Annotated in this window: 49 protein-coding genes (1 of these 49 cut by a window edge); 14 read left to right on the forward strand and 35 right to left on the reverse strand. The window is 70.6% G+C overall.

Annotated features, from left to right (window positions below):
• Positions 1-67 precede the first annotated feature (67 nt).
• Positions 68-982 carry a pyridoxal 5'-phosphate synthase lyase subunit PdxS gene (gene pdxS, locus NCCP_RS03530; RefSeq protein WP_149955843.1) on the reverse strand — a complete coding sequence of 305 codons (915 nt, stop codon included), beginning with the start codon at positions 980-982 and terminating at the stop codon, positions 68-70.
• Positions 983-1263: 281 nt separating this feature from the next.
• Between pdxS and NCCP_RS03535 the strand changes: the two genes are divergently transcribed.
• Positions 1264-2967: a SulP family inorganic anion transporter gene (locus tag NCCP_RS03535; protein ID WP_149955844.1), complete on the forward strand. Its 1704-nt coding sequence runs from the start codon at positions 1264-1266 to the stop codon at positions 2965-2967.
• A 13-nt stretch (positions 2968-2980) separates the two neighbouring features.
• Here NCCP_RS03535 and pgsA read toward each other — a convergent pair whose 3' ends face one another.
• The 4 genes from pgsA to NCCP_RS03555 all read right to left on the reverse strand — a co-directional run bounded on the left by pgsA (position 2981) and on the right by NCCP_RS03555 (position 7842).
• Positions 2981-3610 carry a phosphatidylinositol phosphate synthase gene (gene pgsA / locus NCCP_RS03540; RefSeq protein WP_149955845.1) on the reverse strand — a complete coding sequence of 210 codons (630 nt, stop codon included), beginning with the start codon at positions 3608-3610 and terminating at the stop codon, positions 2981-2983.
• Between the two features lie 3 nt (positions 3611-3613).
• Positions 3614-4132 carry an HIT family protein gene (locus NCCP_RS03545; RefSeq protein ID WP_414727699.1) on the reverse strand — a complete coding sequence of 173 codons (519 nt, stop codon included), beginning with the start codon at positions 4130-4132 and terminating at the stop codon, positions 3614-3616.
• 61 nt (positions 4133-4193) lie between these two features.
• Positions 4194-6200: a threonine--tRNA ligase gene (gene thrS / locus NCCP_RS03550; RefSeq protein ID WP_149955847.1), complete on the reverse strand. Its 2007-nt coding sequence runs from the start codon at positions 6198-6200 to the stop codon at positions 4194-4196.
• Positions 6201-6345: 145 nt separating this feature from the next.
• Positions 6346-7842: a malate:quinone oxidoreductase gene (locus NCCP_RS03555; RefSeq protein WP_149955848.1), complete on the reverse strand. Its 1497-nt coding sequence runs from the start codon at positions 7840-7842 to the stop codon at positions 6346-6348.
• A gap of 93 nt (positions 7843-7935) precedes the next feature.
• Here NCCP_RS03555 and NCCP_RS03560 point away from each other — a divergent pair, with 93 nt between their 5' ends.
• Complete coding sequence (locus NCCP_RS03560) at positions 7936-8826, forward strand: LysR family transcriptional regulator (RefSeq protein WP_149955849.1); 891 nt, start codon at positions 7936-7938, stop codon at positions 8824-8826.
• A gap of 156 nt (positions 8827-8982) precedes the next feature.
• Here NCCP_RS03560 and NCCP_RS03565 read toward each other — a convergent pair whose 3' ends face one another.
• The 3 genes from NCCP_RS03565 to NCCP_RS03575 all read right to left on the reverse strand — a co-directional run bounded on the left by NCCP_RS03565 (position 8983) and on the right by NCCP_RS03575 (position 14084).
• On the reverse strand, positions 8983-12708 hold the full coding sequence (locus tag NCCP_RS03565) for a DNA polymerase III subunit alpha (RefSeq protein WP_149955850.1): 3726 nt from the start codon (positions 12706-12708) through the stop codon (positions 8983-8985).
• Positions 12705-13016 (reverse strand): DUF6504 family protein, encoded by a 312-nt coding sequence (locus NCCP_RS03570; protein ID WP_149955851.1) that lies wholly within the window; start codon positions 13014-13016, stop codon positions 12705-12707. The genes NCCP_RS03565 and NCCP_RS03570 overlap by 4 nt, the downstream gene beginning before the upstream one ends.
• Positions 13017-13337: 321 nt before the next feature.
• A complete protein-coding gene (locus NCCP_RS03575) occupies positions 13338-14084 on the reverse strand; it encodes an SOS response-associated peptidase (protein ID WP_149955852.1) in 747 nt (248 codons plus the stop codon).
• A 36-nt stretch (positions 14085-14120) separates the two neighbouring features.
• Between NCCP_RS03575 and NCCP_RS03580 the strand changes: the two genes are divergently transcribed.
• The 5 genes from NCCP_RS03580 (at position 14121) to NCCP_RS03600 (ending at position 18684) form a co-directional block, all read left to right on the forward strand.
• Positions 14121-14393 carry a glutaredoxin domain-containing protein gene (locus NCCP_RS03580; RefSeq protein ID WP_149955853.1) on the forward strand — a complete coding sequence of 91 codons (273 nt, stop codon included), beginning with the start codon at positions 14121-14123 and terminating at the stop codon, positions 14391-14393.
• A 106-nt stretch (positions 14394-14499) separates the two neighbouring features.
• Positions 14500-15609: an S-(hydroxymethyl)mycothiol dehydrogenase gene (locus tag NCCP_RS03585; protein ID WP_149955854.1), complete on the forward strand. Its 1110-nt coding sequence runs from the start codon at positions 14500-14502 to the stop codon at positions 15607-15609.
• Positions 15606-16235 (forward strand): MBL fold metallo-hydrolase, encoded by a 630-nt coding sequence (locus NCCP_RS03590; protein WP_149955855.1) that lies wholly within the window; start codon positions 15606-15608, stop codon positions 16233-16235. The genes NCCP_RS03585 and NCCP_RS03590 overlap by 4 nt, the downstream gene beginning before the upstream one ends.
• A 356-nt stretch (positions 16236-16591) precedes the next feature.
• Positions 16592-17503, forward strand: coding sequence for a hypothetical protein (locus tag NCCP_RS03595; RefSeq protein ID WP_149955856.1), 912 nt, complete (start codon positions 16592-16594; stop codon positions 17501-17503).
• Positions 17504-17946: 443 nt separating this feature from the next.
• Complete coding sequence (locus NCCP_RS03600; protein ID WP_149955857.1) at positions 17947-18684, forward strand: hypothetical protein; 738 nt, start codon at positions 17947-17949, stop codon at positions 18682-18684.
• 120 nt (positions 18685-18804) lie between these two features.
• Here NCCP_RS03600 and NCCP_RS03605 read toward each other — a convergent pair whose 3' ends face one another.
• From NCCP_RS03605 to NCCP_RS03630, 6 genes are all read right to left on the reverse strand, one after another.
• On the reverse strand, positions 18805-19584 hold the full coding sequence (locus tag NCCP_RS03605; RefSeq protein ID WP_149955858.1) for a lipoate--protein ligase family protein: 780 nt from the start codon (positions 19582-19584) through the stop codon (positions 18805-18807).
• Positions 19585-19718: 134 nt separating this feature from the next.
• Entirely contained in the window at positions 19719-22610 is a 2892-nt protein-coding gene (locus tag NCCP_RS03610; protein ID WP_149955859.1) for an N-acetylmuramoyl-L-alanine amidase, read from the reverse strand.
• 79 nt (positions 22611-22689) lie between these two features.
• The gene (locus NCCP_RS03615) at positions 22690-23523 is read right to left on the reverse strand and encodes a thioesterase family protein (RefSeq protein ID WP_225873655.1); all 834 of its coding nucleotides are present in this window, start codon (positions 23521-23523) and stop codon (positions 22690-22692) included.
• Positions 23524-23727: 204 nt separating this feature from the next.
• Entirely contained in the window at positions 23728-25374 is a 1647-nt protein-coding gene (locus tag NCCP_RS03620; protein WP_172627278.1) for a DUF5671 domain-containing protein, read from the reverse strand.
• The gene (locus NCCP_RS03625; protein WP_149955860.1) at positions 25371-25835 is read right to left on the reverse strand and encodes an LpqB family beta-propeller domain-containing protein; all 465 of its coding nucleotides are present in this window, start codon (positions 25833-25835) and stop codon (positions 25371-25373) included. Before NCCP_RS03625 ends, NCCP_RS03620 begins: the two co-directional genes overlap by 4 nt.
• Positions 25836-26069: 234 nt before the next feature.
• Positions 26070-27977, reverse strand: a complete 1908-nt coding sequence (locus tag NCCP_RS03630) for a thiamine pyrophosphate-binding protein (RefSeq protein ID WP_149955861.1) — start codon at positions 27975-27977, stop codon at positions 26070-26072.
• 159 nt (positions 27978-28136) lie between these two features.
• On the opposite strand from NCCP_RS03630, the gene NCCP_RS03635 reads away from it, so the two are divergent.
• Entirely contained in the window at positions 28137-29030 is an 894-nt protein-coding gene (locus tag NCCP_RS03635) for a ribonuclease Z (RefSeq protein ID WP_149955862.1), read from the forward strand.
• 262 nt (positions 29031-29292) lie between these two features.
• On the opposite strand, the gene NCCP_RS03640 is transcribed toward NCCP_RS03635, so the two are convergent.
• The 8 genes from NCCP_RS03640 to rhaI form a co-directional block, all read right to left on the reverse strand.
• On the reverse strand, positions 29293-29613 hold the full coding sequence (locus NCCP_RS03640; RefSeq protein ID WP_149955863.1) for a histone-like nucleoid-structuring protein Lsr2: 321 nt from the start codon (positions 29611-29613) through the stop codon (positions 29293-29295).
• Between the two features lie 168 nt (positions 29614-29781).
• Positions 29782-30168, reverse strand: a complete 387-nt coding sequence (locus NCCP_RS03645) for a DUF1622 domain-containing protein (protein ID WP_149955921.1) — start codon at positions 30166-30168, stop codon at positions 29782-29784.
• A 150-nt stretch (positions 30169-30318) separates the two neighbouring features.
• On the reverse strand, positions 30319-30963 hold the full coding sequence (locus tag NCCP_RS03650) for a LutC/YkgG family protein (protein WP_149955864.1): 645 nt from the start codon (positions 30961-30963) through the stop codon (positions 30319-30321).
• A complete protein-coding gene (locus NCCP_RS03655; RefSeq protein WP_149955865.1) occupies positions 30960-32501 on the reverse strand; it encodes a LutB/LldF family L-lactate oxidation iron-sulfur protein in 1542 nt (513 codons plus the stop codon). Before NCCP_RS03655 ends, NCCP_RS03650 begins: the two co-directional genes overlap by 4 nt.
• Positions 32498-33301 (reverse strand): (Fe-S)-binding protein, encoded by an 804-nt coding sequence (locus NCCP_RS03660; RefSeq protein WP_149955866.1) that lies wholly within the window; start codon positions 33299-33301, stop codon positions 32498-32500. The genes NCCP_RS03655 and NCCP_RS03660 overlap by 4 nt, the downstream gene beginning before the upstream one ends.
• Positions 33298-34800 (reverse strand): rhamnulokinase, encoded by a 1503-nt coding sequence (locus tag NCCP_RS03665; protein WP_149955867.1) that lies wholly within the window; start codon positions 34798-34800, stop codon positions 33298-33300. The genes NCCP_RS03660 and NCCP_RS03665 overlap by 4 nt, the downstream gene beginning before the upstream one ends.
• Positions 34797-36833, reverse strand: a complete 2037-nt coding sequence (locus tag NCCP_RS03670) for a bifunctional aldolase/short-chain dehydrogenase (RefSeq protein WP_149955868.1) — start codon at positions 36831-36833, stop codon at positions 34797-34799. The genes NCCP_RS03665 and NCCP_RS03670 overlap by 4 nt, the downstream gene beginning before the upstream one ends.
• Positions 36834-36838: 5 nt before the next feature.
• A complete protein-coding gene (gene rhaI, locus NCCP_RS03675) occupies positions 36839-38005 on the reverse strand; it encodes an L-rhamnose isomerase (protein ID WP_149955869.1) in 1167 nt (388 codons plus the stop codon).
• Positions 38006-38166: 161 nt separating this feature from the next.
• Between rhaI and NCCP_RS03680 the strand changes: the two genes are divergently transcribed.
• The gene (locus NCCP_RS03680; RefSeq protein WP_149955870.1) at positions 38167-39189 is read left to right on the forward strand and encodes a LacI family DNA-binding transcriptional regulator; all 1023 of its coding nucleotides are present in this window, start codon (positions 38167-38169) and stop codon (positions 39187-39189) included.
• A 27-nt stretch (positions 39190-39216) separates the two neighbouring features.
• Here NCCP_RS03680 and NCCP_RS03685 read toward each other — a convergent pair whose 3' ends face one another.
• From NCCP_RS03685 to NCCP_RS03705, 5 genes are all read right to left on the reverse strand, one after another.
• Positions 39217-39561 (reverse strand): L-rhamnose mutarotase, encoded by a 345-nt coding sequence (locus tag NCCP_RS03685; RefSeq protein WP_149955871.1) that lies wholly within the window; start codon positions 39559-39561, stop codon positions 39217-39219.
• Between the two features lie 84 nt (positions 39562-39645).
• The gene (gene rhaS / locus NCCP_RS03690) at positions 39646-40707 is read right to left on the reverse strand and encodes a rhamnose ABC transporter substrate-binding protein (RefSeq protein ID WP_149955872.1); all 1062 of its coding nucleotides are present in this window, start codon (positions 40705-40707) and stop codon (positions 39646-39648) included.
• Positions 40708-40753: 46 nt separating this feature from the next.
• Positions 40754-41821 carry an ABC transporter permease gene (locus tag NCCP_RS03695; protein ID WP_149955873.1) on the reverse strand — a complete coding sequence of 356 codons (1068 nt, stop codon included), beginning with the start codon at positions 41819-41821 and terminating at the stop codon, positions 40754-40756.
• Positions 41814-42896, reverse strand: coding sequence for an ABC transporter permease (locus NCCP_RS03700; RefSeq protein WP_149955874.1), 1083 nt, complete (start codon positions 42894-42896; stop codon positions 41814-41816). The genes NCCP_RS03695 and NCCP_RS03700 overlap by 8 nt, the downstream gene beginning before the upstream one ends.
• A 7-nt stretch (positions 42897-42903) precedes the next feature.
• The gene (locus NCCP_RS03705; protein ID WP_225873656.1) at positions 42904-44457 is read right to left on the reverse strand and encodes a sugar ABC transporter ATP-binding protein; all 1554 of its coding nucleotides are present in this window, start codon (positions 44455-44457) and stop codon (positions 42904-42906) included.
• Between the two features lie 280 nt (positions 44458-44737).
• Between NCCP_RS03705 and NCCP_RS14895 the strand changes: the two genes are divergently transcribed.
• Positions 44738-44875 (forward strand): hypothetical protein, encoded by a 138-nt coding sequence (locus NCCP_RS14895; RefSeq protein ID WP_172627279.1) that lies wholly within the window; start codon positions 44738-44740, stop codon positions 44873-44875.
• 50 nt (positions 44876-44925) lie between these two features.
• On the opposite strand, the gene NCCP_RS03710 is transcribed toward NCCP_RS14895, so the two are convergent.
• Positions 44926-45471 carry a flavin reductase family protein gene (locus NCCP_RS03710; RefSeq protein ID WP_149955875.1) on the reverse strand — a complete coding sequence of 182 codons (546 nt, stop codon included), beginning with the start codon at positions 45469-45471 and terminating at the stop codon, positions 44926-44928.
• Between the two features lie 201 nt (positions 45472-45672).
• On the opposite strand from NCCP_RS03710, the gene NCCP_RS03715 reads away from it, so the two are divergent.
• The gene (locus NCCP_RS03715) at positions 45673-46743 is read left to right on the forward strand and encodes an alkene reductase (protein ID WP_216364647.1); all 1071 of its coding nucleotides are present in this window, start codon (positions 45673-45675) and stop codon (positions 46741-46743) included.
• A gap of 128 nt (positions 46744-46871) precedes the next feature.
• Here the strand turns inward: NCCP_RS03715 and NCCP_RS03720 are convergent, their stop codons facing one another.
• From NCCP_RS03720 to NCCP_RS03740, 6 genes are all read right to left on the reverse strand, one after another.
• Positions 46872-48386: a CYTH and CHAD domain-containing protein gene (locus NCCP_RS03720; protein WP_149955877.1), complete on the reverse strand. Its 1515-nt coding sequence runs from the start codon at positions 48384-48386 to the stop codon at positions 46872-46874.
• Positions 48387-48512: 126 nt separating this feature from the next.
• The gene (locus NCCP_RS15405; RefSeq protein ID WP_263970120.1) at positions 48513-48638 is read right to left on the reverse strand and encodes a hypothetical protein; all 126 of its coding nucleotides are present in this window, start codon (positions 48636-48638) and stop codon (positions 48513-48515) included.
• A 958-nt stretch (positions 48639-49596) separates the two neighbouring features.
• Positions 49597-50973: an FAD-dependent oxidoreductase gene (locus NCCP_RS03725; RefSeq protein WP_149955878.1), complete on the reverse strand. Its 1377-nt coding sequence runs from the start codon at positions 50971-50973 to the stop codon at positions 49597-49599.
• Positions 50974-51032: 59 nt separating this feature from the next.
• Positions 51033-52010: a thioredoxin-disulfide reductase gene (gene trxB, locus NCCP_RS03730; protein WP_149955879.1), complete on the reverse strand. Its 978-nt coding sequence runs from the start codon at positions 52008-52010 to the stop codon at positions 51033-51035.
• Positions 52011-52080: 70 nt separating this feature from the next.
• Positions 52081-52503 carry an arsenate reductase ArsC gene (locus NCCP_RS03735; RefSeq protein ID WP_149955880.1) on the reverse strand — a complete coding sequence of 141 codons (423 nt, stop codon included), beginning with the start codon at positions 52501-52503 and terminating at the stop codon, positions 52081-52083.
• 319 nt (positions 52504-52822) lie between these two features.
• The gene (locus NCCP_RS03740; protein WP_149955881.1) at positions 52823-53497 is read right to left on the reverse strand and encodes an arsenate reductase/protein-tyrosine-phosphatase family protein; all 675 of its coding nucleotides are present in this window, start codon (positions 53495-53497) and stop codon (positions 52823-52825) included.
• A 45-nt stretch (positions 53498-53542) separates the two neighbouring features.
• On the opposite strand from NCCP_RS03740, the gene NCCP_RS03745 reads away from it, so the two are divergent.
• The 3 genes from NCCP_RS03745 to NCCP_RS03755 all read left to right on the forward strand — a co-directional run bounded on the left by NCCP_RS03745 (position 53543) and on the right by NCCP_RS03755 (position 56379).
• Complete coding sequence (locus tag NCCP_RS03745; protein ID WP_149955882.1) at positions 53543-54283, forward strand: aquaporin; 741 nt, start codon at positions 53543-53545, stop codon at positions 54281-54283.
• Positions 54284-54376: 93 nt separating this feature from the next.
• Positions 54377-54727: an ArsR/SmtB family transcription factor gene (locus NCCP_RS03750; protein WP_149955883.1), complete on the forward strand. Its 351-nt coding sequence runs from the start codon at positions 54377-54379 to the stop codon at positions 54725-54727.
• A 134-nt stretch (positions 54728-54861) separates the two neighbouring features.
• A complete protein-coding gene (locus NCCP_RS03755; protein WP_149955884.1) occupies positions 54862-56379 on the forward strand; it encodes a SulP family inorganic anion transporter in 1518 nt (505 codons plus the stop codon).
• A gap of 19 nt (positions 56380-56398) precedes the next feature.
• Here NCCP_RS03755 and NCCP_RS03760 read toward each other — a convergent pair whose 3' ends face one another.
• A protein-coding gene (locus tag NCCP_RS03760; protein ID WP_149955885.1) for a UDP-glucose dehydrogenase family protein crosses the window boundary here: on the reverse strand, positions 56399-56632 show its 3' portion. It continues 1230 nt past the right edge of the window; 234 of the gene's 1464 nt are visible here — the last part of the coding sequence; the start codon falls outside the window, past its right edge — the gene reads right to left on this strand; it ends in the stop codon at positions 56399-56401.

The following is a 56632-nucleotide window of genomic DNA, read 5'->3' on the forward strand; positions in this document are numbered from 1 at the left end:
GGGGCGCCCCCGCCGGCGGCCCCCCCCCCCCCCGCCGTTGCTGCCGCGCCAGGGAAGGAGCGAAGGGCTACCAGCCGCGCTCGGAGAGGCGGTGGGGCTGGGCGATCTCGTCGACGTTGATCCCGACCATGGCCTCGCCCAGGCCGCGGGAGACCTTGGCGATGACGTCCGGGTCGTCGTGGAAGGTGGTGGCCTTCACGATCGCGGCCGCACGCTCGGCGGGGTTGCCGGACTTGAAGATGCCCGAGCCCACGAACACTCCGTCCGCGCCCAGCTGCATCATCATGGCCGCGTCCGCGGGGGTGGCGATGCCGCCGGCGGTGAACAGCACCACCGGGAGCTTGCCGGTCGCGGCGATTTCCTTGACGAGTTCGTAGGGGGCCTGCAGCTCCTTGGCGGCCACGTAGAGCTCGTCCTCGGGCAGGGCCGCGAGCTTGGCGATCTCGGAACGGATCTTGCGCATGTGCCCGGTCGCGTTGGACACGTCCCCGGTGCCGGCCTCGCCCTTGGAGCGGATCATCGCCGCGCCCTCGTTGATCCGGCGCAGCGCCTCCCCGAGGTTGGTGGCCCCGCAGACGAAGGGCACCGTGAACTGCCACTTGTCGATGTGGTTCACGTAATCGGCCGGGGTCAGGACCTCGGACTCGTCGATGTAGTCCACGCCCAGGGACTGCAGCACCTGGGCCTCGACGAAGTGCCCGATGCGGGCCTTGGCCATGACCGGGATGGACACGGCCTCGATGATGCCATCGATCATGTCGGGATCGGACATGCGCGAGACCCCGCCCTGGGCGCGGATGTCGGCGGGAACGCGCTCAAGGGCCATGACGGCCACCGCACCGGCGTCTTCGGCGATGCGTGCCTGCTCCGGCGTGACAACGTCCATGATGACGCCGCCCTTGAGCATTTCGGCCATGCCGCGCTTCACGCGTGAGCTGCCGGTGGTTGTCGCCGTTGCCGGAGTTTGCTCATTGATGGACACTACTGGTTTCCCCTTGCATAAGTGGGAGGTGAACGGACTACACCATCTTATGCGCACACAAACCTACCGGAGGGTAACCAAGCGTTGGCGGCCACCCTCCGGCGTGCCACGCCGGGGGAATCCGCGCCCCCGCCAGCGGCTCCGGCCTGCCCGTTCTCGCCTACGCTGGGTGGACCGGAGGGGAAGGGACCCTGCTGGAACGGACCCTGCTGGAACGGACCGCGCTGGAACGGACCGCGCTGGAACGGTTCCTGCCGGGGTGGAGGGAAGGGAGCAAGCCCATGGCCGGCCGGTGGCTCCACCGCACGATGCCGGGGGTCGCGTCCGCGTTGTCCTACCGCCGCTCCTGGCTGGGCCCGGACCTGGCCGCCGGGGTTGCGCTCTCGACAGTGCTGGTTCCGGCCGGAATGGCCTATGCGGCGGCGGCGGGCCTGCCCCCGGAGACGGGGCTGTACGCCACGATCGTGCCGCTGCTGGCGTACGCGGTCTTCGGCCCTTCCCGCGTCCTGGTGCTGGGCCCGGACTCGTCACTGGCCCCGATGATCGCCGCGGCCGTGCTGCCGCTGGCACTGGGCTCTGACGAACGGGCTGTCGCGCTGGCCGGGCTGCTGGCGCTGCTGACCGGCTGTTTCCTGCTGTTGGGCCGGATGGCCGGGATGGGTTTCATCACCAGCCTGCTGTCCAAGCCCATCCGCGTGGGATACCTGAACGGGGTGGCCCTGGTGGTCCTGGTGGGTCAGGCGCCGAAGCTGCTGGGGATCGAGGGGACCGGGGGGAACATCATCGAACGCCTCGCCGGCACGGTGCGGGCGGTGGCCGAAGGGCAAACCAACCTGGCGGCGCTGGCGTTGGGAGGCGGGGCACTGCTGGTCATCGTGGCCTCCACCCTCCTGGGTTCCCGAATTCCCGGGCTGCTGCCGGCCGTCGCCGCCTCGATGGCCGCGACGGCGCTGCTGGGCTGGGAGGAAACCGTCCCCGTTGCCGGACCGCTGCCCTCGACGCTGCCCGCCCCGGCCCTGGGAGGGATCGGCCCCGCGGACGTGTGGCCCCTGCTGGGCCCGGCCGCCGGCATCGCGCTGATCACTTTTGCCGACACCACCGCGCTCTCCCGCGCACTGGCCGGGCGGAGCGGGGAGCGGGTGGATGGGGGCCAGGAAATGGCCGCACTGGGGGCCGCCGAGGTAGCCTCGGGGCTGTTGGGCGGCTTCCCCGTCTCGGGCAGCACCTCCCGCACCCCCGTGGCCGTGCAGTCCGGGGCCCGCACGCAGTTGGCGATGGTCGTGGCCGCCGTCCTGGTGGCGGCCTTCATGCTGCTCCTGCCCGGACTCACCCGCTACCTGCCGCAGAGCGTGCTCGCCGCCGTCGTGATGGCCGCCGCCCTCTGGATCCTGGATCTGGGCACGCTGCGCCGGCTGGCGCGCAGGAGCCCGGTGGAGGCGGCGCTGCTGCTGGCGGCGCTGTTGGGAGTGGCGTTCGTGGGCGTGCTGGAAGGCATCGCAGTTGCCGTCGCATTGTCCCTGGCGGTGTTCGTGTGGCAGGCGTGGAACCCGCACCGGACCGAACTGGTGCGGGTGGAGGGGATCCCGGGGTTCCACGACGCCTTCCGCCACCCCGAGGGGCGCCGGATCCCGGGCCTGGTGATTGCCCGTTTTGACGCACCCCTGTTCTTCGCCAATGGCAGCGTGTTCACCGACCACGTGCGGGCCCTGGTGGACCGGGCGCCGGGACCGGTGCGCTGGGCGGTGGTGGCCGCGGAACCGCTCACCGGCATCGACAGCACGGCCGCGGACGAGCTTGCCGCCCTGGACGAGGACCTCGCCCGGGACGGGGTGCGGCTGGCGTTCGCCGAGATGAAGGGGCCGGTGAAGGACCGGCTGGCACGGCTCGAGCCCGGCGGGAGGTTCGCCCCGGAACGCTTCTATCCCACCCTGCACAGCGCGGTCCGCGACTACCTGGACCGCCATCCGGAGGCGAACGGGTACTGAGGCGGGCCGGGGACTAGCCCTCCAGCGGCTGCAGGGCCTGCCGGCGCACGCGCATGATCCGCTGCACGGCCGTCACCGCGCTGGCCAGGGCCAGCAGCCCCAGGGCGGTGAACAGCACCCATTCATTCAGGCCCAATCCGGCCAGGCCCGTGAAGGTCAGGGCCACCACCAGCCGCTCGCCGCGCTCGGCCAGGCCGGTGTTGGCGTCGTAGCCCAGCGATTCGGCCTTGGCCCGGGCGTAGGAGACCAGGTTGCCCAGCACCAGGCACAGCCCGGCGGCGACGCCGATGGCGGGGTTGTCTCCGCCGGTGAAGAACCAGAACATCACCCCGGCAAAGATGGCGCTGTCGGCCACCCGGTCAAGGGTGGAGTCCAGGAAGCTGCCCCACCGCGCGTCGCCGCGCGGGCCGGCTTCGGGCAGCCGTGCCATCAGGCCGTCGACGACGTCGGAGAAGATGAACAGGACGATGAACACGGTGCCCCAGAACAGTTCCCCGACAGGGTAGAACACCAGCGCACCGGCTACGGCCCCCAGGGTCCCCACGACCGTGACGGCGTCCGGGGACACCCCGCGGGCCACGAGCCAGCGGGCCAGTGGGGTGAAGACCCTGGAGCAGATGCCGCGCGCGTACCTGTTAAGCATGGGTCAGCACGCCGCCCAAGCATCCGCGATGTCCTGGCGCACGTCGGCCAGGGTCGCGGAAATCGCCTTGGTGCGGGCAATGATCGGGAAGAAGTTCCCGTCCCCGTTCCACCGCGGCACGACGTGCTGGTGCAGGTGGGCCGCGATGCCGGCACCGCCGGCGGTGCCCTGGTTCATGCCCAGGTTGAACCCCGCCGCGCGGGACTGCGCGCGCAGCACGCGCATGGCCTTTTGGGTGAGGGCGGCGATCTCGGCCGTCTCCTCCGTGGTGATGTCCGTGTAGTCGGGCACATGCCGGTACGGGCACACCAGCAGGTGCCCGGGGTTGTAGGGGAAGAGGTTGAGCACCACGAAGGCCGTCTCGCCGCGGTGCACGATCAGCGACTCCTCGTCGCTGCGCGTGGGGCCGATGCAGAAGGGGCAGTCGTCGGTGCCGGTGACCTGGCCCTGCCCGCCCTTGACGTAGGCCATGCGGTAGGGGGTCCACAGGCGCTGGTAGGCGTCCGGGACACCGGCGAGCATGAAGTCGTCGGTCGCCTCGGCGTCACCGGGGTACGCCCCCGGGCCCGTGGACCCGCCCACCCTAGGCTTCCCTGTTCCGCACGGCGGAGACGATGCGCGCAACCGCCTCGTCCACGGGGATCCCGTTGTCCTGGCTGCCGTCGCGGTAGCGGAAGGAGACGGCGCCGGCCTCGGCGTCGTCCCCGCCGGCAATGAGCACGAACGGCACCTTTTCCTTGGACGCGTTGCGGATCTTCTTCGGGAACCGGTCCGAGCCCAGGTCGGCCTCGGCGCGGATGCCCTCGGCACGCAGGCGGTCCACGATCTGCCGCATGTAGTCGTTGAAGGCCTCGGCGACCGGGACCGCCAGCACCTGCACCGGGGCCAGCCAGGCCGGGAACGCGCCGGCGTAGTGCTCGATCAGCACGCCCATGAAGCGTTCCACGGACCCGAAGAGGGCGCGGTGGATCATGACCGGGCGCTGGCGGGTGCCGTCGGAGGCCTGGTACTCGAGTTCGAAGCGCTCGGGCAGGTTGAAGTCCAGCTGGATGGTGGACATCTGCCAGGTGCGGCCGATCGCGTCGCGGGCCTGCACGGAGATCTTCGGGCCATAGAACGCGGCTCCGCCCGGATCCGGCACCAGCTCCAGGCCCGAGGCCTCCGCGACCTCGGCGAGGGTGCGGGTGGCCTCCTCCCAGACCTCGTCGGAACCGACGAACTTCTCCGGGTCCTTGGTGGAGAGCTCCAGGTAGAAGTCGTCCAGCCCGTAGTCCTTGAGCAGGTCAAGCACGAAGGTCAGCGTGGTGGTCAGCTCGTCCTTCATCTGCTCGCGGGTGCAGTAGATGTGGGCGTCGTCCTGGGTCATGCCGCGCACGCGGGTCAGGCCGTGCACCACGCCGGACTTTTCGTAGCGGTACACCTGCCCGAACTCGAACAGGCGCAGCGGCAGCTCGCGGTAGGAGCGCCCGCGCCCGCGGAAGATCAGGTTGTGCATCGGGCAGTTCATCGGCTTCAGGTAGTAGTCCTGGCCGGGCTTGGTGACCTCGCCGGTTGCCGGGTCGCGGGTCTCGTCCACGTGCATGGCCGGGAACATGCCGTCCCGGTACCAGTCCAGGTGGCCCGAGACCTCGTACAGGTGGCCCTTGGTGATGTGCGGGGTGTAGACGAACTCGTAGCCGGCCTCTTCGTGGCGCTTGCGCGAGTAGTCCTCCATCGCCTTGCGGATGATGCCGCCCTTGGGGTGGAACACCGGCAGGCCCGAGCCCAGCTCGTCCGGGAAGGAGAACAGGTCCATCTCGGCGCCCAGCTTGCGGTGGTCCCGGCGCTCGGCCTCGGCGATGCGCTCCTGGTAGGCCTTCAGGTCCTCTTTCGTGGGCCAGGCGGTGCCGTAGATGCGCTGCAGCTGCTTGTTTTTCTCGCTGCCGAGCCAGTAGGCGGCCGCGGAGCGGGTGAGCGCGAACGCGTTGGAGATCAGCTTGGTGTTCGGCAGGTGCGGGCCGCGGCACAGGTCGCACCAGACCGCCTCGCCGCTCTTGCGGTCGATGTTGTCGTAGATGGTGATCTCGCCGGCGCCAACCTCCACCGAGACGCCTTCGCCGGCGGTGTCGGCCTCGCTGGACTTGCCGAGCAGCTCGAGCTTGTAGGGCTCGTTGGCCATGGCTTCGCGGGCCTGGTCCTCGGTGACGACGCGGCGGGCAAACTTCTGGTTCTGGTTGACGATCTTGAGCATCATCTTCTCGAGGGTCTTGAGGTCCTCGGGGGTGAAGGGCTCGGCGACGTCGAAGTCGAAGTAGAAACCGTCCGTGATGTAGGGACCGATGCCCAGCTTCGCGTCCGGACGCAGCTGCTGGACCGCCTGGGCCATGACGTGCGCGGTGGAGTGGCGCAGGACGTTCAGTCCGTCCGGAGAGCCGATCGTGACGGCCTCGACGGCGGTGCCCGCCTCGAGCGCACGGTCAAGGTCGCGCAGCACTCCGTCCACGCGCATCACCACAACGTCGCGGTTGTCGAAGAACAGCTCGGCACCGGTAGTGCCGGCAGCCACCTCCCGCTGTTCCCCGTCGACGGTAAGGGTGATCTGATCTGACACTTCGGTCTCCTTGTTATCGCTCGGCGGCCCATGACTTGTGGCGTACGGTGACCACAGCCAGCCATCGATCAGCTTAACGGACCCGCGGGCCGGCCAACCAATCGGCGCGCGGGGCCGGACCACCCCTCCCCCGGGGACGGTCCGGCTACGGCCGCAGCTTCAGCGCGGCGGAGGTGCGGCCCAGCACCTCGGCGACCGCCCCGGCGTCCCAGTGGTCCCTGGCCAGCCCCGGGACGGCAGCGTGCATCCGTTCGCGCCAGCCCTGCTCCCATTGGGTGGGAAAGGCCCGCTGGAGCAGGTCCACCATGATGGGCACCGCCGTCGAGGCGCCCGGAGAGGCCCCCAACAGCCCGGCCATGCTCCCGTCTTCCGTCACGGTGAGCTTGGTGCCCCACAGCTGCAGCGCCCCCACCCTGCGCCGGTCGGGAACCACCAGCTGGGCCCGCTGCCCGGCGTGGATGACCTCCCAGTCCTTCCAGGAGGCGCCGGGGTACAGGCGCCGCAGCTGCGCGAGCTTGTCCTGGTCGCCGGCCAGGAGCTGCCTGATCAGGAAGCGGACCAGGCCGGGGTTTTGCGCCAGGGCCGCGGCGAGCACGTGCACGTTGTTCCACCTCAGGGTCCCGAAGAGGTCGCGCCGGCGCCCGTGCTTGAGCAGCCTGGTGCTGAACGTCGCGTACGGGCCGAACATCAGGTGCTCCTGCCCGCCCACGGAGCGCCGGTCAAGGTGGGGAACGGAGAGGGCCGGCGCCCCGTCCCGGGCCTGCCCGTACATCTTGGCGTCGTGGAGCTGGACCACTTCCGGCCTCGAGCAGCGCAGGAAGGCCGCACCGACCGGCAGCACGCCGTACCCGCGCACCTCCGGGACCCGGGCCTTTTGGAGCAGGCCCAGGGAGGAGCCTCCGGCGCCGACGAAGACGAAGCGGGCCCGGAGCGAAAAGCGGCGGGCGGCCGCGGCGTCGGTGCCGCTCACGTTCCATCTTCCGTCCCCGTCCCGCCTCAGGCCCCGGACCTCGTGCCGCAGGCGGACCATGCCGCCGGTTCCGGCCATGACCCGCAGCAGGGCCCGGCTCAACGCCCCGAAATCCACGTCCGTCCCGTCCGCGTGCCGGGAGGCCGCCACCGCTTCCGTGCCGGAGCGGCCCGCCATCGCCAGGGGGGCCCACCGCGCCACCGTCGCAGGGTGGTCGCTGAATTCGATGCCGGCAAACAGGGGGTTGTGGCGCAGCACCTCGCAGCGCCGCCGCAGGTACCCGACGTCGCGCGTGCCGAAAACGATGCTCAGGTGCGCGGTGGCGCGGATGAACTCCGCCGGGTCGATGTGCCCGGCCTCCGCCAGGTGGGACCACCACTGCCGGCTCAGCAGGAACTGGCGCGAGACCTCGGCGGCCTTGGTGGGATCCTCCGGGTCGGGCATGTAGTTCAGTTCGCAGTACCCGGCGTGCCCGGTGCCCGCATTGTTCCACGGGCTGGTGCTTTCGGCCGCGACCTGCCCGCCGCGCTCAAGCAGGACGATGCGCCAGTCCGGCTCCAGCAGGGCGAGCATCGCCCCCAGGGTCGCGGACATGATCCCCCCGCCGACCAGGACGACGTCCGCGTCCTCCCGCGCCGGCGTGCCCCGTGTCGGTGTGGTGGCCTGCTCCATGGCGGACCCCTTTCTCCTCGCTGGTGTCCCTTGGAGTCTCCCCTTCAGGAAACCAATCCGTCCAATGAGCTTTCATGTGTTTATCATCCACATATGGATGATTTTTTGGCCCGGCTGGCGCCCCAGCTGCGCGCGTTGGAGGCCCTGGCGGCCCAGGGAGGACACATGACGCGCGCCGCGGAGGCCCTGGGCATCCCCCAGTCCTCGATGAGCCGGCGGATCCAGGCCCTGGAGGACCACCTCGGTGTTCCCCTGCTGGTCCACGTGGGCCGGACGGTGGAGCTCACTCCCCTGGCCCTGTCCCTCTCCCGGCAGCTGCGCGGCCCCCTCCACGAGCTGCGCCACGCCCTGGATGCGGCAGCATCCACCGCCGATCCGGAGGGCGGCACGGTCCGTTTCGGGATCCCGCTCACAATGGGAACCGGAGTGCTGCCGGACATCATCGCCGGGTTCCACCGGCAGAACCCGCTGGTGTCGCTGCACCTCAAGCAGGCGCACGGGCAGCAGCTGGCACGCGACGTCGCGGCCGGCTCCCTGGACCTGGCAGTGCTCATCCCCCCGCCGGCCGGGGTGGAGCATACCGTCATCGGCCGCCAGGAGATCCGGGCCGTCCTGCCGCCGTCGCACCGGCTCGCGTCCCGGAAGGCGCTGCGCGTCTCCGAACTGCGGGGCGAGGCGTTCATCGCCAATCCCCCCGAATACACGCTGCGCGCCCTCGTGGACAGCATGTGCCTCAAGGCAGGCTTCGAGCCCTCCGTCGCGATCGAGGTGACGGAGTTTTCCCTGATCCGGCGGCTCGTCCAGATCGGGCTGGGGATTGCGCTCCTGCCCGCCGGAGAGGTCCCCCAGCCCGGCCTTGCCGAGATCCCCCTCCTCCCCCCGGCCTTCCGCGAGGTCGCCCTGGCTTGGGGCCCCACGGCGCGGACACCCCCGGCCCAGCGCCTCCTGGCCTTCGTACGCGCGGCGTTCCGCGACGCGGCGTAGGCGCGGCGCAACGCTCCGGCCTTTCCGTTCCCGTGCACGGGTGGAAGGCGGCCCGCGGTTCCGGGAATGTCCCCTTCCTGGCATGTCCCCTTCCTGGCATGTCCCGCTCCTGGGGTGTCCCTAGGTGCGGAGATGTCCCCAGGTGCGGAGATGTCCCTAGGTGCGGGGCCCCTCCGGGGACGGCGAGCGCGGCGGGTGGGTGGCGGGTGGGTGGGGCAGGGGCAGGGATGCGGTGTCCTGCAGGTCCCAGGCGTGGAGGGCCTGGAGGCTGATGCCGCGGGGGCCGGTGCGTCGTGTGGTGCCGCGGATGAGGAGCATGCGGGTTCCGAAGAGCAGGGGGCCGGCGGTTTCCTGTGCCTCGTGGAAGAAGGCACAGTCGATGCATCCCGTGCCGTCGTCGAGGCTGATGAACACCACGCGGCGTCCGCCGCGCATGGGTGGTGTTTGGGTGGCGATGCGGATTCCGGCGACCAGGACCTCGGTGCCGTTGCGCAGGTCGAGCAGGCGTGCGGCGGGGGTCGTGCCGAGTTGGCGCAGCAGTGGGGCGTGGCTGTCCATGAGGTGGGCGGTGGTGTCCATGGCGGTCAGGTCCAGTTCGGTGCGCACGATCTCCCCCGGGGTGGGGGCGGGTTCGGTGGAGTGGATGGTGGAGAGTTCCAGGTCGCCGATTCCGGCGTCGTGGAACGGGAGGGGCAGTTGTCCGGGCAGGGGCCGGTATTTGGCCGGGAGGTTCCGCGGCGGTATGGCGGCGAGGTGCTTGAGCAGGTCTGCCCGGTTGGGCCGGGGCGGGAGGGTGGTGGGGCCTTGGTGGCTTCCCGTCCCGGGAGTTCCTGTGGCGGCGTGTTGGAGTTCGTCGAAGGCGCCGAGGGCGGCGAGGTGCCGCAGGGAGGTGCGGGTGAGGCCGGAGCGGTCGCGGACGTCGGGGAGGGAGCCGTAGGGCTGGCCGGCGATGGTGCGGCGGATCTCGGTGGAGGAGAGTCCGGAGACCGCGGCCAGGCCGAGGCGGATGCCGAGTCGGGGGGTGGGGGGCCGTTGGGGGAGGTGGGGTCCTGTTCCCCCTGTGGCGGTTCTTCCTTCCGCTCTTCCCTCCGCTCTTCCCTCCCCTCTTCCCTCCGCGGTCCCCGTAGTGGTTCCGGTCCCGGGGCCTTCGGCGGGGGCGTGTTCGAGGCGGTGGGCCGCGTGGGAGCGGTTGATGTCCAGCGGGAGGATGGGGATGCCCAGGCGGCGGGCCTCGGCGACCAGGAGGCGTTTGGGGTACATGCCGGGGTCGTGTTCCCACAGTCCGGCGAGGAAGGCTTCCGGGTGGTGGGCCTTGAGCCAGGCGCTCTGGTAGGTGGGGACGGCGAAGGCGGCGGCGTGGGCCTTGCAGAAGCCGAAGCTGCCGAAGGCCTGCAGTGTCTCCCACACCTGGTCGATGACGCGGGGCGGGTAGCCGCGTTCGCGTGCCCGGGTGCGGAACAGTTCCTCCACGCGGGATTCGGCGGAGGGGTTGCCGAGCAGGCGCCGGTAGACGTCGGCCTTGGCCAGGCCGCAGCCGGTCATGGTGTGGAGGGTGCGCAGGACCTGTTCGTGGAAGACGGTCACTCCGTGGGTTTCGGCGAGCGCGGGGCGCAGGTCCGGGTGGGGGTAGGTTTCGGGCGCGAATCCGTGGCGGTGTTCGAGGTAGGGCTTGACCATGTTGGATTTCATGGGGCCGGGGCGGAAGAGGGAGATGTCGATGATGAGGTCGTTGAAGGTGCGGGGGGCGAGTTTGCCGATGAGTTCGCGCTGTCCGGGGGATTCGATCTGGAAGCAGCCCAGGGTGTGGGTGCTGCGAATGAGTTCGAAGGTGGGTTCGTCGTCGAGGGGGATCTTGTCGAGGTTGATGGTTCCGTTGGGGGCCAGGTAGGGCGGCAGGGTGCCGTCGGCGGGCAGGGGGTGGTGCCCGGCGGAGGCGACGGTGTGCCCGTCCCCGTGGATGCGGGCAACTTCGGCGAGGGCGTGGGAGATGGCCGATTGCATGCGGACGCCGAGGATGTCGAGTTTGATCAGACCCATGGGGTCCATGTCGTGTTTGTCGTACTGGCTCATGGGCAGGCCCAGGCCGCTGGGTTGGACGGGGGTGCGGTCCAAAAGGGTTTTGTCGGCGAGGATGACGCCGCAGGGGTGCATGGAGATGTGGCGCGGGAGCCGGTCGAGGCGTTCGGTGAGGTCCACGAGCAGGTCGAGTTGGCGCGGGGTTCCTGGGCGGGTGTGCGGGTCCGTGGTTGCGGCCAGGCGTTGGGCCAGGGGGCGGAGTTCGGGTTTTTCGGCGAGCGCGGCGCGGAAGCTGCTGGCGGGGAAGCGCCAGAGCTGTTTGGCGATGGCGTCAATGTCCCCCGTGTCCATGCCCAGGGCCGCTCCGGCGTCGCGGACGGCTCCGCGGGCGCGGTATCCGTTTTGCATGCTCATGAGGGTGGTGCGGTCGGGGCCGAAGCGTTCGAAGATCTTCCGGTATACACGGTGGCGCTGGGCGCTTTCGACGTCGATGTCGATGTCCGGCAGGGTGGTCCGTTCCCGGGAGAGGAAGCGTTCGAAGACCAGGCCGTGGGCCAGGGGATTGACGTGGCTGATGCCGAGCAGGTGGTTGACCAGGGAGGAGGCGCCGGAGCCGCGGGCGGCGTTGCGGACCCCCAGGGCGGTGATCATGGTGCTGACTTCGGCGACGGTGAGGAAGTAGGGGGCGAATCCGAGGTCGGCGATGGTGTCCAGTTCCAGGGCGAGCCGGTCGCGCAGGGTGCGGTCGCGGGCCTGGTGCGGGAGCAGGCGGGTAATGCCGGCTTCGCAGCGGGCGGCGAGTTCGGTGTTGGGGTCCCCGGTGATGCCGATGACGTGGGCCTCGGGGGTTTTGGGGCTGCCCCATCCGGTGTCGGCGGCCGGGTCCAGGCGCGCCCAGTCGGCGAGCCCGGCGGTGTTGCGCAGCAGGGTGGCGGCCAGTCGGGGGTTGGCGGCGTCGCGGGCGATTTCGCGGGCGAGCGCTTCCATCTGGGCGGTGCTTTTGAGCCAGCCCTGCCCGTTGGGTTGCAGGTCGGCGAGGGCTTCGAGGGAGGTCAGGGAGCGGGCGGCGTCGAGCACGTCGGCGGTGGCGGCGCCGTCGGGGTCGGCGTAGCGGACCGCGTTGGTGAGGATGGCGGGTACGTGCAGGGATTCGGCGGTGCGCAGCATCCTCAGGGCGTGGGCGGTGCTCAGGCGCTCCCCGGGGCGGCTGAGGTGGGTGGTGAGTTCCACGCGCAGTGCGGCAGGGCCCAGGAGTTCCAGCCAGCGGGACAGGGCGGCGCGGGCGCGGGCATAGTCGCGGCGGGCGGCGGCGAGGCCGACGTCGGAGGCCGGACCGAGCAGCACGGTCAGCACGGGCGCGGTGGCGTGTCCCGGCAGGCCGGGCAGGGCGTGGGCGGCCAGGTCCGCGCCGGTGACGCCGGGATGCCTGGACGGCCGGGGGCCCTGGACGGCCAGGGTGCCCGGGGCGCTGGCTCCTCCGGCGCGGGCGGCAGGGGCATGGACGGTATGGGCGTGGGCGGCGGAGACCAGCCGGCACAGGGCCCGGTAGCCGGCGCCGGCGCAGTGCCCCCTGGCCACGACCAGCACCCGGCCTTCGGTCCGCAGCCGGCCGGCCTCCGCACCCGCGCGGGGGGACGGGCCGGGGCGGGCCGGGCCCAGGACAGCCAGGTCGACGCCGAGGATGGGGTCGATCCCGTGGTCGCGGCAGGCCTTGAGGTGCTTGACGGCCCCGTAGAGCCCGTCGCGGTCGGTGAGGGCCAGGGCGTCGGCGCCGTCGGCGGCCGCCCGGCGAACCAGTTCCTTGGGCCAGGAGACCCCGTAGTGGGCACTGAAGGCGGAGGCGACGTTCAGGTGGATGAAGCTCACGCGCCCTCCCGCAGGGCCTCGTGGAGGCGGATTACCCTCCAGCGTCCCGAGCCGGCGTGGCGGGACAGGTCGAAGGTGCGCAGCGGCCCCTTCCCGGCGAGGCGGACCTGGACGCGCCAGATCTCTTGGTCAACCAGCCCCGGGCCGTGCCCGCGCTGTGCCCGGGGTTCCTCGGCCCACCATCTGCGGCGTTCGTACCAGCGGACCGGTTCTGCGGCGAGCATGTATTCGCGGCCCTGCCAGCGCAGCCGCAGCGGTTGCCCCGCCGGAGTGCAGTCAACCTCGACGGACTGGGTGAAAAGCCCCATCCGGGCACCTCCCTCTGGGCCCGCGCAGGCCGTGAGACGCCGGCGCTGGCCCCGATGGATTGGAGCGGTGCTCCCCGGGAAGCGGGAGGGGCACCACCCCATTTTATTCGAAGATTTGTTCTATAGGAATCAAAATTAGAACACGTGTACGACACTTTGGCGCATCCCCTGCCTTTTGGAGGGCCGGGGCCCCGCCTGGAGGTGGGGTGGCAGGGAATGATTCGAACACTTCTCCGAACCTTACGGTCCTCACCCGGGGCGTGGCGGACTTTGAGGGGCGTCAGGCGGGGAAAGCCCCGGGACGCCGGCTGCCCCCGGGCCTCAGAAGAGCCCGGGCAGCGGGTCGGTGAGTTCGGGCCCGTTGTTGCGCACGTTGCCGACGGCGGGGGCCACCTCGCGCAGCCTCCAGCCCGACGCCGGCCCGTAGGCCCCGGCGCGGACCCGTTCCACGAGCGTGGCGGCGTCCTTGTCCCGGGGGTCAAGCCAGGCGCCCATGGTGGCCCTGTCCATGGGGACCGGCATGCGGTCGTGCAACTGCCCCAGTTCGGCAAGGGCGGGGTCCGGGGAATCGGGCGCCGGGGCGGGGGCGGTCAGCACGGAGGTGGAGAGCAGCCACTGGCCCGGCTCCCCGTCCGCCCTGGACGGGTCCTTCCACCATTCGTAGAGTCCGGCAAAGAAGATCAGCGACCCGTCGCCGGGGTGGACGTAGAAGGGGCGCTTGGAGGAGCCCTCCTTCTTCCACTCGTAGTACCCCTCGGCGGGGACGGCGCAGCGGCGGGCCTTCACCGCGGCACGGAAGGTCGGCTTCTCCAGCACGGTTTCACTGCGGGCATTGAAGGCGCGCACGCCCACGGAGGTGTCCTTGGCCCACGGGGGCACCAGCCCCCAGCGGGCCACGTGGATCTGGCGCACCTGCCGGTCCTCGACCAGCCGCTCCAGCACGATCGGCACGTCGGCGGTGGGCGCAATGTTCCACGACCGGCGCAGTTCCAGGGCCTCGTCGGCCTCCGCCCCGGCCTCGGCAACCAGGTCGCCGACGGCGCGGGCCATGACGTATCGTCCGCACATGGAATAAGAGTCCCATATCCGGCGTTGCCACCAACCATGACCACTCTTGCGAATCTTCAGGACTTCATTCCTTCGGACGGAAACGTCACCATGTTCACCACCAACTGGTGCGGCTACTGCCGCAACCTCAAGAAGCGCCTGGAAGCCGAGGGCATCGGCTACCAGGAGGTGAACATTGAGGAGGTGCCCGGCACCGCGGCGATCGTCGAGGCCTTCAACGGCGGCAACCAGACCGTTCCGACGCTGATTTTCCCGGATGGTTCGGCCGCCACGAATCCGCGCATCGACGAGGTGCGTTCCCGCCTCTAGCACCCTGTGGTTGGATGGGATGGTGTGGCGGCCGCGGCCGCCGCACCATCCCTATTTTTCTGCACGGACAGTGGCCGTCTTCGCGGCCGGGAGGAACAGCGCATCCATGGCACATAAGGTGAAGGCCGTCGTCGTCAAGGCCAAGAACGCCCCCGTCGAGATCGAAACCATCATCATCCCCGATCCCGGACCCGGAGAGGCCGTGGTCGACATCCTCACCTGCGGAGTCTGCCACACCGACCTGCACTACAAACTCGGCGGCATCGGGGACGACTTCCCCTACCTGCTCGGCCACGAAGCCACCGGCATCGTGACCGAAATCGGCGAAAACGTCACCGGCATCACCATCGGAGACCGCGTCATCCTCAACTGGCGCGCCGTGTGCGGATCCTGCCGCTCCTGCGCCAAGGGCAAACCCCAGTACTGCTTCAACACCGCCAACGCCACCCAAAAAATGACCCTCGAAGACGGCACGCCCCTCTCCCCGGCCCTGGGCATCGGAGCATTCGCCGAAAAAACCCTCGTCGCCGCCGGCCAGTGCACCAAAGTCGACGAAGACGTCGACCCCGCCGCCGTAGGCCTGCTCGGCTGCGGAGTCATGGCCGGCATCGGCGCGGCCATCAACACCGGCGAAGTCGCCCGCGGCGAATCGGTCGCCGTCATCGGCTGCGGCGGCGTCGGCATCGCCGCCATCGCCGGAGCCCAACTGGCCGGAGCCACCACCATCATCGCCGTGGACATCGACCCCGCCAAGGTCGCCCTCGCCCAAAAACTCGGCGCCACCCACGGCATCAACTCCTCCGAGACCGACCCCATAGAGGCCATCCGCAACCTCACCGGAGGATTCGGCGCCGACGTCGTCATCGACGCCGTCGGACGGCCCGAAACCTACACCCAGGCCTTCCACGCCCGCGACCTCGCCGGACGCGTCGTCCTCGTCGGAGTGCCCACCCCCGAGATGAAACTCGAACTGCCCCTGCTGGAGATCTTCGGCCGCGGCGGATCCCTCAAATCCTCCTGGTACGGCGACTGCCTGCCCTCCCGCGACTTCCCCATGCTCGTGGACCAATACAAACTCGGACGCCTGGACCTGGACGCCTTCGTCACCGAACGCATCACCCTGAACGACATCGAAGACGCCTTCCACAAAATGCACCAAGGCAAAGTCCTCCGCTCCGTCGTCGAACTGGGCTCCGGCGTGGAGGCCACGGCATGAGCGCGCGCATCGAGAACCTGGTCACCTCGGGCACCTTCAGCCTGGACGGGGGCACCTGGGACGTGGACAACAACGTCTGGATCATCGGTGACGACACCGAAGTGTTCGTCATCGACCCCGCCCACGACCCGGACGCAATCGCAGCCGCGGTGAACGGACGCACCGTCAAGGCCGTCCTGCTCACCCACGGGCACGACGACCACATCCGTCACGCCCGCGACTTCGCCCAAAAGGTGAACGCCCCCGTCCACCTGAACCCGGAGGACCAGATGCTCTGGGACGCCATCTTCCCGGGCACCACGCCGGATGCACCCATCCAGGACGGCGACACCTTCACTGTCGCAGGAACTGAACTCACCGCCCTGCACACCCCCGGCCACTCCCCCGGATCCACCTGCTTCCACGTCCCCGGCCTGAACACCGTCTTCACCGGAGACACCCTCTTCAACGGCGGCCCCGGTGCCACGGGACGCTCCTACAGCGACTTCGGCACCATCGTCGAATCCATCCGCCAACGCCTCCTGACACTCCCGGAAGACACCGTGGTCCTCACCGGCCACGGAGAAGCAACAACCATCGGAGCCGAGAAGCCCCACCTGGCCGACTGGATCGCCCGGGGCCACTAACCCGGCCCCCGGCCCACCGCACGACGGCGGCGGCACCTCCCACGGTGCCGCCGCCGTCGTGCGTGCGGTGGATCCCCCGCGGCAGATCCCGTGCGGGGACAGGAACGGGGCTGGGCAGGAACGGGGCTGGGCAGGAACGGGGCTGGGCAGGAACGGGGCTGGGCAGGAACGGGGCCCGGCCGGTGGCGAGGCCGATATTCCCACGGAGCGTGACGGATGCTAGGATAATTTCACAAATTTTGTGAATCACATTATGTGGAATCGTTACCCCTTGATAACAAAAACATAACGTGGCACGATGGATAGACGGCCCCGCCCCGGGCCGGCTCCAAGGGTCTGTTACCGGAAGGACCATCATGCCCCGCTTCATCCCCATCGCAGCCTTAGCTCTTGCCCTCGCGGGCGCCTCCGTTGCCGCCCCCGCCGCCCTCCCGGCAGGCTCCACCGCGGCCGTCGCCGGCGAGGTTTCCCCCGCTGCCCTCCCGCAGGCCGCGTCCGGGGCCCTGGCCATCGAGCGGACGGGCCTGGCGGCTGAGGCATCCACCGCTGTGACGGGGTCGATCGCGGCCAAGTACCAGACCAAGGTCGGCACGCGGCTCTACTCCAGCGCCAGCGGAACCCAAAAGCTCGCCTCCGTCCCGGCCGACTACACGGTGTCCACCCGGACGGACAAGAAGAGCAGCAACGGCACGCGCGTCCAGGTCCAGTACCAGTCCAAGACCGGCTGGATCACGCTCTCGAAGGTCTCCAAGGTGCCCCTGTCCACCCCGCTCGGCAAGCTCTCCTGGAAGGCCTCCGCCTCCAAGAACATTGCCCGGTGGTGCGCCGGGGTGCCGATCGACACCAGCGTTGACTACATGAACCAGGCCACGGCGAGCGTGAGCACGTCCAACGGCAGGCGCACGGTCGCCGAGAAGATCCACCTGTCCACGAAGACCCCGTGGGGAACCGCCCTGGATCCGAACCATCCGCTGGCTGTCTCCATCCAGTACCACGAGTGCGGGCACATCATGCAGTACCGGGCGTACAACTACGACTTCGCAGCCCTCAAGCGCGCCATGGACAAGGTGTACGGCGCCTCCGGCAACACCGCCGGCGGCGTCGAGCACATGGCCGACTGCATCGCTGAGGCCCTGGGCGCCAAGCGCAGGGGCACCGAAACCCTCAGCAACGGCTCCACCCGGACCTGGGTCTCCGGCTACGGCGGCACGTGCACCTCCACGCACCTGGCCGCGGCCAAGAAGATCATCGCCGGCGACAGGGTCTAGCGGACCCGGTTCCCCTCCGGGCCGGCGCGCCGGCCCGGAGGGGAACCGCCGGAATGCCCCACGACGCCGGGGGCGGGTTGCGCACGCACCCCGCCCCCGGCGTCGTTCCGCGTGGGGCGCTTCCCGGGCCCGCATCCGACTGGTGGGCCTGTCCGGCCTCCCCGGCCCTGTGGTAGAAGAAACAGGTGGGGGAATTATCCGGGCCGCGGTTGCGGCCTACGGGCAGCCCAACCGGCAGCGTCCCGGAGACGCGCCGGCCATCGCCGGCAGGGAGTGGGCTGTCCGCAAAGAACCCGCGGTGGCCCTGGCCGCTGGCGGGGGCCGTTGCCGTGGCGGCAGCCCTCGCACTGTCTGCGGGACCACTGCTTCCCGCCCCGGCCGTCCATAAGGCGCCCCTACGGCCCCCGCTGCCCGCCGCAGCCGGGGCCGGGGAAACCGGTGCCGTGGATCCGGCACCGGCCCTTCCGTGGAAGGATCCGGTCCGGGCCAGGAAGTACCAGACCACGGAGGCGGCCACGCTGTACTCGTCCGCGACCGGCCAGAGGAAGCGCGCCTCGATACCAGCCGACTACACCCTCGCCTCGCCCGGTGGCAAGCTCAGCTCCGACGGCACCCGGGTGCAGGTCCGGTACCGTTCCGAGACCGGCTGGGTGCCGCTGTCCAAAACCATCCGGGTGGCCCTGTCCACGCCGGCGGGAAAGCTCTCCTGGAAGGACTCGGCGGCCAGGAACGTGGCCCCGTGGTGCGCGGGGGTGAGCATCAGGACCAGCAGCGCCGGCGGCAACTCCGCCCACGTGGACTGGGCCCGGAACGGGCCAGGGCGGAAGGAGGCCCGCGAGTGGATCAGCCTGGCCACCGTGGCGGGCCGGAACAGGCCGCTGGACCCGAACCATCCGCTGGCCGTGGCCATCCAGTACCACGAATGCGCCCATATCCTGCAGTACCGGGCGTACGGATACGACGGGGCAGCGCTCAAAGCGGCCATGAACCGGGCCTACGGCAGGGACAACGGGATCGAACACATGGCCGACTGCATGGCCGACGTCCTGGGCGCCCGACGCACCGGCACCGATTACCTTCCCGACGGCTCCACCCGGATGTGGGTCGCCGGCTATGGCGGGTCCTGCACCGGCGGGCAGTTGGGAGCGGCCCGGAAGCTGATCGCCGGAGAGAGGCCCTAGCGGGAGGGCCTTGCGGGGTGCAGCCCAGCGGGGAACCCAGTGGGGCGGGCTCCTGGCCGGAGCATCCGGAAAGCACCCGGGTCCTGCGCCGCGGCAGGGTTCTTGGGTGGAACGGCGCCGCTAGCCGCCGACGATCTCCAACTGGAGTGCGTAGGCCGCCACCAGGGCCCGCTCCAACTCTTCCACTGTGGTTCCGGGGACCAGGTCCTCCGCCGCGCCGGCCGTGCGCGGGTCAAACGGCAGCCCCAGGGAGTCGTACACGTCGGTCAGGACGGAGCGGATGGGGGCGGAGTCCTCCACCACAAACACTGAGGAAAACAGCCACGCTCCGGCAACCACGCGCTGGGCCGTGCCCACCAGCTTCACCGCGCCTGCCGGCACCACCCGCGGCCCCGGGCGGGGCCCGCCCGCCTCCCGAGAGGACTCGGCGGCGGCGGGCAGTCCGTGGACGCTGTACTCGCCGGGGCAGTACTCCCCCGGAATTTCGCCGACGCCCGCGTCAAGGCCCAGCGAGCGCAGCGTCGAGGCGTACAGTTCCCCCAGGATCCGGAAGCGCTCCTGGTGCCCCATCATCGCTTCGGCGGCCGGTTCCACATGGTCCACGATCAGCGTCCCGCGGTGGTAGGCGGCAGCACGCCCGCCGGCTTTGCGCACCACCGGGGCGAACCCTGCCGCCGCGGCGGCCTCGGCCGCGGCGGAGTAGCCGGGCAGGCGCACGTCGCGCTGGCCGAAGGCAAGGGTCGGTTCGGGACGGTACATCCGCAGCGTCGGCGGCCGTTCGCCGGAGCGCACCTGCCCCAGCAGTTCAATGCCTGCGTGCAGGTCCTCCGCAGGGTCCCCGGAGGCCCCGGTCCGCCAGAGGGTCAGCGGGGCTTCGGAGCCCGGATTCCACAAACTCATGGAACCCAGTTTATGGGCCGAGGGCCCCGGGCCGAGCGCCAGCGAGGCGCGGGAGGCCCATGAACGTTATGGGCCGAGGGCCCCGGGCCGAGCGCCAGCGAGGCGCGGGAGGCCCATGAACGTTATGGGCCCGGTCAGCGCGCGGCGATGATCCGGCTGACCTTGGCAGTCTTGTTGTCCAGCGTCCTGACCGTGATGGTTCCGGAGAACGTGGACGGCAGCTCCACCGTGTAGCGGACCCTGTCCCTGGCCCTGTCCCTGGTGGAGGACAGGTCGATCGTCCCGACCCGCCGCGTGCCGGCGTAGACGGCAATCCGGCCGTAGCCGCTTCCGCGCGCGGCGACGACCTGCACGCCCCTGGCGTCCCGCACTCCGCCCAGCCTGAGCCAGGCGCCCTTGGTCCGGGAACGGTAGGCCTTGTCAGCATAGAAATCGGGGCCGGTGGCCACCCTCCAGCTGCTGGAGCGCTTCAGGGACTCCATCAGCGGCGTGCGGGTGAGGGCGGCGAAACTGGCCCGCGGGGAGGATCCGCCAAAGCGGCTGACCGCCCGGACGCCTACCTGTACCGTCTCGCCGTTCCGGACGGGGACGTCCAGGCTGGTTGCGGTGGTGGTGGCGATCCTGGTCCAGGAGGACGGCATTGCCTCGCCGTGGGCGGCCCGCCTGGCCCACACCGTGTACCTGGCCGCGTCCTTCTGCGGCTTCCAGGAAAACGCCGCCGCACGGGACAGCAGGAACCGGGAGGGTCCGGAAGACAGGGCCGGTTTGGCCGCCGGAGCAATCCGTGTTCCCGGCGGCGCGGCGGCCGCGGCGCGCGGCAGCGCGATCCCGGCGACCTTCACCCCCGGTCCGCCGGCCACCAGCGTGAGCGTTCCCGCGCTGCCGGAGGGCAGCGCCAGGGTCTTGGTCACGTAATCCCCGGAGGGCGGGAAGGACAGGGTGCCGACCTGGGTGCCCCCCACCTTCACGGAGAGGCTGGCCGGGGCCGTGCCGGACAGTGCCGTGACGCTGACGCGGGCGGTTCCGCGGGTACCGGCCACACCCAGCGTTGCGTTGGATCCATTGGCGGTGAAGGCGATTCCCCCGGGGGCGCCGGGGTCCGTGCTCCGCCTCCAATGGGAGGCCTTGACCTGCGATTCCAGGGAGACGCCCCGGGTGGCCTGTCCCAGCTTGGTGATGGCGCCGGTGCGGCCGGAGGAATCGAGGGCGCGCACCCCATAGACAATGGTCTCCCCCGCTTCCAGGGGGAGTTTCGCCGTCGTGCCCGTGGTGGTGCGCCCGGCCCGCCAGATGCGCCCGTCGGTGAAGGATTCCCCGTGCAGCGCCCCGCGGTACATCACCTGGTAGGCCACGGCCCGGTCCACCGGCTTCCATTCCAGCCGCACGGTGCCGGCCGCGGTGACGGCGGCCGGGGTGACGGCGGCCGGGGCGGGAGCCGCGAGCGCGTCCCCGGCCTTGCCGTACCTGGCGGTCGCCGCCTTGATCCTCCGGGCCACGTCCTGGCGGATGGAGCCAAGCTTCGGGTAGAGGTACCGGCCCGGGCAGGCGGTCTGGTTGGTGTCGCGGTGGCCCAGCACCACGGGAACCCGCACCCGGGTGCCGTCCTGGGCGCGCGCGGTGGAGGGACCGGCGACGGTGGTGGTCAGCGTGGTCCTGCCCGTCACGTCCAGGTTGTACTGGTAGCCCTTCCAGGCCAGCACCTTGGCCAGCGCGCCCACCGCGGCCGGGGGCGGGGCGGCGATGTCGAAGTTGCCCAGCATCGAGACGCCGATGGTTTCGGCGTTGTACCCGCCGGCCTGCGCGCCGACCGTCAGTTGGGTGAGCGCGCCGCGGCGACCCTCGTAGATGGTGCCGAAGCGGTCGACCAGGAACTGGTATCCGATGTCGTCCCACCCCAGCGACCTGGTGTGGTAGTCGTAGATCGCGCGGATCTGCTGGTAGGCCTGGGCCCTGGTGTAGTTGTTGGAACTGGCCGTGTGGTGCACATACATGGCCTTCAGCCGGAGGGAGCGGCGGTCCGTGGTGTCGGACTGGGATTCGTTGGCTCCCCACTGGGCCCTGGTGACGAGGGCCGGCCTCAGCGCGGCGCCGTCCACGGAGGCGGGCAGCTTCGCGTCAAGGGCGGTGGAGGCCGCAGAGGCGGAAACCGCGTACGACGCCGGCAGTGCGGTGACCGTCCCGGTCCCGGCATTCCCGGTGCCGGCCGGGACGGCCACGGCGGTGCCGGCCGGGGCCGGTTCAAGCCGGCCGTCGGTGGCGGCGGTGCCGGCCGAGACGAGGCTGATGGACAGGTCCGCCGGGGCCTGGCCGGTGGCCGTGAGCACCCGGGCCTGGACGCCGTCGGCCCCAAGGGTCAGGACGGGGTCGGTTCCGGCCTTCGCCGTGCGGGATCCGGGGCCCTCGCCGGTACTGCCGGGCAGCACCTCAAGGCTCATCCACCCGGACCATTCGCCGTCCTCGCGCACCCGCAACGCCGCTTCGAGGACCCGGTTGCCGGCTTCCGCGCTCCAGGTCAGGCCGGCTGCGGTGAAGCCGGGCGTGGCGCGCGGCGCGGTCAGAGCCGCGAGCTGGCCGTCGTCGGACGGGTCCGCCTCGGCCGCCGGCCCCGCCGGAGGAGGATCCTGGAGGGGGCGCTCCGGCAGCGGGAGCGCGGCAGCGGCGTCCTGCGGGATGGCGCCGGTAAGGGGCTCGGCCTCGGCACGGGCCGCCCGGGAGCGGGCCGCCTGCCCGTCCACCCCGTCGACCGGGAGTTCGCGCACGCCCTGGCCGTCCACGGGCGCGGCCTCCTCCACCGGAACCCCCTCGGCCGGGACTTCCTCAGCCGGGACTTCCTCAGCCGGGACTTCCTCAGCCGGGGCCCCCTCAGCCGGGGCCCCCTCGATAGCGGAAGCTGCGGGGGCGGCCCGTGCCGGTGCCGCCGGCCCCGGCACGGCGAGCAGGGCCGCGGCCAGAACCGTGGCCAGGGCGGTGGGCAGCAGGGCCGGGCGGCGGAACCTGCCGGACGCCGGCTCGGAAAGGCGAGTCATGCCCCGAAGCTTACAGATTCCCCCAAATCGGCCACAGGGGGCGGACGCATTTATTCGGACCTGTCAAAAGCCCCCGGGACTAGGCGCCCCGCTCGGGCATGGGCCGCACCGTCAGGATCTGTTCGCTGCGCCCGAAAGGACCCTCGACGTCGTGCAGGACCGCCGAAGTCAGGCCAATGCCGTCGGTCCCATAGGTCTGCCGGGCGGCCAGGCCCAGCCATTCGCCCACCGGGGCACGGTGCATGTGGATCTGCAGGTCCACGTTCGGGAACATCCAGGACACCGGTCCCGGCCCCATTCGCGGCGCGACGCCGTTGGCGGTGTCGACCAAGCCCATCAGGCGCACCAGGTCGGAGGTGGGCAGGCCGTCGACCATCTCGCGCGGCGAGCGCAGCCAGACCACGCCCCGGCCGGGCCGGTGGCCCGGTTCCACCCGGAAATCCAGCGACCGGATGAATCCGCCCGGCCAGGAGGACATGCCTTCCCACTCCGGCAGGTCTTCCGGGTGGGTGACGGAGCGGTCCTCGACGGCGGCGACGGGGGCCGAGTCGAGCGTCTTGAGCCGCCAGGCGCGGGCCAGGACCGCGCTCCTGCCCTGGCAGACCATTTCCGCCTCGATCAGTTCGATGGTGCGTCCCGGCCGGACCATGCGGGTGCGCACCTCCAGTTCGCCGGCGTGGATGACCCCGAGGATGTCCAGGCTGATGCGGGCCATCCGCATCTCGGGCCGCGGCTGGAACAGTTCCAGTTCGTGCGTGAGCAGCCCGGTCGCGGCGGCCATGTGCTGCTCGGCGGGGTTCCAGGCTCCCTGGGTGTGGGCTGAGGAGTGGTAGCGGCTCCCACCCAGCCCCTGGTAGTAGGCCTCGGTCCGGGCGAACGGGGGCTCCTGCCCCTGCTGGACGGTCGTGGTCAATGCGGCGCTCCTTGCCTCAAGGTCGGGGACCCCAAAATGGTGGAGATCAACAGTCCGGGCCCCCTGCACCGGCCTCCAGCACCGGGCTCCAACATCGGGTCCTCCCGGCCGGGGCACCCGGGACGGGTCCGGCCCGGTTTCCCCTTCCCTGCCCCACTCTATCCGCGGGCGCGGGTGTCCGGCAGGAGGCTGCGGCCGGAGTGCCTAGCGGTGCAGTGCAATCACTTCGATCCGCTCCCCGGGTCCGGCCAGGACCAGCACGTCGCGTGCCTCCACGCCCCCGAGGGCGCGGGCGAGCGCCTCGGTGCCCGGGCCGGCGTCGGGACCTCCCCCGGCGGGGCGGGCGGCGGTCCGCCACACGGTGACCTCGGCCCCGGTGGCTTCCGTGATGGCACGGGCCAGCGGGCCGGCGTCGGAACCGGTCACCAGGACGGCCCGGGCAATGGTGCGCGGGCGGGCCGCAGCCGCCGGGGCGAGTGCGGCGCGGTCGCTGCGCCAGATGGCGAAGTGGTACCCGGCCACCAGGCCGGTGGCGGCCAGCAGGCCCAGCGGGGCCCGAATCCTGTCCACCAGGCCGGTGCCGGAGGCGTCCTCGAGCAGGAACTCGAACACGCGGTATCCCACCACCAGCAGCGCGATCAGGGCCACCACCGCACTGGCCCCGAACACCACCACCAGGTAGATGCGCCGTCCGGCGGGGTCCGCGGCGGCGGCCGGTTTCCAGGCCAGCCACCAGGCGGGGCCGCCGACCAGCAGCGAGGCCAGTCCGCCGAGCAGCAGGGTCCGCGGATCCTCCCCGGCCAGCGGGGTGGTGGCCAGGGCCAGCGCGGCATTGAGGACGACGCCGATGCCCGAGGCCGCGGCGGCCAGGGCCGCCCCGGAGACCAGCAGCCTGGCCGCATCCCGGACCGTCCCGGAGTGCCCCCGGGCGGCGAGGTGGTGGTAGCGCCATACCAGCAGGCCCACGGACGCCGCGGCCAGTCCGCCCGGAAGGGGGGACAGCAGGGTGTGGAGGGGGTCGGTGCGGTCGAACGCCACCCGCAGCAGGACGTACACGGCCACCCCGGCCCCGGCCAGGGCCGTGATGGCCGCGGCCGTGATGCCCAGGACGGCCAGGGCGACGTCGGCCAGCCGGGTGCTCAGGCCGCGGGCACCTTCGCGCATCCAGTGCCACCGCCAGATGGCCAGGCCACCGAGGGCCCAGACGCAGGATTCCAGGGTGGGGATCCACCAGGGCCGTCCGAGGCCGGATTGGGCCGCGGCCGCGGCGGTGGCGGCCGCGAAGACGCCCTCCAGGGCTGCGGCAGTGGCCCCGGCGCCCAGGACCAGGCCGAAGGCCGTCCCGGCGACCGCCGGAACATCGGCCAGGCGCAGCGGCCCCTTGGAGGGGTGGCGCCACATCTGGCGGTGCCAGAGCCAGACGGCGGCCCATACCAGCCCGCTGGCCAGTGCCGGCCGCCAGGCTGGCGTCCCCCCGCCCACGAGCGAGGCCGCGGCCTCCAGCAGGTTGGAGGCCGCGGCGACCAGCGACACCACGTAGATGCCGGAGAGGTACAGCCCCCAGGCGAGGGCGGAACGCTCGGCCGGCTCCGCGAGGCGCCGCCATACGGCCCACCAGAGGACGGCGGCCAGCGGGCCGCCGATGAGGGTGAAGGCAAGCGAGCGGGCCAGGCCCGCCGTGTCACTGCCGGCAAATTCGTTGCCGAGGGCAAGGAGGCGCCCGAGCAGTCCGCCCAGTCCGCCGGCGGCAATGGCCACGAGCGCGAAAAGCAGAAGGTAGACGACCAGGCGGCGCACCGTTGGCTGGGTGGTGCCGGCGCTCGGCCCGGGGCCGGGGCGCGCGCCGCTCACCGGGTCACCGCGCCGCTGCCGCAGATGGCCAGCTGCCAGGGCGCAGTGTCGATCAGCCACCGCCCGTCCACCCTGGCCAGGTCGAAGACGTCGTCGTAGGCGTATTCGGAGGGACCGAAAGGTCCGCCCTCGGCGGAGGACACCAGGGAGACCTTCACGTCAGCGGTGTCTTCGCGGACCGTGGTGGAGACCAGGACCACGCGCAGGTTTTCGGGGGCGGGGTGTTCCCCGTGGCGGCAGCCCCTCCGGGCAGCCTCGGTCAGGTAGGTGGCCGCGGCGGCTTCGTCCCCCTCGATCACGGCCGCGGCATAGCGCTGCACGACGCCCTCGGGCGTGGACTCGTCCAGCAGCACCGGCTCCCCCCGCGCGAAAACCAGCACCAGGGACAGGACCACCAGCGCGGCGACCGCGGCCAGGATGGCAAGCAGCACACGGTCCGGTTTTTTGGGTGTTGCGTTCATGGCGCAAGTATGCCCCCCAAAGATGGGGCCTGACTAGGTGAAAGAGAAGGAGCGGACGCATGCGGGGAGCGCGGCGGGCGCTCGCTGGCCGGACTCCGGAGCCGGCGTCCGTGACCGGCTGTCCAGGGCCGGCCGTTCAGGGCCGGCCGTTCAGGGCCGGCCGTTCAGGGCCGGCCGTTCAGGGCCGGCCGTTCAGGGCCGGCCGTTCAGGGCCGGCCGTTCAGGGCCGGCCGTTCAGGCGCCGCCGAAGAGGCGTTCCTCCTGTTCGGCGTACCGCTGGAGCAGCTCCAGGGCATGGCGGCCGGCAGGCCCCTCCTGCTCCAGGCCCGCGCGCATCGACTCGAGCTTCCGGGCCCCGTCCGGGAACGGGGCCAGCAGGGGCACGGCCGGGTCCGTGCGCACGTCGATCACCACCGGCGTGTCGGCCGCGAACGCCTCCTCCCACGCGGCCCCCAGCCGCTCCGGATCGGTAACTTCGATCCCGCGCATCCCCAGCAGTTCCGCGTAGCGGGCGTAGGGGAACTCGGGCAGGTCCTGGGTGGGGCCATAGCGCGGGTCCCCCTCCGTTTCGCGCATCTCCCAGGTCACCTCCGCCAGGTCCCCGTTGTTGAACACGCAGACCACGAAGCGCGGGTCGGCCCAGTCCCGCCAGCGGGCGGCCACCGTCACCAGTTCGGCGATGCCGCTCATCTGCATGCCCCCGTCGCCGGCCAGCACGACGGCCGGTCGGCCGGGCTCGCGCAGCTTGGCGGCCAGCCCGTAGGGAACCCCGCACCCCATGCTGGCCAGGGTGCTGCAGAACTGGACCGGCACGGTGGGGGGCAGCAGCAGCTGCCGGGCGTACCAGTAGACGCAGCTGCCGACGTCGAGCGCCAGCTGGGCGTCGTGCGGCAGCCGGGGCGTCAGTTCGTGGACCACGCGTTCGGGGTTGACCGGTTCGGCCGGGGTCAGCGCCCGTTCCCGGCACAGGCTGCGCCAGTCCGCAACGGCCCTGCCGACCGTGTCCATCCAGGGCCTGCGGCGTTCGGCCCCGGCGGGGTCCAGCCGGGCGGCCAGTTCGCGCAGCGTGGCGGCCGCGTCGCCCACCAGGGCAACCTCCACGGGGTAGCGGTTGCCCACCTGCTTCCCGCTGAGGTCGATCTGCACTGCGCGGGCGGTTCCGGGCTTGGGGTAGAACTCGGTCCAGGGATCGTTGGAGCCCACGATCAGGAGGGTGTCGCAGCTGTTGAGCAGCATGGCGCTGGCGGGAGTGCCCAGGTGCCCCATGACGCCGGCGGCATGGGGCAGCGATTCGTCGACGTAGGGTTTGCCGAGCAGGCTGGTGGCGATGCCCGCCCCCAGGAGCAGGGCCATGCGGTGCACCTCCTCCCGCGCCCACCGGGCGCCCTGCCCCACCAGCAGCATGACCCGCTCGCCGGCGTCGAGCAGGCGGGCGGCGGCGTCCAGGTCGGCGCCGTCGGGCACCGTGCGGGGGGTCGACCACAGGGGTGCGGTGGCGATGGTACCGTGGGCGCCCTCCAGTTCGGCGGCCGGCTGCTTCTGCACGTCGTGGGGGACGATGACCACGCAGGGCGAGGAGGTGGCCAGGGCCGTGCGGAAGGCCCGGTCCAGCACCATCGGAACCTGCTCGGGGGTGGAGACCTGCTGGCAGAACTGGGCGGCGACGTCCTTGAAGAGGGACAGCAGGTCGATCTCCTGCTGGTACTGCGAGCCGATCACGGTGGAGTTTTGCTGTCCCACGATCGCCACCACCGGTGTGCTGTCCAACTTCGCGTCGTAGAGGCCGTTGAGCAGGTGCACGGCGCCGGGGCCCTGGGTGGCGACCACGACGCCGATGCCCTGGCTGTCCCGGCCTTCCCGGCCCGCTGTCCCCGCAGGGGCAGGCCCCCCGGCTCCAGCCTCCGCGGGTGCGACCGGCGCGTGCCCGCCACCAAACTGGCCCACCCCGTACTTGGAGTGGGCCACGGCCATGAAGGCCGCATTCTCCTCATGCCGGGCCTGGACGAATTCCGGTCCGCCCGGGCTGCGGCGCAGCGCCCCAATAAACGTGTTGATGCCGTCGCCGCTGTACCCGAACAGCCGCCGAACGCCCCAGGCGTTCAGCCGTTCGACCATCGCATCGGCCACCAGTCGTTGCGTCATCGCCGGCTCCTTACGGTGTGTGCCTGTTGTGTGCCCGTCCGCCCCCTGCCCGGCCCGGGCCCGCGTCCCACCGTCCTGCCTACCACGGCGGAGGCCGGCCCGGAAGGTTTCCCTCCGGCGCGATGGCAGGCTGCCGGGGGCAGGTGGCACACTCGGTCCATGCGTGAATTCGTCGTCCTCGGCACCGCCTCGCAGGCACCGACGCGGACCCGCAACCACAACGGGTACCTGCTGCACTGGGACGGGGAGGACCTGCTCTTCGACCCGGGAGAGGGCACCCAGCGGCAGATGATCCACGCGGACGCCTCCGCTGCCCACATCACGCGCATCTGCATCACCCATGTGCACGGGGACCACTGCTTCGGCCTGCCCGGAGTGCTCTCCAGCATGGACCTGAACCGGGTGGAGCATCCCGTCCACCTGCACTACCCCGCCTCCGGGGACGGGGTGGTCCGGGCCCTCGTGTCCGCTGCCTCCCCGCACATCGACCTGAGGCTGCACCCGCACTCCGGCCCCGGACCCGTCGCCCCGGGCCTGGAGGTGCGGCCCCTGCGCCACCGCGTCGAGGCCTACGGCTACCGGCTCGTCGAGCCGGACGGCATCACCCTCCTGCCGGACCGGCTTGAGGCGGCCGGGATTGAGGGGCCCGACGTCGGGCACCTGCTGCGCGCCGGAAGCCTTGGCGGAGTGCGGCTGGAGGACGTGAGCGCGCCGCGGCCCGGGCAGCGGTTCGCCTTCGTCATGGACACGGCGCCATGCCCCGGTGCCGAGGAGCTGGCCGAGGGAGCCGACCTGCTGGTGGCCGAATGCACCTTCAGCGACGACGACGCCGGCCTCGCCGCCAGCTACCGCCACCTGACCGCCGGGCAGGCCGGTGCGCTGGCTTCCGGCGCCGGTGCGGGGATGCTGGTCCTGACCCATTTCTCGTCGCGCTACGCCGACACCGCTCCGCTGGCCGCGCAGGCCCGGGCCCGGGCCGGCGGGGCCGAGGTGGTGGCCGCCAGTGACCTTGACCGCTTCGAGTTCCCCAAACGGCGGCACCTGCCCTCCTGAGGTCGCGCCCCTCCCGGGATCACGCCGGACGGGCTGGGGCTGCCCTGCCCGCCACCGCGCCCGTCCCTTCCCCGGCGTGCCGGGTGGGGCCCGCTGCCGGGAAGCGCGGGCCGAACATGGCCGAAAAAGCCCGCTAACCCGTGCGGAGGGGGAAGTTCAATAAGGGAAAGAGGGCCAGGAAGGCGCCGAACGCACGGGTATTCCGGGCATTCGGGGCATAAAAAATGGGCCGCGGACATTCCGCGGCCCATTTTTTGTGGCGCTAGTTGTTAGCTTCCATATAGGCGTCGACCACCGACTGCTTGATGCGCCCCTTGGGCGCCACCTCAAGGCCCTGGCTGGCTGCCCATTCACGGATCTTCTGGAGTTCCACCGGCCCCCGGCGGGCTCCGCCTTCGGTGCGCGGGGCCTTTCCGGACTCCTTAGTGGCCGCCTTAATGTAAGGTGCCAGGGCATCCTGGAGCCCCCGGTAGTTTTCCGGACTCAGATCGATTGTGTACTTGTCATCGCCAAGGGCAAATGTGTAGGACTTGGCGCCCGCCGTTCCATCAATGTCGTCAACGATAATCAAGGATTTAGCCATTCAATAAGATTACAGCTTACAACTCAATAATGAAAAGGTGCCCCTCTGTCGCTTGGGCGAAATTGCCTCCGGCGCTCTTCCTAAAAGGCCTCCATAGCGTTGCCGGACAGGATCACCCGTCCCAAAAGTTCCATTTCCCGGCTATTCCGAAAGGGCTTTGCCGGCTATTCAGGAAGGGGGAATAAGTGCCCGGGTGCCTTCCGCCCGCTGTTCGGCAGGCGGCTTTTGCCACGGCCAGCGTCCGGTAATTTCCAGCTCCAAAGAGAAGCTGAGGAAGGTACGGATCAGCACAATCAAGGCAAGCACGCCCACCGAGTCGAAGGTCGGGGCCACCGCGACGGTACGGATGATGTCGGCGGCGACCAGCAGTTCCAGGCCCAGCAGGATCGAGCGCCCCAGCCGCCGCCGGTACGTCCCGTACGTATCCCCGCCCCGCCGCCGCGCCAGGGCCGCGGCGGCCTGGAGTGTCGCGACGGCCGCTCCGATGACGATGGCGGCCACGCCCGCGATGTCCACGGCCTTGCCCACGGCATCCATGGCGGTGTGGAAATCCATTGCGGTGTGGGAATCCATGGCCCCTCCCGTTCCTGTGGCCGGACCTGCCGCGGCGCCCCCGGCGCGGCAGGTCCGGCTCCCCGCCGGGGATTGTTCCCATTCTGGAAGAAGCATCCGGGCACCAACAAGGCCCGCCGGAGGCCTTCGCGTTCACCCGACGGGCGAACGGACCACCACGACCTCCAGGTTGCGGGGCCCGTGGACACCCTCCACCCGTTCAAGTTCGATGTCGCTGGTGGCGCTGGGCCCGCTGATCATCGTGATGGGCCGGGTCCCGTCCAGCCGGGCCAGCGCTTCGGGAAGAAGCTCGGCGATGTGGGCCGCCTCGACCACGCAGATGTGCCGGTCCGGCACCAGGCTGATGGCCCGGCGGCCCTGGCCGGGGCTGCCGTCGAGGATGATCGTCCCGGTTTGCGCCACGGCGGCGGCGCTGGCGGTGAGCACGGCGCCGGCGGCGTCCAGCTCGGCCAGGGTCAGGGGGCCCTCCGGGGCATCGGTCCTCATCCGCGGGACCGTCTCCCCGCTGTCCGCCGGCAGCCACGCCGGGTTGAACCCGGCCGGGACAATGCACTCGCCGGTTCCGGCCAGCAGTTCGGCAATCCGCTCCGCCACCTGCCCCGGATCCACCACCCAGACCTGGGCCTTGTAGTCCACCAGCCGGTCGACGAGGAGCTCTATGCGGGCCTCCTCCGTCATCCCGGAAGTCCGCCGGTAGGCGCGGGCCGGTTCGGGGGCGGCGGGCGCGTCGCGCAGGGCCGCGCGGACCCGGCCGAGGATTTCATCGCGTGCGTTCATGGCTTCCCTTCCGCCGGGCCCTGCCCTGTCGGGTGCCCGGGCCCTTGCCCGTGTCCGGATTCTTTTCCGTGCTCCCGCCGCCACCAGGCCCGGAAGGATTCCGCCGGCGGGGCCGGGATGTCCCTGCTTTGGGTCCAGCCGGCGGCAATGCCGGGCAGGCTGGTGATCTTGCGGTCCGGGCCGGCAGCCAGCCGGCCCAGTGGCAGCGCCTTTTCGGCCAGGCCCAGGCGCCTGCCGGAGGAGAGCGCCCAGGATGCCGCCTGCATGGCGGCGTCCATCTGGCTGGGCAGCTTCCCCTTTCCGCGTTTGCTGTCCACGTCCTGCCCGCGCAGGTGCACCAGGATGTCGGGGATGTTGATCTTCACCGGGCAGGCGTCGTAACAGGCCCCGCACAATGATGAGGCATAGGGCAGCGTGCTGTTGTCCTCGGACTCGATGCCGGTCAGCAGCGGCGAGAGGATTGCGCCGATGGGCCCCGGGTAGGTGGATCCGTAGGCGTGCCCGCCGGTGCGCTCGTACACCGGACAGACGTTCATGCACGCGCTGCAGCGGATGCAGTGCAGGGCCGAACGTCCCATTTCGTCGGCCAGGGCCGCGGACCGGCCGTTGTCCAGCAGCACCAGGTGCACATTGCGTGGCCCGTCCCCCTCGGCGACCCCCGTCCACAGCGAGGTGTAGGGGTTCATCCGCTCCCCGGTGGAGGAACGGGGCAGCAGCTGCATGAACACCTCCAGGTCCTGCCAGGCGGGCAGCAGCTTCTCGATGCCCATGACGGTGATCAGGGTTTCGGGCAGGGTCAGGCACATGCGCCCGTTGCCTTCGGATTCGACGACCGCCAGGGTGCCGGAGTCGGCGAGCGCGAAGTTGGCGCCGGAGACGGCGACCTTGGCGGTGAGGAATTTGCGCCGCAGGTGGGTCCGGGCCGCGTCCGCCAGCCGGGCCGGATCGTCGGTGAGGGCCGGGTCCACCCCGGGCATTTCCCGCAGGAAGATGTCGCGGACCTCGGTCCTGTTCTTGTGGATGGCCGGGACCAGGATGTGGCTGGGCTTGTCGTGGTCGAGCTGGACGATCAGCTCGGCCAGGTCGGTTTCGAAGGCGGCAATGCCCTGTTCCTCGAGGTATTCGTTCAGGCCGATCTCCTGGGTGGCCATGGACTTGACCTTGACCACCTCATCGACCCCCTGCTCCCGGACCAGGGCCGCGACGGTGGCGTTGGCTTCGGCCGCGTCGCGGGCCCAGTGGATGGTCCCGCCCCGGGCGGTGAAGTTCTCCTCAAACTGTTCCAGCAGCTCCGGCAGGCGGGCCATCACGTTTTGCTTGATGGTGCTGCCGGCCTCGCGCAGCTGCTCCCAGTCGGGCAGCTCGGCGACGACCTTCAGCCGCTTGTCCCGGATGGTGCGGGTGGCGTGGCCGAGGTTGGCGCGCAGCTGGGCGTTGCCCAGTTCCCTGCGGGCCGCGGCCGGGAACGGCTCGGTGGCATGGATGTTGCCCTCCCCATGGACGGGCAGGGAGGGCATGCCCAGGAATGTCTGGCTCAATGGGAGCCCCTTCCGCTGAAAAGCCGGACGCTGCCGGTGGGGGTTGCCGGATCCTGCTCGGTGCTGGCAAGGATTTCGGCAAAGTGCAGGGCGTCCACCGGGCTGCCCTGCCGGGACAGGCCCCCGCCGATGTGCATGAGGCAGGACGAGTCCCCTCCGGTGCATACGGACGCGCCCGTGGATTCGATGTTGGCCGTCTTGTCCGCGAGCATGGCCGACGACACGTCGGCGTTCTTCACCGAAAAGGTTCCGCCGAAGCCGCAGCACTGGTCGACCTCGGCCAGCGGTGCAAGCTCGATGCCGCGCACCGTCCGCAGCAGCTGCTGCTGGCGGTCCCCCAGCCGGAGCAGGCGCATGCCGTGGCAGCTGGGGTGGTAGGTGACCTTGTGCGGAAAGTGGGACCCCAGTTGCGTTCCGGCGTCGGTGACGCCCAGGACGTCGACCAGGAGTTGGGACAGCTCGTAGGTTTTGGCTCCGACGGCGGCCGCCCGGGCCTCAAGGCCCGCATCCCCGCACCGGCGGGCGACCATGGGGTGCTGGTGCCGGACGGAGGCGACGCAGGAGCCGGAAGGGGCCACGACGGCGTCGTACTCCTCCTCCTCGAACGCCCTCACGTGGTTGGCGACCACGGGCACGGCCTCTTTGAAGTAGCCGCTGTTGACGTGCATCTGGCCGCAGCAGGCCTGTCCCGCGGGGAAGACCACCTCGTGGCCCAACCGCTCGAGGATGGAGACGGTGGCGCGGGCCACGCGGGGGAACATTGCGTCGACGATGCAGGTGGCGAACAGTGCGATTCTCATGGTTTCCCTCCGGCGGTGGCCGGTTGCGCGGCGGCGCCCGGTTCCTGCCACTCGGACCGGGGCCGGTAGGTGGTGGTGGGCTGGCTGCGGGCCGTGAGCCGGCGCAGCTCGGCCAGGCCGCCCGCGACGGCGCCCGCGGCCCGGGCCTGGACCAGGATATTGCCCTGGGCGGTGGCTTCGACGGGGCCGGCGACGACGGGCAGGCCGGTGGCGTCCGCGGTGAGCTGGCACAGCAGGGCGTTCTGCGACCCGCCGCCGACGATGTGCACGGTGCCGACCGGCTGTCCGGACAGCTGAACCGCCTCAGCCAGGGTCCGTGCGTACCCGGCGGCGAGGCTGTCCAGGATACAGCGGACCACCGCAGCCGGCTCGGCGCCGAGGGTGCCGCCGGCGGCCTCCACGGCGTCGCGGATGCGGCCGGGCATGCCGCCGGGGGCAATGAACCCTGAAGCGTCCGGGTCGATGAGCGGTCCGCCGGCCGGCAGGCGCGCCGCGGCGTCGAGCAGGTCCTCCAGCCCGGCCGGGTGGCCCTCCGGGGCGTGGCTTTCCCCGGCCCATGTCCGCAGGCACTCCTGCAACAGCCACAGGCCGCCGACGTTGCGCAGGTACCTGATGGTCCCGTCCACGCCGCGTTCGTTGGTGAAGTTGGCCAGGCGGCTTGCCTCGGTCAGCACGGGAGCGTGCAGTTCCACCCCGACCAGGGACCAGGTCCCGGAGGAGATGTAGGCGAAGTCCGCGGTGCGGGCCGGTACGGCCGCGACCGCGGAGGCGGTGTCGTGGGATCCGACAGCCACCACCGGGGTGCCGGCGGGCAGGCCGGTGCGCCGGATGATCTCCGGCAGCAGGGTGCCAATCGTCTCCCCGGGACCGACCAGCGGCGCAAACAGGTCCTGCGGCAGGCCCAGCGGGGCCAGGAGTTCGGGGGCCCACTCCCCCGCCGCGGCGTCGAACAGCCCCGTGGTGGAGGCGTTGGTTTCCTCGGTCCGGCGCTGCCCCGTCAGCCAGAAGGCCAGCAGGTCCGGAATCAGCAGCGCCTGCTTCCCCGCCAGGTCCGGTTCGGCCGCCAGCTGGTAGATCGTGTTGAACGGCAGGTACTGCAGCCCCGTGGTGGCGTAGAGCCGCGCCGGGTCGATCAGCGCGTGCACCCTCTCCACCTGCGCCTCGCCGCGGCCGTCGCGGTAGCTGTAGGGCACCTGCGCCAGGGAGCCGTCGGCTTCGACCAGCCCGTAGTCCACGGCCCAGGTGTCGATGCCGATGCTGGCGATGCGCTCGCCGTTGCGCCGGGCCCGTTCGCCCGCGGCGGCGAGCCCGGTGAGCACCTGGTCGAAGATCCCGTGGATGTCCCAGCGCAGGGCGCCGCCGATCGGCTGCGCCCCGTTGGGGAAGCGGTGGACAGTCTCCAGTTCGACGCCCTGCCCCTCCAGCCGGCCCAAGATGACCCGTCCGGAGGAGGCTCCGATGTCGACGGCGGCGAACACCTGCCGTTCGGCGCCGCTCACCGCAGGAAGGCGGCAGCGACGCCGGCGTCGACCGGGACGTGCAGCCCGGTGGTGTGGGACATGTCCACGGAGGTCAGCACGGCGACGGCGTTGGCCACGTTCTCCGGCAGGACCTCGCGCTTGAGCAGGGTCCGCTGGGCGTAGTACTTGCCCAGCTCCTCCTCGGGCACCCCGTAGACCGCCGCGCGCTTGGCGCCCCAGCCGCCGGCGAAGATGCCCGATCCTCGCACGACGCCGTCGGGGTTGATGCCGTTGACCTTCACGCCGTATTCGCCCAGCTCGGCCGCCAGCAGGCGCACCTGATGGGCCTGGTCCGCCTTGGTGGCGGAGTAGGCGATGTTGTTCGGACCGGCGAAGACGGAGTTCTTCGAGGAGATGTAGATGATGTCCCCGCCCATTTCCTGGTCGATGAGCACCCGGGCAGCGGCCTTGGACACCAGGAAGGAGCCTTTGGCCATGACGTTGTGCTGCAGGTCCCAGTCCTTCTCGCTGGTTTCCAGCAGGGGCTTGGAGATGGAGAGCCCGGCGTTGTTGACCACCAGGTCCAGGCCCCCGAAGGCCAGGACGGCCGCGTCGATGGCGGCGCGGACCTGGTCCTCGCTGGTCACGTCCGCCCGGACTCCGATGGCCACGTCCGGGCCGCCCAGTTCCCCGGCGACGGCCTGGGCGCTGTCCAGGTCCAGGTCGGCGATGACGACGCAGGCGCCCTCGGCCGCCAGCCGGGTGGCAATGGCCTTACCGATGCCGGAGGCCGCCCCGGTCACCAGCGCGATGCGGGTCGCGTGGGACTTCGGCTTGGGCATGCGCGCCAGCTTGGCCTCCTCGAGGGCCCAGTATTCGATCCGGAACTTCTCCGATTCCTCGATCGGGGCGTAGCTGGACACCGCCTCGGCGCCGCGCATGACGTTGATGGCGTTGAGGTAGAACTCCCCGGCCACCCGCGCGGTCTGCTTGTTGGCCCCGTAGGAGAACATGCCGACCCCGGGCACCAGGACGATCGCCGGGTCCGCCCCGCGGATGGCGGGGGAATCATGGGTGGCGTGGCGGTCGTAGTAGGCCTGGTAGTCGGCCCGGTACTGCGCGTGCAGTTCGCGCAGCCGGCTGATGCTGTCCCCGATGGAGGCGTCCGCGGGCAGGTCCAGGACCAGGGGCTTGACCTTGGTGCGCAGGAAGTGGTCCGGGCAGCTGGTCCCCAGGGCGCCCAGGCGGGGGTGGGACTCGTGGCCCAGGAATTCCAGCACCGCCGGATCATCGGTGAAGTGGCCGACCTGGGGCTTGTCGGTGGAGGCGAGGCCGCGGATCACGGGGGCCAGGGCCGCGGCCCTGGCCCGGCGCTGGTCCTCGGGCAGCGGACCGTAGCCGGGCAACGGGGCCCCGAAGGGGTCCTGCCGGCCGTTATCGCGGATGTACGCTTCCGCGGTCTCGATGATCCACAGCGAGTTCGCCTCCGCCTCTTCGCTGGTGGCGCCCCAGGCGGTGATGCCGTGCCCGCCCAGGATCGTGCCGACGGCCTGCGGGTTCGCCTCCTTGACCGCAGCGATGTCCAGGCCCAGCTGGAAACCGGGGCGGCGCCAGGGCACCCAGACCACCTTGCCGCCGAAGATGTCCTTGGTCAGGGCCTCCCCGTCGGCGGCGGTGGCGATGGCGATGCCGGAGTCGGGGTGCAGGTGGTCCACGTGCGCGGCGTCGACCAGGCCGTGCATGGCGGTGTCGATCGAGGGGGCTGCCCCGCCCTTGCCGTGCAGGCAGTAGTCGAAGGCGGCCACCATCTCATCCTCGCGGTCCACTCCCGGGTAGGACTGGACCAGGGCGCGCATGCGGTCCAGGCGCAGCACGGCCAGGCCGGACTCGGTCAGAGTACCCAGGTCCCCGCCGGAGCCCTTCACCCACAGCAGGTCCACGTCCTCGCCGGTGACCGGGTCGGTCTGGGTGCCCTTGGCGGAGGTGTTGCCGCCGGCAAAATTGGTGTTGCGCTTGTCCGCCCCCAGGCGGTTGGAGCGGGCGATCAGGTCCGCAACGGTCTTGTTCGTCATTTCTCTCATGCTCCCCATCCGGCCTGCTGGCCGCCTTGGCGTTCGGTGTTGATCTTCTCTTGGTAGCCGCTGGCGCGGTAGGCGGCCATCGGGTCCGCCGGCAGGCCTCGGCTTTCGCGCCATTCGGCCAGGCCCGGCCGGACGTCGGTGTAGAAGGCGTCCATGAAGATTCCGTTGGCGGCCAGCACGTCGCCGGCCTGCTGGGCCGTATCCAGCGCCTCGGTGTCCACCAGCAGCGCCCGGGCGGTCATTTCCTGCACGTTGAGCACAGAGCGGATCTGGCCGGGGATCTTCTCCTCCAAGTTGTGGCACTGGTCCAGCATCAGCGCCACGCCGCTGTCCGGGCCGAAGCCGCCGCCGCGGACCACCTCGAACATGATCCGGAACAGCTGGAACGGGTCGGCGGATCCCACGATCAGGTCGTCGTCGGCGTAGAAGCGGGAGTTGAAGTCGAAGGACCCCAGCTTTCCGAGGCGGAGCAGCTGGGCGACGATGAATTCGATGTTGGTGCCCGGGGCGTGGTGTCCGGTGTCCAGGCACACCATCGCCTTCTCCCCCAGCTCCAGGCAGTGCGCGTAGGAGGTTCCCCAGTCGGGAACGTCGGTGTGGTAGAAGGCCGGCTCGAAGAACTTGTATTCGAGGACCATTCGCTGGTGGTCGCCGAGGCGGTCGTAGACCTGCCGCAGGGACTCCTGCAGCCAGTCCTGGCGGGCGCGCATGTTTCCCTGGCCGGGGTAGTTGGTTCCATCCGCGAGCCAGATCTTCAGGTCCCGGGATCCGGTCTGGTCCATGATGTCGATGCACTCGAGCATGTGGTCCACGGCCTTGCGGCGCACGGCCGGGTCGCTGTGGGTCAGGGAGCCGAACTTGTAGTCGTCGTCCTGGAAGGTGTTGCTGTTCACCGTGCCCAGCGCGATCCCCAGCCCCGCGGCGTGCTCCTTGAGCCTGCCGAAGTCATCCACCTTGTCCCAGGGAATGTGCAGGGCCACCGCGGGCGCCAGGCCGGTCAGCTCGTGGACCTTGGCGGCGTCGGCGATTTTCTCCTCAACCGTCCGCGGGGTGCCGGCTGTGGCGAAGACCTTGAAACGGGTTCCCGAGTTGCCGTAGGCCCAGGAGGGAACCTCGATGGCAAGGCCCTCCAGGCGGGCCGCGATGCTGGACAACGTTGTCATGGGGGCGAACTCCAAAATCCGAGGGTGGGACGATCCGGGGGCAGCGGAGCCCCAAGGGGGCGCACCGTCTTTTGAATCGTTTCATAAATACGTTTCAAAAGTAGGCAATTTCTAGTAGTGTGTCAAGCGTCATACTCGCGGAAATACTCAGGAGCCGGAAAATGCGTCCAGCCAGCGTCAAGGACGTCGCGGACCGTGCCGGCGTCGCGGTCGGCACGGTGTCCAACGTGCTCAATTACCCTGAACGGGTTTCGGCCCGGACCCAGGAGAAGGTCCAGCGCGCCATCGAAGAACTGGGTTTCGTGCGCAACGACGCCGCCCGCCAGCTGCGGGCAGGGCGCAGCCGGACCATCGGCATGGTCCTGCTCGACGCCGCCAACCCGTTCTTCGCTTCGGTCGCCCGCGGGGCCGAGGACGCCGCGGCCGGCGCCGGCAGCAGCGTGGTGTTTGCCAGCAGCCGGCACGATGCGCGGCGCGAAGCGCGCTACATCGACCTGTTCGAGGAGCAGCGCGTGCAGGGGCTGCTGGTGTCGCCGGTGGGCAGCATCGCCGCCCGGGTGGCCGAGCTGAGGTCCCACGGCCTCGTCGTCGTGCTGCTGGACCGCGAGGGCGACCCGCAGCTGTACAGCTCGGTCTCGGTGGATGACGTGCACGGCGGGTACCTGGCCGCCTCGCACCTGGTGGAAACGGGCCGCCGGCGGATCGCCTTCGTCGGAGGCGGCCGGCACCTGCAGCAGGTCGCCGACCGCCTCCGGGGCGCGGAAAAGGCGGTCGCTGAGCACCCCGGGGTTTCCCTGGAGTTCCTTCCCACCGAAGAACTGAACGTCCTGGCCGGCCGGGAGGTGGGCCAGGCGCTGGTGCAGCGCTCCCGCCACCTCCTGCCGGACGGGGTCTTCTGCGCGAACGACCTTCTGGCCACCGGCGTGCTCCAGTCCGTCCTGCTGGCCGAGTCCCTGGACGTGCCCCGCGACATTGGGCTGGTCGGCTACGACGACATCGACTTTGCCGGCTCCGCCATCGTGCCCCTGTCCTCCGTCCGCCAGCCGGCGGAGGAGATCGGGCGCACGGCGATCCGCCTGCTGGCCCAGGAGCTGGAGGACCCGGGAGCGCCCCACGAGCACGTGGTCTTCAAGCCGGAACTGGTGGTGCGGGCCAGCACCGGAACCCCCGGGGCGCGGCCGTAGAGCCTGCCCCGGGGCCCCTCGTGCCGGCTACAGCGGGCCCAGCCGGCCCAGCTGCTCCTCCAGGTTGAAGACCTCCTCCAGCTGCACGAAGCCCTCGTCGGGAGCGCCTTCCAGGTCCTCGAAGAACTCCCGCATCTCCGCCTGCCACCGGCCGTTGACCTCGGTGGCAGCCATGGCCGCCTGCGCCGCCGCCAGGTCCTCCGTCTCGAAGTAGCCGATCAGCAGGCCGTCGGGGCGCAGGAACAGCGAGTAGTTGTGCCAGCCGGAGTCCCTCAGGGCCTGCAGCATGTCCGGCCACACCGCCGCGTGGCGCCGTTTGTATTCATCGATCCGCCCAGGCGTGACCTGGAGCTGGAAGCAGATTCGTTGCATGGTCCCGGTCTCCCTTTCCAACCGCGCAGGGCCCGGCGGGGGGACAGTGTCCGCCCGCCGGGCCCTGCGCGACCCGCTGCGCGGCTAGAAGTCGTAGTCGTCGATGTTGTCCTTGTTGAAGACCGTCGGCGGGCCCACGATGATGGTGCCCTCCTCGCCGACCGTGCGCTCGCCCAGCTCGCCGGCGGTGAACTTGTCCCCGGACGCGCCGGTGATGGTGCCGTCAACCAGGGCCTTGCCGGCGAAGGCGGCGACGTAGCCCAGCTGTGCCGGATCCCAAAGCGCAAACTCCGTGACGGTTCCGTCCTTGACGAAGTCGCGCATCTCGTTCGGCAGGCCCAGGCCGGTCAGCGCCACCTTGCCCTTGTACTCGGACTGGGAGAGGTAGCGCGCGGTGGCGGCGATGCCGACCGTGGTCGGGGAGATGATGCCCTTCAGGTCCGGGTACGCCTGCAGCAGGCCCTGGGCCTCCTGGAAGGACTTGGTGTCGTCGTCGTCGCCGTAGACCTTGGCGACCAGCTCGATGTCCTTGTACTCCGGGTTGGACTTCAGCTCCTCCTCCATGAACTTGATCCACTCGTTCTGGTTGGTGGCGTTGGCCGTGGCGGAGAGGATCGCAATCTGGCCCTTGCCGCCGATCTGCTCGGCGATGAGTTCCACCTGGATCAGGGCCACGTCCTTGGCGACCACCTGGTTGATGAAGACGTCGCGGCAGTCGGGGTTGGTGTCCGAATCGAAGGCGACGATCTTCGCTCCGGCGGTCCGGGCCTCCTGCAGCGCCGGGCAGACCGCGTCCGGGTCGTTCGCCGCGACGGCGATTACGTTGGTGCCGGCCTGGGTTTCGGCATTGATGAAGGAGACCTGGCTCGAGGCGGAGGCCTCCAGCGGGCCGACCACCTGGTTGGAGGCGAAACCGGCCTCCTCGGCGCCGGCCTTTCCGCCACCGAGGACGACGTCGGTGTAGGGGTTGTTCAGCTGTTTGGGAATGAAGGTGATGCTCTGGTCTCCCCCGCCGGCGGCGGGGCTGCCTTCCGCGGAGGACTCCTGGGAGCCGCAGGCCGAGAGGGCCAGGGCCGCGACGGTGGCAACGGCGGCGAACGACGCCAGGCGCCCTCCCCTGCCGGCATGGGTGTGGTTGAACTTCATTGTTTTCCCTCTCTTGTACTGGTTGGCGCCTGGCTTTGGCTTGTGCCTAGGCGCTGGCCACTGGTGATGCGGAGTGGTTGAAATTGCGGCGTACCCGCCTGGTATGCCGCCACTGCCTGATGGCCGCCCCCATGCTGGGGGCCACCACGGACACGATGAGCAGCAGGCCGGTGACGGTGATGAGGACGACGTCGGAGACGCGGCCCAGGCGCAGGGCGTAGTTCAGGGTGCCGATGAGCAGCACGCCCGCGATGACGCCCGGGACGGATCCCTTGCCGCCGAAGATGGAGACCCCGCCCAGCAGGACGGCGGCAATGACCGCCAGTTCCAGCCCGGAGGCGTTATCGCTGCGGGCGCTGGAGTAGCGCAGCGTCCAGAAGATGCCGGCCATGGCTGAGACCAGCCCGGAGGCGACGTACAGCCAGAACTTGCTGCGGGCCACGTCGATGCCCACGAAGGTGGCCGCTTCCTGGCTGAAGCCCATGGCATAGAGGCCGCGGCCGAACGGGGTGAAGTGCAGCAGGATCCCAAAGAACAGGACCACTGCGACGACGCCGACCATCACCGTGGGGATGCCGGTGGCCCCGAGCTTGGAGGTGAAGAAGGAGGTCAGCTGGGCGGGGAAGTTTGCCACCGCGTTGTCGCCGATGACCACCAGGGCGAGGCCGCGGAACAGGGCCAGCGTGCCGATGGTGACCGCCAGCGAGGGCAGGCCCACGACGGCAATCAGGAACCCGTTGAACACGCCGGCGGCGGTGCCCACGAGCAGGCTCAGCAGCAGGACCAGCCCGATGTCCATCCCTCCGGCCCACAGCACGCCCATGCAGGCGCTGGTCAGGCCGGCGATGCTGGCCACGGACAAGTCGATCTCCCCGGTGATGATGATCAGCGTCATCGGCATGGCGATCAGCAGCACCGGGATGACGTCCAGCAGCAGGAAGCCGGCGGTGAGCGGCGAGGCGAAACGCGGAATGGAGACGGCCGCGAAGACCAGGAAGGCGGCCAGCAGGTAGATCATGACGGCGTCGCGGCCCAGCAGGATCCGGGCGGCCCCGGTGCGGCCCTTGGGCTCGCTGGCCAGGGTGGTGGTGCTGTCGACGGCGGTCTTAGACATTGCGTGCCTCGCTAATCCTCAGTTTCTTGGCGGAGCGCAGGCTGGCGACGCGGTCGATCACGATCGCCGCCAGGATCAGCACACCCACGATGGCCTGCTGCCAGAACTTGTCCACGCGCAGGGCCGTCAGCGAGCTGGTGATGGTGGTCAGCAGCATGGCCCCGATGGCCGCGCCGACGACGCTGCCGCTGCCGCCGAAGATGGCTACACCGCCGACGACCGCCGCGGCAACGACGTCCAGCTCCATCCCGGTTCCGGTGGTGGCGCCGACGGAGTTGAAGCGGCTGGCGTAGAGCACGCCGGCCAGGCCCGCCAGGGCGCCGTTGGCCAGGAAGGCCAGGAAGACCCGCTTGGAGACGGGCAGGCCGAAGAGCTTGGCCGCGTCGGGCTCCGAGCCGATCGCGTACAGGTCCCGGCCGGGCCGGGTCCCGGCCATGTAGATGGCCACGGCGGCCACCACGGCGATCGCCAGCAGGGTGATGAGGGGGATCCCCAGGAACGTGTCCACGGACAGGGCCCCGAATTCCGCCGGACGGTCGCCGGCGAAGTACTGCGTCCCGCCGGCCCACACATTGTTCAGCCCGCGGTACACGTACAGCGTGCCGAGCGTGATCACCAGCGCCGGGACCTTGGCCAGGGTGACCAGCAGGCCGTTGACCGATCCCAGCACGGCCCCGAAGGCGATGCCGATCAGCAGCACGAGGGCGATGGGCATTCCCGGGGCGGCCGCGAAGATCGAGCCGGTCCCGAACGCGACCAGGCCCAGGATGGAGCCTACGGAGAGGTCGACGTTGCGGGTGATGATCACTACCGCCTGCCCGGCGGCCAGGATCATCATGATCGTGGCGTTCAGCAGCAGGTCCTTGACGCCCTGCGGGGAAAGGAACAGCGGGTTGTTCAGGTACGTGATGGCCACCAGCAGGACCAGCGCGGTGATGACCGGCAGTTCGCGCAGCTTCAGCAGGGACGCCAGCGCATCCTTGCCGCCTGCACCCTTGCGGGTCGCCGCTGTCCGGGGACGGCCGGCTCCGGGCTGTGCTCCCGCGGGCCTGGTGTCTGTGTTTGTGTTATCCATGATTGCCTTAGTTGGTTGCGGCGGCAACGGTGGCCGCGTGCATGACGGACTCCGGGCTGGCTTCTTCGCGGCTGAGTTCGGCGGAGATCCTGCCTTCGCGCATCACCAGGACCCGGTCGGCCATGCCCAGGACCTCGGGCAGTTCGGAGGAGATCATCAGGATCGCGATCCCCCGGCCCGCGAGGTCGGAGATGAGGCGGTGCACCTCGCTCTTGGTGCCGACGTCGATGCCGCGGGTGGGTTCGTCGATGATCAGGAAGCGTGGTTCGGTCGCCAGCCATTTGGCCAGGACCACCTTCTGCTGGTTGCCGCCGGAGAGCGTGGAGACAGCGTGTTCGGGCGAGCCGGCCTTGACCTGCAGCCGCCTGCTCCATTCCTCCGCGGCGCGGAGTTCGGCGCGCCCGTTGATCAGCCCCGCCCGGGCAAAGCGCTTGCGCAGGGTCAGGGTCACGTTGCGGGCCACGGACAGGTCCATCACCAGGCCCTGCTTGCGCCGGTCCTCGGGAACGAAGCCCATACCGGCCGCGATCGCGGCTTGGGGGCTTCCGCCCTTGAGCGGCTTGCCGCCAAAGAGGACCTCCCCGGAATCGTAGGGGTCGATGCCAAAGACTGCCCGGGCAACCTCGGTGCGCCCGGCCCCCACCAAACCGGCGAGCGCCACGATTTCGCCGGCGCGCACCTCCAGGTTGATGTCCCGGAAGACCCCCGCCCGGCTGAGGCCGCGGACGGACAGGACCGGCGCCCCGATTTCCGCGGCTTCCTTGGGAAAGAGTTCGGCGATGTCGCGGCCGACCATCTCCCGCACGATCCGGTCGACGCTTACGTCCTCGGTGACATGGGTGGAGACGTACTTGCCGTCCCGCATCACCGTGATCCGGTCGCAGAGCGCGAAGACTTCCTCGAAGCGGTGGGAGATGAACATGATGCCGGTGCCCTGGTCCCGGAGCCCGCGGGCGACGGCGAAGAGCCGGTCAACCTCCACCCCGCTCAGGGCCGCCGTGGGCTCGTCCATGATCAGCACCTTGGCGTCCAGCGAGATGGCCTTGGCGATCTCGATGATCTGCTGGTCCGCGATGGACAGCCCCTCGGCCACCCGGCCCGGGTCGATGGCTACGCCCAGCTGGCCGAACAGGGCCGCGGCCTGGCGGCGCATCTCGCCCTGGCTGATCAGCCCGAGCCGGCCCTTGGGCTGGCGGCCCACGAAGATGTTTTCCGCGACGGTCAGGTCGGGGAAAAGGGTGGGCTCCTGGTAGATGACCGAAACGCCGGCCGCCTTGCTCTCCGCGACATTGCGGAAGGACACCGGCTCGCCGGCGATCCGGAAGTCCCCCGAGTCCGGCTGGTGCAGCCCGGCAAGGATCTTGACCAGGGTGGACTTGCCGGCGCCGTTCTCCCCCATGAGGGCATGGATCTCACCCTCGCGGATTTCGATCGTGCCATCAGCCAGGGCGACCACCGGGCCGAAGGTTTTGGCCGCATGGGCCAGGGACAGCGCCACCGGCGGCTGCCCCTGGAGGTCGGGGTCTGTTTGCATGACCTGCTCATCGTGTGGAACTTGCATGGGGGAACCGCACCTTCGAGGACTGGATTCGATTCTGAAACGATTCAGAACGCGCTGTGACTTGAATCATAATCAGCCGTGTGACCCGCGTCAACCTGATTGCCATCACGTTTTGATTCGTTTCACATCCATCCCGCATCCCTCTGAGCCCGGCCCTGGGACGGGCCGGGCCGCTACGGGCCGGCGGAGCCGGATTGGGGACCGTGCCGTAGTCTCAAAGGCAGGGAGCAACTTTTGCTCCTGTAAGGGAGCAGCACTTGCTTCCACCAAGGAGGACACCATGTCCAACAAATCCCCCCGCCAGTCCGCAACCAAGAAGGTTGCCGCCAAGTCGATTAAGGAAAAGCGCGCCGACAAGAAGGCGAAGGCCGCGGACTCCGCGGCCTCGGAAATTATCACCGCCGCCAGGAAGCGCTGAGCGCCGGCGTCGCTGCCGGGCACCGGGTCCGCGGACCCCACCGGCTGGAACTACCGGTGGGGTCCGCCCCGGCCGCGCAGGGCCGACCAGGCCTCCAGCGCGTAGTAGGTCCGGCGCCGGTAGAGCAGCGGCGGGGCACAGGAGCCGCCGTCGAGCACCTCATGGACCCGGGCGGCCAGGACCGTGCCGGTGCCGGCGGGCATCCGGCCCACCGGCCTGCACCGCAGGACCGTCCCGACCCCCCGGATGATCGGTTCGCCCGTCGGCGCGGTGTACCAGTCCATGTCCAGCCCGAAGCGGCGCGAACCGGGCGCCGCGAACAGTTCCGCCAGCCCGCGGTTGGCGGCGGTGAGCAGGTGCACGGCCAGCCCTGCGCCGGCGAGGATTGCGGCCCCGGACGCGCTGCCGCCGGCAACGGAAAATGCCAGTACCGGAGGCGCCGCGGATACGGAGATCACCGATGACGCGGTGATGCCTGCCGGCCCGTCCGGTCCCGCGGCGGTGACTACCGCCACGCCTGCCGGATGGCCTGCGAACGCGTCGCGGAATGCCGCGGACAGGCCTGCGGCGCGGGCATCCTGGGGCATCGCGGCCATAGTGCCTCCTCGCAGCTGCGGGCCGTCCGGTCCGAAGGCGGTTGCCGCCCATGGTAGGACGGCGGGGGAACCGGCGCCAGAGACAGGGGCCTTCCCGCCCGGCAGGCCCGCCCGCGCGGGTGAGATGCGTCGCAGCCGAAATAGATGCCGGGTCCGCGCGGTTGTCGCCGGTGGACACAATCCGCTGCGAAAGGAACCCCCGTGCTGTTTTCCCCCCTGGCCCTCGGTGAGATGGAACTGCCCAACCGGCTCGTGATGGCGCCACTGACCCGCGTGCGCGCAGGCAAGCAGGGAGTCCCCGGCCCGCTGGTCGCCGAACACTACCGCCAGCGCGCCTCGCTGGGGCTGATCGTCAGCGAAGGCGTCTATCCCAGCCATGCCGGCCAGGGATTTCCGGGCCAGCCCGGCCTGGTGACTGCGGAGCAGCTCGAGGGCTGGGCCAAGGTGACCTCGGCAGTGCACGCCGAGGGCGGGAGGATCTTTGCCCAGGTGATGCACGCGGGCCGGGTCACGCACCCGGCAACCAACGGCGGCCACGAGGTGGTGGCACCCAGCGCCATCGCCGTCGACGGGGAAACCCGCACCTATGAGGGCAAGAAGCCGCTTCCGGTTCCCCGCGCGCTGGCCGCCGCGGAACTGCCCGGGATCATCCAGGAATTTGTCCAGGCCTCCCGCAACGCCATCCAGGCCGGGTTCGACGGCGTGGAGCTGCATGCCGCCAACGGCTACCTGCTGCACGAGTTCCTTTCACCGGCCGCCAACCGGCGCACCGATGCCTATGGGGGGTCTCCGGAAAACCGTGCCCGCTTCGTCATTGAGGTGGCCGAGGCGGTGGCGGCGGCCATTGATCCGAACCGCGTCGGCATCCGCATCTCCCCCGAGCACAACATCCAGGGGGCCCTTGAGGTGGACGGGGACGATGTGCGCCAGACCTACGGGCACCTGGTGGATGCGCTGGCCCCGCTGAATCTGGCCTACCTGAGCGTGCTCCACAAGGAGCCCACCGGCGGGCTGGTCCAGGACCTGCGCTCCCGGTTCAACGGCACCTTCCTGGTCAACACCGGATTCGACGAGGTCACGACGCCCGAGGAGGCCGCGGCGCTGGTGGCGGACGGGCACGCCGACGCCGTCGTCGTCGGACGCCCGGCCATCGCCAACCCGGACCTGGTGCGCCGCTGGCGCGAGGGACTGCCGGTCAACGTGCCGGATCCGTCCACGTTCTACACCAACGGAGCCGAGGGTTACACCGACTACCCCGCGTACCGCAACTGAGCGCGCACCGCAGCTAAGTCCGGGGGCGGCCCGGCCGCACGGGGAAGGACGGGACGTCCGCCACGCTGCCCGGCCGGCTGCTTCCGTGCCGGCTGCTTCCCTGCCGGGCCCGGCTTTCTTGAGCGGGGCTAGGCCTTCTTGAGCGGGGCGGCCGGAAAGCGTTTCCACGCCGCGCGGAAGGCGGCCTCGGATTCGGCCGCGGCGGCCTGTTCCAGGGCGTGCAGGCGGCCGTAGCTGAAACCGTTTTCCGCGGTGCCCGGCGCTTGGGCGGCCAGCTCCCGCAGGACGTGCCGGGCGACCACGCTGTCATGGTGGGCGCCCAGGATTTTTTGGATCCGGTGGGCCGCTTTGGCCAGGCGCCGGGCGCGCTTGCCCAACACCGGGGCGGCGGACCCGGCGGCATGGCGCAGCCGCTTGGCGCTCTTGCGCGCCTCGTGCAGTGCCGCATCGCGGTCCCCTTCCCCGCCCGCCAGGGCGGCCGCGGCATCCCGGCGCAGCCGCTTGGCGTCGCGTTCGACGAGTTTGGGGAGGGCCTTGCCGGCCCGCCGGGAAGCCCTGCCGTTGAGCGGAGGGTGCTGGAGCAGCCCCTCCAGAGAGTCGAGCAGCTCAAAGTAGCGCTCCTCCTCCAGCGCGTGGAGGACCCTGGCCCGCGCAGCCGTGTAGGTGGCCCCCAGCTCCTCCTCAATCCTGTGTCCCACGGGCCCCAGGAGCAGGTCGCCGGGTTCGTGGGCGACCTTGTCGGCCAGCCGTCCGCGCACCGCCTCGGCATCCCGGGCCTCCCCCAGCACCCCGGCGAGCCACTTGAGCTCTCCGCGCAGGCGGCGGGCCGCTTCGGGCTCGAGCAGCTTGCGGTAGGTGGCGAGCGCCGAACGCATTTTGCGCGTGGTGGCGCGCATCTGGTGGATCGCGTCCGGGGCATTGGCGCGGACCAGCGGGTCCTGCTCCCGCAACTGCGCCAAGTGCCGGTGGAGGTAGGCAAGCAGCACTGCGGAGGCCGGTCCCTTGGCGCTGGGGGACGGTGGTTCGGGTTCCCTGTGGACCGGGATTTCCCCCAGGGCCCGGGCCAGCTTGGACGAATGCGTCTCGCGGCGGGCTCCCGCCGCGGTGAACAACCCTTCCGCCGCGTCGAGCAGTTCCGGGCCGCCGGCGGCGAGTTCGACGTCCCACTCCCGCCACAGGCCCATCAAGGCCCCGCCCGTGGTGGCCTCCGACTGCACTTCGTCGTCCCAGACCTCCGCCAGCACGCCCTCCACCCCGCGCAGCCGGTGCACCGAGCGGTGCATCGAGATCCTGGCCACCGGTCCCAGCGGCTTGGCCCGCACGTGGACGCGAACCAGGCGCAGCAATGCCTCGGGCACCGGGCCCGGCTTACCGCCTGCGGGTTCGGCCACCTCCCGCCGTCCGCCGTTCCCGTCCGGGACCGCCAGGCGCCATCCGGCGCCCTGCCCTCCGGTCGCGCGGCGCAGCGTGATGCCCCGCCGGGCCAGGACCAGGTCCGCCGTATCGAAATAGAACTCCTCCAGGTCCAGCTCCTCCGGCGGATCCACCCGCTGCACTGCCGGCAGGTTCCGCAGTTCCGGCAGCCGCGTCCCTTCGCTGACCGTGTACTTGCGCTCGACCCCGGCCAATGCCTCCAGAACCATGCCGTCCCCGCCTTCGCCGCCGCGTTGCCCGCGGGCCCAATCCAGCCGTGCCTTCGCACCACATTTTCCCCCCGCTCCTCCCCCAGCAACAGGGCGCCTCCCCGCGGAAACGGAACCGGCCGTCCCTTAGGCGGGACCGGAGAGGGCCTCGGCCACGGCCTCGCCCATGACGGCGGTATTGAGGTAGGCCAGGGCGTCGTGGGGGGGAGGCTCCGTTGTCCACCCGGTAGTCCTCGAGGGGTGGACGTCCACCGGGGGCGGGAAACAGCGGGGCGAGTTCCTTCACCAGGGCAATCACGTCGTGCCGGTCCGCCACGTTCACCCAGCGGGCTACGGAGCCGGGCCAGGCCCCCCTGCCGCCGACGGGGGCGGGGAGCAGCTTGTTGAAGACGACGTTGGGGATGCCGAGGGGGGATCCGGCGGTGAGCAGGAGCCGGACCTGCCCGTAGCGGCCCGTCGCCAGCAGTTCGTAGGCGACCACGGAGCCCAGGGAGTGCCCGATGAGCACCCGCGTATCCGCTCCAATGCCCTGCGCCGCGCGATCCATCACCTCGCCGCGCACTGCCGGGTCGTTCAGATATGCCGTGACCTGCCTCAAGCTGCCGGCAAAAAGGCCTTGCGCCATGCCCGCCAGGGCCGGGTATTTGAGCAGCCGCGCCAGCATCTCCTGGACGCCCGGGACAGCGAGTCCGGGCCGGGCAGGTCCAGTATCCGGGCCCGGGCGCAGCTCCAAAGAGGGATCCTGCCGGACCGCTTCCCGGTAGAACTTCCCTATCAGCGCCGCCTCGTCGCTTCCTTCGGGGATCATCGGGACGGATTCGGGATTCGCGGGTGTGCCCGGCAGCGCCGCCGGAGCCCCCAACCTCTCCGAAGGCCCGCGGAAGAGCGAGCCGAAGAAAACCACGTTCACATCCGTCCGGCCCAAAGCGGCCGCATCCTCTGGCCTGCCGGCGGCCTCGAGGCCTCCCACGAGTGCGGGCCACCACTGGGCGGCAAGCTGGGGGCCGCTGCTGATCTGGTGGCCAATTCCATGGATCCCCACTACGCGCGCCACAGCAGCCTCCCCGGCTCCGGCAACCTCCTGGCTCCGACGGTTCCTGGACCCGTCTTGGACTTCCTGGAGCCATTGTGGATGACCGGCGCTGAATTGCCAGAGGCTTATGGGTCACCGCGGGCAGATCATCTTCCGCGGCGGCCCGGGCGCGGCGGGTCAGCGGGCGCCGGAGCGGCCGTGGGCCAGCCCCGTGGGAAATCCGACCGGCGCCGGTTCCGGGGCGGGGCAGCAGCCGGCTCCGGCGGAGGGTGTGGGAGCCGGGGCGGGAACGTCGCAGCTGGTGCCGGCATCGGTGGAGCAGACGCCGGTCTCGGGAAGCTGGAGGTGGACGGTGTCCGCCGCGGTTCGGTCTCCGGCCAGGGCCGCGGCGACGGAGCGGACCTGCTCGTAGCCGGTGGCCAGCAAAAAGGTCGGGGCCCGGCCGTAGGACTTCATCCCCACGATGTAGAAATCCTGGTCCGGGTGGGCCAGGAACCTGGCCCCATGGGGCGGGACGGTACCGCAGGAGTGGAATTCGGGATCGATCAGCGGCCCCAGTTTCCGGGGGGCCTCCACCGCCGGGTCCAGGTCGAGGCGCAACTCGCGCAGGATGTCCAGGTCCGGGCGGAAACCCGTGCAGGGCACGACGGCGTCCACCTCCAGGGTGCGTCCGTCGGCGGCCCGAACCTCCACGTGCGAGCCCAGGGGACTGAACGCGGTGATGCCGAATCCGGTGTGCAGTTCGATGGTGCCGGCCTCCACGAGGCGGCGGAGCCGGGAGCCGAGCTGGCCGCGGGCGGGCAGTCCGTCGGCGTCGCCGCCGCCGTAGGCCTTCTCCGCGGACACGCCACGAACCGCCCACAGAATCCGGGTGCCGGGTACGTCCCGGGCCAGGCCGGCGAGGCTGATGAGGGTGTTGGCCGCGGAGTGGCCCGCGCCGACTACCAGGACACGGCGGCCCGCGAAGGAGGCGCGGTCCCGGCCGGCGACGTCGGGAAGGGGCGGGGAGATCCGCTCCGCCGCCCGGTCCTCGCCCAGGGCGGGAAGGCCCGAGACGCCGAGGGGGTTGCGGGTGGACCAGGTGCCGGAGGCATCGATGACGGCGCCCACCGTGTGGTCGCGGGATCCGCCCTCCGCCTGCTCCACCCGAACCACGAAGGGTGTGGACCCGCGGTCCCGGGAGTGAGTCTTGTCCAGTCCGGCGCGGCTCACGGAGACGACGCGGGCACCGGTGCGGAGGCGGGAGCGGATCTGCGGCAGCGCGGCCAGCGGCGCGAGGTAGTTGTCCACCAGGTCCCCGCCGTAGGGCAGCACGGTCAGCCGGGGCGGTTCCCAGCCGGAGGCCTCAAGCAGGCGGACGGCGGCGGCGTCCAGGTTGAACCGCCACGGGGAGAACAGCCGCACGTGGCGCCAGTGCCCGATCGCGGCGCCCGCCGCCGGGCCCGCTTCGAAGACCAGCGGCTCCAGGCCGCGTTCGAGCAGGTGGGCCGCGGCGGCGAGGCCCACGGGGCCGGCGCCGATGACGGCCACGGGAAGGCCTTGGGCTGAATCCATGCTGTCCTTTGTTCCATCCACTGTTGTTCCATCCATTGGCGTAGCGGTTCCGGCGGGGTTCAGGAGTGGGTGGGTTCCTCCACCAGCGCCGTGGCGATGCTGGCCGCGTCCTCCAAGGCCGAAAGGTAGCGTTCGGCGTCCAGTGCCGCGGCGCAGCCGGTGCCGGCGGCGGTGATGGCCTGGCGGTACCGGTAATCCACGGCGTCCCCGCAGGCGAACACGCCGGAGAGGTTGGTGACCGTGGTCGGGGAATCGACCTTGATGTACCCCTCGGCGTCCAGGTCCACCTGGCCCTTCACGAGGTCGGTGCGTGGTGCGTGCCCGATGGCAACGAAGACCCCGGTCGCTGCCTGCTCGCGGGTTTCGCCGGTGACCGTGTCCCGCAGGGTCACGCCGGTGACCTTGTCCTGGCCGTGGATGGCGGTGACGGCCGAGTTCCAGGCGAAGCTGATCTTCGGGTTGTCCTTGGCGCGCTGGGCCATGATGCGGGAGGCGCGCAGCTCGCCCTTGCGGACGACCACGGTGACCGAACGCGCGAAGCGGGTCAGGAAGGTGGCTTCCTCCATGGCGGAGTCGCCACCGCCGACGACGATGATGTCCTGTTCACGGAAGAAGAAGCCGTCGCAGGTGGCGCACCAGGACAGGCCGTGGCCGCTGAACTTCTTCTCCTCCGGCAGGCCCAGTTCCTTGTACACCGAGCCGGTGGCAAGGATGACGGCCGGCGCCTCGTGGGTCTTGCCCGCACCGGTGACCACGCGCTTGAGGTGCCCCCGAAGCTCCACCTCCACGACGTCGTCGAACACCACTTGGGCGCCGAACCTCTCCGCCTGCTGCTGCAGGCCCTCCATCAGTTCCGGGCCCTGGATGCCGGCCGGGAACCCGGGAAAGTTCTCCACCTCGGTGGTGTTCATCAGCGCGCCTCCCGCGGTGACGGAACCGGCCAGGACCAGCGGCGCCAGGCCGGCGCGGGCCGCGTAGACCGCTGCGGTGTAGCCGGCAGGGCCGGAGCCGATGATGATCAGTTTTTCGGTGCTCACGAAAGCCTCCTGGGGTGCGGGACGGGCGCTAACGGACAGGCGTTGCCGGACGGTGATTCTCGGGTGGGGATTACCGGGCGGCCGGGACGAGGGAGGCGATCAGGTCCTCGACGCGGGCCTTGATCGCGTCCCGGATCGGGCGGACGGACTCGACGCCTTTGCCCGCCGGGTCCTCCAGGACCCAGTCCTCGTAGCGCTTGCCCGGGAAGTAGGGGCATTCGTCGCCGCAGCCCATGGTGATCACCACGTCGGATTCCTGGACGGCCTCGGTGGTGAGGACCTTCGGGATCTCCGCGGACATGTCGATGCCCACCTCCGCCATGGCCTCGACCGCGGCGGGGTTGATGTGCTCCGCCGGCTGCGAGCCGGCGGAGCGGACCTCGATCCGGCCCTGGGAGAGGGTGGAGAGGAACGCTGCGGCCATCTGGGAACGGCCCGCGTTGTGGACGCAGACGAACAGGACGGAGGGCTTCTTGGCGGTTTCGGTGCTCACGGGGCTTCTCCTGGCATGGGCTGGGTGGCGGGTCGGGCTGGGCTGGGCCTGAGTTTAAGTCTGGGCTTAGGCCTGGGTTGAGGTCTGGATTGAGGTGTGGGAGCCGGGTGCTTTGACCCAACATGCCCACCACCCGATAAACGGGATGGTCGTCAAACATTGATGGCGATCGATGCAGGCAGTATCCGGCGCTTGATTGATGGATGTCAATATTTGTCTTGTCCGCCCGGGGGCCAGGGCCGGCTCCGCAGGCTCCGAGGGCCCGCGGCACGAGCTCCCAGAGCCCGCGGCACGAGCTCCCAGGGCCCGCGGCGCGGGGTCACGCGGCCAGCAGGCGCGCTCCCAGTCCGCTGACGCGCCGGGCGATGTCCCGGAAGGCGTCCTCGAAGGCCTGGTCCGTGCCCCGCCGCAGCGGGTCCGGCACGGACCAGTGCACGTGGCCCAGGCCGGCCAGTTCCTCGTGGGCGCTGTCGCATACGGTGACGACGAAGTCCCCCTCCGCGGCCACCTGGTCCAGCCCGCAGGGGGGAATATCCGCGAGGTCCACCCCGTGGCGGCGGGCGACCTCAATGGCTCCCCGGGCAATCCGGTCCGCCGGACGCGTCCCCGCCGACGTCGACGGAATTTCGCTGACCCGCCTCCATAGCGCGGCGGCCAGCTGGGAGCGGGCGCTGTTTCGCGTGCAGACGAACAATACGCGGCGGGCCCCCCGACCGGCGCCGGGCGCCAGGTGCTCCAGCGCACCGTCGGCAAGCCGGACGTAGCTGCGGCGCCTGTCGGCCTCGGAGCGGTGGCGGATGGCCAGCCCGGCCTCCTCCAGCCTGCGCAGGTGGTGGGACAGCAGGTTGGACGGCATCCCCAGCCGGGACTGGAGCTCCGTCGGGGAAAAGTCCCCCAGCGTCAGCAGGTCCACGATGCGCAGCCGCGCGGGATCCGCCAGCGCGGCATGCTTTGCGACGCGGGCCTGGAAGCCGGCTGTGGTCTCAATGTCCATTGCCTCAATTTTGACTGAGTTAATTCTTTGGGTCAAGCTGGTGCCATGACTTCACACCAGCCGCCGCTGTGGCGCCGCGCCGTTGCCGAACTGCTTGGCACCAGCCTGCTCGTGGCCATCGTCGTCGGTTCCGGGATCGCCGCGCAGCAGCTCTCCCCCGGCGACGTGGGCCTGCAGCTGCTCCAGAACAGCACCGCGACGGTGCTGGGCCTGACGGTGCTGATCCTGGTGCTCGGGCCGGTCAGCGGCGCGCACTTCAATCCGGTGGTCTCCCTGGTCGACTGGGTGCTCGGCCGGCGCAGCGGATCCGGACTGACCCTGCCGGAGCTGGGCACCTATGTGGCAGCCCAGACCGCGGGCGCAGTGGGCGGCAGCGTGCTGGCCAATGCCATGTTCGAGGTGGGGACTTCCCTCTCCGCCAAGGATCGCGCAACCCCGGGGCACCTGCTGGCCGAGGTGGTTGCCACCGCCGGGCTCATCCTGCTGATCTTTGCCCTCGCAGCCACCTCCCGCGGCGCGCTCGCCGCGCCGGCGGTGGGCGCCTACATCGGGGCCGCGTACTGGTTCGCGTCCTCGACGTCGTTTGCGAACCCGGCCGTCACGGTCGGGCGCATCTTCAGCGACACGTTCGCCGGCATCGCTCCGGCCTCCGTTCCCGGATTCGTCCTGGCGCAGCTGGCCGGTGCGGCGGCGGGCCTGGGCCTCCTGCTGGTCCTGTTCCCCCGCGCGGCCCGCGCCGCGGACGACGTCGTCCTTCCGCACCGCTCCGAACCGGCCGGTCCGTAAGCAACCCGCCCTCAGCCGCCGGGCCGCAACCGCCAGCTTGAGGCTCAGCTCTCCATTCATTGATGCCTGTCAATATCCGGGCATAATGGGTACATGGAACCGCTGCCCACCCCCACGCCGGCCCCGGACCAGCCCTGCTGCGCCCCGAAGGGAACGGCCGCCCTGGGCGCCGAGGAGGCGAAGCGCAAGGCCCTGGTTTTCAAGGCGCTCGCCGATCCGAACCGGCTGCGGCTGCTCTCGATCGTCAGGGCCGAACCGTCCGGCGAGTCCTGCGTGTGTGACCTGACCGGCCCGCTGGAGCTGGGCCAGCCCACCGTGTCCCACCATCTGAAGGTCCTGGTCGACGCGGGCCTGCTGCACCGCGAAAAGCGCGGCACTTGGGCCTACTACTCCCTGGTTCCCGGCGCGCTGGATGACGTCGCCGGAATTCTCGCCCAACTCTGACCCCGCGCACCCTGCATACCCCGCGCACCCCGTCGGGAGAGTCGAACACACCGGCCTTTTCCGCGCAGCGCCCCCCGTTTCCCTTGACCCCGCCAGCCTGGCGCCGCCGCGCCCACGACCGATCGGAACCACCCATGGCCCCCGCCCCCGCAAGCAGCACGTTGACGCCGGAGGAACGGCAGTCCGTACTGCGCACCCTGAAGTCCCCGCGCCTGCTCAAGACCGAGGTCCTGGCCGGACTCGTCGTGGCCCTGGCGCTGATCCCCGAGGCCATCGCGTTTTCCATCATCGCCGGGGTCGATCCCCGCCTGGGCCTGTTCGCCTCGTTCACCATGGCCGTGACGATCGCCTTTGTGGGCGGGCGGCCCGCGATGATCTCCGCCGCTACCGGCGCCGTCGCCCTGGTCATTGCCCCCCTGGTGAAAAGCCACGGCGTGGACTACTTCATCGCCGCCGTGATTCTCGGCGGGATATTCCAAATCATTTTGGGCCTGTCCGGAGTCGCCAGGCTGATGCGCTTCATTCCACGCTCCGTCATGGTGGGATTCGTCAATGCGCTGGCCATCCTGATCTTCATGACCCAGGTCCCCGAACTGCTCGGGGTCCCGTGGCTGGTCTACCCGCTCACCGCGCTGGGGCTGCTGATCGTCTTCGGCCTGCCCAAAATCACCACCGCGGTACCTGCCCCCCTGGTCGCGATCGTGCTGCTGACCTTCATCACAGTGCTGGCCTCCCTCGTGGTTCCCACCGTGGGCGACAAGGGCGACCTGCCTGATTCGCTGCCTTCGCTCTTCGTCCCGAATGTTCCCTTCACGGTTGAAACCCTGCAGATCGTTTTCCCCTTTGCCTTGGCGCTGGCCTTCGTGGGCCTGCTCGAATCCCTGATGACGGCCAAGCTGGTGGACGACGTCACCGACACCCGCTCCAACAAGACCCGCGAATCGTGGGGCCAGGGTGTGGCGAACATTGTCACCGGTTTCACCGGCGGCATGGGAGGCTGCGCAATGATCGGGCAAACCATGATCAACGTGAAGGCCTCCGGCGCGCGCACCAGGATCTCGACCTTCCTGGCCGGTGTCTTCCTGCTCATCCTGGTGGTGGCCCTCGGCGGGATCGTTTCGGTGATCCCGATGGCGGCCCTGGTCGCCGTGATGATCTTCGTCTCCGTGGCCACCTTCGACTGGCACTCCGTCCGCCCCTCGACGCTGCGGATGATGCCCAAGAGCGAAACCGCGGTCATGCTCGCCACGGTGACCGCCACCGTCGCCACCCATAACCTCGCCATCGGCGTGGGCGTCGGGGTGCTGACGGCCACGGTCATGTTCGCCCGCCGGGTGGCGCACTTCGTCACCGTGGAACGGACCGTCACGGCCATCGACGGCCGCGAAACCGCCACGTACGTGGTGAATGGCGAGCTGTTCTTCGCCTCCTCCAACGACCTCTACACGCAGTTCGAATACGCGCTGGATCCGGAGCAGGTGGTCATCGACATGCATGCCTCCCACCTGTGGGACGCCTCCACCGTTGCGGCTTTGGATGCGATCACCGAGAAATACCGCCACCATGGCAAGGACGTGAGGATCGTCGGCCTCAACGAGGCCAGCCTGCTCATGCACGAACGCCTGGGCGGAAAACTGGGCGCAGGCCACTAGGGCAGGCGGCCCCGGGAGGTCAGTGGGACTGGCTGAAGGGACCCTCCTGCCCGGTTTCGGGGGCGCCGGTGCGGGCCGGGGCCTCCGGGCCGTGCCCGGTGGTCCCTGCCGCTACGGCACCGGACCGGCCGGCGGGCTGGTACGGCCGGCCCAGGGCGCGGTATTCCCAGCCGTGGGCCGTGTAGTGATCGGGATTGAGGGCGTGGCGGCCGTCGAAGATGCGCCGGTGCGCCACCAGGGCCCCGAGGTCCTG

Origin of the sequence: Zafaria cholistanensis (assembly GCF_008580665.1) — a bacterium.
Classification (GTDB): Bacteria; Actinomycetota; Actinomycetes; order Actinomycetales; family Micrococcaceae; genus Zafaria; species Zafaria cholistanensis.

Coding starts and splice junctions, on each gene's coding strand:
- NCCP_RS03560 (WP_149955849.1), top strand. CDS start 7,936: ATGGATGATTTTTTGGCCCGGCTGGCGCCCCAGCTGCGCGCGTTGGAG.
- NCCP_RS03750 (WP_149955883.1), top strand. CDS start 54,377: ATGGAACCGCTGCCCACCCCCACGCCGGCCCCGGACCAGCCCTGCTGC.
- NCCP_RS03720 (WP_149955877.1), bottom strand. CDS start 48,386: ATGGTTCTGGAGGCATTGGCCGGGGTCGAGCGCAAGTACACGGTCAGC.
- NCCP_RS03645 (WP_149955921.1), bottom strand. CDS start 30,168: ATGGATTTCCACACCGCCATGGATGCCGTGGGCAAGGCCGTGGACATC.
- NCCP_RS03590 (WP_149955855.1), top strand. CDS start 15,606: ATGAGCGCGCGCATCGAGAACCTGGTCACCTCGGGCACCTTCAGCCTG.
- NCCP_RS03535 (WP_149955844.1), top strand. CDS start 1,264: ATGGCCGGCCGGTGGCTCCACCGCACGATGCCGGGGGTCGCGTCCGCG.
- NCCP_RS03630 (WP_149955861.1), bottom strand. CDS start 27,977: ATGACGCAACGACTGGTGGCCGATGCGATGGTCGAACGGCTGAACGCC.
- NCCP_RS03570 (WP_149955851.1), bottom strand. CDS start 13,016: ATGGGGCTTTTCACCCAGTCCGTCGAGGTTGACTGCACTCCGGCGGGG.
- NCCP_RS03705 (WP_225873656.1), bottom strand. CDS start 44,457: ATGCAAGTTCCACACGATGAGCAGGTCATGCAAACAGACCCCGACCTC.
- pgsA (WP_149955845.1), bottom strand. CDS start 3,610: ATGCTTAACAGGTACGCGCGCGGCATCTGCTCCAGGGTCTTCACCCCA.
- NCCP_RS03555 (WP_149955848.1), bottom strand. CDS start 7,842: ATGGAGCAGGCCACCACACCGACACGGGGCACGCCGGCGCGGGAGGAC.
- NCCP_RS03640 (WP_149955863.1), bottom strand. CDS start 29,613: ATGGCTAAATCCTTGATTATCGTTGACGACATTGATGGAACGGCGGGC.
- NCCP_RS14895 (WP_172627279.1), top strand. CDS start 44,738: ATGTCCAACAAATCCCCCCGCCAGTCCGCAACCAAGAAGGTTGCCGCC.
- NCCP_RS03625 (WP_149955860.1), bottom strand. CDS start 25,835: ATGAACGCAACACCCAAAAAACCGGACCGTGTGCTGCTTGCCATCCTG.
- NCCP_RS03580 (WP_149955853.1), top strand. CDS start 14,121: ATGACCACTCTTGCGAATCTTCAGGACTTCATTCCTTCGGACGGAAAC.
- NCCP_RS03740 (WP_149955881.1), bottom strand. CDS start 53,497: ATGGACATTGAGACCACAGCCGGCTTCCAGGCCCGCGTCGCAAAGCAT.
- rhaI (WP_149955869.1), bottom strand. CDS start 38,005: ATGACAACGTTGTCCAGCATCGCGGCCCGCCTGGAGGGCCTTGCCATC.
- NCCP_RS03700 (WP_149955874.1), bottom strand. CDS start 42,896: ATGGATAACACAAACACAGACACCAGGCCCGCGGGAGCACAGCCCGGA.
- NCCP_RS03725 (WP_149955878.1), bottom strand. CDS start 50,973: ATGGATTCAGCCCAAGGCCTTCCCGTGGCCGTCATCGGCGCCGGCCCC.
- NCCP_RS03755 (WP_149955884.1), top strand. CDS start 54,862: ATGGCCCCCGCCCCCGCAAGCAGCACGTTGACGCCGGAGGAACGGCAG.
- NCCP_RS03685 (WP_149955871.1), bottom strand. CDS start 39,561: ATGCAACGAATCTGCTTCCAGCTCCAGGTCACGCCTGGGCGGATCGAT.
- rhaS (WP_149955872.1), bottom strand. CDS start 40,707: ATGAAGTTCAACCACACCCATGCCGGCAGGGGAGGGCGCCTGGCGTCG.
- NCCP_RS03585 (WP_149955854.1), top strand. CDS start 14,500: ATGGCACATAAGGTGAAGGCCGTCGTCGTCAAGGCCAAGAACGCCCCC.
- NCCP_RS03605 (WP_149955858.1), bottom strand. CDS start 19,584: ATGAGTTTGTGGAATCCGGGCTCCGAAGCCCCGCTGACCCTCTGGCGG.
- NCCP_RS03660 (WP_149955866.1), bottom strand. CDS start 33,301: ATGAGAATCGCACTGTTCGCCACCTGCATCGTCGACGCAATGTTCCCC.
- NCCP_RS03670 (WP_149955868.1), bottom strand. CDS start 36,833: ATGACGAACAAGACCGTTGCGGACCTGATCGCCCGCTCCAACCGCCTG.
- NCCP_RS03575 (WP_149955852.1), bottom strand. CDS start 14,084: ATGTGCGGACGATACGTCATGGCCCGCGCCGTCGGCGACCTGGTTGCC.
- NCCP_RS03610 (WP_149955859.1), bottom strand. CDS start 22,610: ATGACTCGCCTTTCCGAGCCGGCGTCCGGCAGGTTCCGCCGCCCGGCC.
- NCCP_RS03650 (WP_149955864.1), bottom strand. CDS start 30,963: ATGAACGCACGCGATGAAATCCTCGGCCGGGTCCGCGCGGCCCTGCGC.
- NCCP_RS03680 (WP_149955870.1), top strand. CDS start 38,167: ATGCGTCCAGCCAGCGTCAAGGACGTCGCGGACCGTGCCGGCGTCGCG.
- NCCP_RS03745 (WP_149955882.1), top strand. CDS start 53,543: ATGACTTCACACCAGCCGCCGCTGTGGCGCCGCGCCGTTGCCGAACTG.
- NCCP_RS03595 (WP_149955856.1), top strand. CDS start 16,592: ATGCCCCGCTTCATCCCCATCGCAGCCTTAGCTCTTGCCCTCGCGGGC.
- NCCP_RS03695 (WP_149955873.1), bottom strand. CDS start 41,821: ATGTCTAAGACCGCCGTCGACAGCACCACCACCCTGGCCAGCGAGCCC.
- NCCP_RS03710 (WP_149955875.1), bottom strand. CDS start 45,471: ATGGCCGCGATGCCCCAGGATGCCCGCGCCGCAGGCCTGTCCGCGGCA.
- NCCP_RS03635 (WP_149955862.1), top strand. CDS start 28,137: ATGCGTGAATTCGTCGTCCTCGGCACCGCCTCGCAGGCACCGACGCGG.
- NCCP_RS03545 (WP_414727699.1), bottom strand. CDS start 4,132: ATGCTCGCCGGTGTCCCGGACGCCTACCAGCGCCTGTGGACCCCCTAC.